Here is a 55,521-nt window from a genome sequence, read left to right as displayed (position 1 = left end):
CCTCCGTAGGCTCGTCCAGAACCAGCAGTTTGGGCCGGGTGACCAGCGCTCGCGCAATGGCGAGTTGCTGCTGCTGGCCACCCGAGAGGTCTCCGCCGCGTCGGCCCAGCATGGACTTGAGCACGGGGAAAAGGTCGAAAAGTTCGTCGGGAACGTAGCGCTCCTTGCGGGCGAGCGGCGCAAAGCCGGTCTCCAGATTTTCCTTCACCGTCAGCAGCGGAAAGACCTCGCGGCCCTGCGGCACGAAGCCGACGCCGGCGCGCGCCCGATCCTCGGTGCGCATGGTCGAGATGTCCTCGCCCCCGAACGAAATCCTGCCGGCGCTGATCGCCTGCTGGCCGACGATGGCGCGCATCAGCGTCGTCTTGCCGACGCCGTTGCGGCCCATGACGCAGGTGACCTTGCCGATCTCGGCCGAGACCGAGACGCGGCGCAGGGCCTGGGCGGCACCGTAATGGAGATCGATGGCTTCGACGGTCAGCATGATGCCCGGTCCACTTTTAGCCAAGGCCCTGAAAAAACACGCGCCGTCATTCCGGGCGGAGCGAAGCGGAGACCCAGAATCCACGCCTGAACTGTTCCGGCATGGATCCCGGATCGGCGCCGCTTCGCGGCTTGTCCGGGATGACGGCGGAGGTTCATCAGGGCGTGCGGCTCCATGACCATCACCGTCCCAGATACACTTCGACGACGCGCTCGTTCGCGCTGACCTGGTCGAGCGGGCCTTCGGCCAGCACCGAGCCCTCGTGAAGCACCGTGACCTTGACGCCGAGTTCGCGGATGAAACCCATGTCGTGCTCGACGACGATGACCGAATGATCCTTCGCGATCTCCTTGAGCAGCACGGCCGTCTCGGCCGTCTCGCCATCGGTCATGCCGGCGGCGGGCTCGTCGACGAGCAGGAGCTTTGGATCCTGCGCCAGCAGCATGCCGATCTCGAGCCACTGCTTCTGGCCGTGCGAGAGCGAGCCGGCGAGCCGATCTCGCGCGTCTCCCAGCTTGATGATACCGAGGATGTCGTCGATGCGCTTCGCCTGAACGGCAGCCGTCTTCCAGAACAGCGTCCTGCGCACGTCGCGCGGCGACTTCAGCGCCAGCAGGATGTTGTCCTCGATCGTGTGGAAGTTGAACACGGTCGGCTTCTGAAACTTGCGGCCGATGCCGAGATTGGCGATCGCCGCCTCGTCGAGTTTTGTCAGGTCGACCGTGCCGCCAAACATGACCGTACCGACATCGGGCTTGGTCTTGCCGGTGATGATATCCATCATCGTGGTCTTGCCGGCGCCGTTGGGGCCGATGATGGCGCGCATCTCGCCGGGCTCGATGGCAAGCGACAGGCCGCGAATGGCCTTGAAGCCGTCGAAGGAGACGCTGACGCCGTCGAGATAGAGCAGCGAGGATGTGAGGGCGCCTGGGCTGGGAGCATTCATGCGTGTCACTCCGCCGGGGCCGGTTCGGGCGCGGCAGCAGGTTCGGGCTTCTTGCGCTTCGCCCAGAGTTCCTGGGCGGTGCCCAAAATTCCCTTGGGCATGAAGATCGTCACGAAGACGAAGAGCGCGCCGAGCGCAAAAAGCCAGTAGGGCGCCATGAAGCCCGAGGTGAAGACGGTCTTGGCGTAGTTGACCACGACAGCGCCGAGCGCCGCGCCGACCAATGTGCCGCGCCCGCCGACCGCGACCCAGATCACGGTTTCGATCGAATTGGCGGGGTTGAATTCGCTGGGATTGATGATGCCGACCTGCGGCACGTAGAGCGCGCCGGCGACGCCCGCCATGCAGGCCGAGACGGTGAAGACGAAGAGCTTGAAGCGGTCGACCCGGTAGCCGAGGAAGCGGGTGCGCGATTCGGCGTCGCGGATCGCGATCACGACCTTGCCGAGCTTCGACGTGACGATGCCGCGGGCGATCAGAAAGCCGGCGATCAGCATGACGCAGGTCATGGCGAAGAGCGCGGCACGCGTCGTCTGCGCCTGGACGTTGAAGCCGGCGATGTCCTTGAAGTCGGTCAGGCCGTTATTGCCGCCGAACCCCATGTCGTTTCGGAAGAAAGCGAGCAGCAGGGCATAGGTCAGCGCCTGGGTGATGATCGAGAGATAGACGCCGGTGACGCGTGAGCGGAAAGCGAACCAGCCGAAGACAAAGGCGAGCAGGCCCGGTGCGAGCAGCACCATCAGCATGGCGAAGGGGAAGGACGAGAAGCCGTACCAGTACCAGGGGAGTTCCTGCCAATTCAGGAAGACCATGAAGTCGGGCAGGATCGGGTTGCCATAGGTGCCGCGCGAGCCGATCTGGCGCATCAGATACATACCCATCGCATAGCCGCCGAGCGCGAAGAAGGCGCCGTGGCCGAGCGAGAGGATGCCGCAATAGCCCCAGACCAGATCGAGCGCGATCGCCAGCAGCGCGTAGCAGAGATATTTGCCCCAGAGCGACATGGTCGATGTCGGCACATGCAGGGCCGAGCCCGACGGCAGCAGCAGATTGGACAGCGGCACGAGGATGGCGAGCGCGGCGATCAGGCCGAGGAAGACCAGGCCGCGCCTGTCCATGCCCTGGATGAGGAAGCGGGTGATCATGCTTCGACCGCCCTGCCCTTGAGCGCGAACAGGCCGCGCGGACGTTTCTGGATGAACAGGATGATGAAGACGAGCAGCGCGATCTTGCCCAGCACCGCGCCGGCATAGGGTTCGAGCAGCTTGTTGGCGATGCCCAGCGTCATCGCGCCGACCAGCGTGCCCCAGAGATTGCCGACGCCGCCGAAGACCACGACCATGAACGAGTCGATGATGTAGCTCTGGCCGAGATTGGGGCTGACATTGTCGATCTGTGAGAGCGCGACCCCGGCAAGCCCCGCGACGCCCGAGCCGAGGCCGAAGGTCAGTGCATCGACGCGGCCGGTGCGGATGCCCATGGCCGAGGCCATGCGGCGGTTCTGGGTGACGGCCCGCATCTGCAGGCCGATCGGCGTCAGTCGCAGGATCGCCAGCAGCGCGGCGAAGACCAGCGCGGCGAAGACGATGATCCAGAGCCGGTTCCAGGTGATGGCGAGGCCGCCGAGTTCGAAGGCGCCGGACATGAAGTTCGGTGCGCCGACCTCGCGGTTGGTGGGGCCGAAGGCAGTGCGGACCGCCTGCTGCAGGATCAGGCTGATGCCCCAGGTCGCCAGAAGTGTCTCCAGCGGCCGGCCATAGAGGAAGCGGATGATGCCGCGCTCGATCGCGATTCCCACAAGGCCTGCGACGAGAAAGGCCAGCGGCAAGGCGATCGCCAGCGAATAGTCGAACAGGCCGGGAAAGCGGGTCCGGATGATCTCCTGGGTAATGAAGGTGGTGTAGGCGCCGAGCATGACCATCTCGCCATGGGCCATGTTGATCACGCCCATGACGCCGAAGGTGATGGCGAGGCCGATCGCCGCCAGCAACAGCACCGATCCGAGCGAGAGGCCATACCAGAGGTTCTGCGCGGCGCGCCAGACGGCGAGCTTGCCCTCGATCTCGGTGATCGCGCGCGCCTGAGCCTCCTTCAGCGCCGGCGACGCATCGCCCGGCAGCGAACGCAGGGTCGCCAACGCGTCCTGATCGCCGCGCTCGCGCAGCAAATCAACGGCGGCGAGCCGGTCGAAGGGCGGGGCATCGGTCTTGGCGATCAGGATCGCGGCCTGAGCCTGGCGCAAAGCGGCCTTGGCGCGAATGTCGGTTTCCTTGCCGATCGCGGTCTCCAGGACCGGCAGGAGCGAGACGTCGCGGGATTTGAAGACGGCCTCGGCGGCCAGAATGCGCTTGCCGGCGTCGGGATTGAGCAGACCCAGACCGCCCAAAGCCGCCTGGACGACACGACGGAGATTGTTGTTGAGGCGAACCGGATTGACGCCTGCCGGCGCGGCGGCGAGCGGCTGGCCGGTCCTGGCGTCGATGAAGGCGCCTGCGGTCGTTCTGACGACTACCGCGCCGCCACCGGCCAGAAGGCGGCCATCGGCCAGGCCCTCGATGATCGGCGCGGCCTGCGGGTGAGCGGTCGCAATCAGGATATCGACGGCGCGGGCCGTGTCGGAAAAGCTGTCGGCGTTGAGCCGCGTGAAGGCCTCGTCGGCGCTCTGCGCAAAGACGGCTGCAGGCGAGAGCACGAAGGCCGTAACGATCAGGAGCAGACGCAGGACGCGGGCGATTGGCGGCATTGACCTGTCTTCGGGCTGCGGGCGGCGAGCCCGGCCGCCGCATGGCGGCCGGGGGATTGTCCGTCGACGGCGGGCAAGGCCCGCCGTCCTTCAGCTGGACGATGTCAGGCGCCGCCGCATTTGCCGGTCTTGACGTTGAAGTTGCCGCACTTCTTCTCGACCCAGTCGCCGATCAGGTCCTTGGAGCCGTCGAGCTCCTTCGACCAGGCGTCGCCGGCCACCAGTCCGGTCTTGGAGACCACGTCGAACTGGCCGTCGGCCTTGATCTCGCCGATCAGGACGGGCTTGGTGATGTGGTGGTTGGGGAGCATCTTGGAGATGCCGCCGGTCAGGTTGGGCGCCTCGATGCCGGGCAGCGCGTCGATGACCTTGTCGGGATCGAAGCTCTTGGCCTTCTCGACCGCCTTCACCCACATGGCGAAGCCGATGACATGGGCTTCCATCGGATCGTTGGTGACGGCCTTTTCGTTCTTCTTGTAGGCCTTCCACTGCTTGATGAAGGCCTCGTTCTCAGGCGTCTTGACCGACTGGAAGTAGTTCCAGGCGGCGAGATGGCCGAGCAGCGGCTTGGTGTCGATACCGGCCAGCTCTTCCTCGCCGACCGAGAAGGCCACGACCGGGATGTCGGTCGCCTTGATGCCCTGGTTGCCGAGTTCCTTGTAGAACGGCACGTTGGCATCGCCGTTGATGGTCGAGACCACGGCGGTCTTCTTGCCGGCGGTCCCGAACTTCTTGATGTCGGAGACGATCGTCTGCCAGTCCGAATGGCCGAAGGGCGTGTAGTTGATCAGGATGTCTTCCTTGGCGACGCCCTTCGAGAGCAGATACGCCTCGAGGATCTTGTTGGTCGTGCGCGGGTAGACGTAGTCGGTGCCGGCCAGCACCCAGCGCTGGACCTTCTCCTCCTTGGCGAGATAGTCGACAGCCGGGATCGCCTGCTGGTTCGGGGCGGCGCCGGTGTAGAAGACGTTGCGCTCGGATTCCTCACCCTCGTACTGGACGGGGTAGAACAGGATCGAGTTCAGCTCCTTGAAGACCGGCAACACCGACTTGCGCGAGACCGAGGTCCAGCAACCGAATACGGCCGAGACCTTGTCCTTGTTGATCAGCTCGCGGGCCTTCTCGGCGAAGAGCGGCCAGTTCGAAGCGGGATCGACGACCACGGCCTCGAGCTTCTTGCCGAGAACGCCGCCCTTCTTGTTCTGCTCCTCGATGAGCATCAGCATGACGTCTTTCAACGTCGTCTCGGAAATGGCCATGGTGCCCGAAAGCGAGTGCAGGATGCCGACCTTGATGGTCTCCTGCGCGGCGGCAGGCAGGAGCGAACTCAGGACGGTGGCACCGGCTAATGCAGCACCGAGAATGACGCGACGGGTTTGGTTCACGGATCGTCCCCTTGAAGATCTTGCTGGTGCGGCTTCGGACCCGAGAGCCGACAGGCCTCCCTGGCCCGGGAGGTCGGTTCGCAAACCGCATGCCAACGATGCCTCGCCGATGACATCGGCCGCATTCTCTGCCGCAAGACGGAATTTATTAACATTTCCTGCGTTGCCGACCCCGATCCACGCAACGATTCTGCCCATCCTGCTGGATTGCATAAACTTTAGGCAATCAGGACGCCTCTATTTTGCCCATCCGCTTTTGGATGGCGCATTTCGCAGGAGACAGCGCGATTTCGAGGCGGTGGTAGCGCACGCTTTTTGACATTTACGAGGCGGCGGGAATCGGCCTAGCCTCATCTCGTCGGTAACAACTGAAAGGAGGTGATCCAGTGTCTCATTGTCATCAACCGCTGGCTCGAAGCGGTCGGACCTGGACTCATTCCCAGTGGGGGTCTTGTTCCGCGTGAGTTTTCGCGCCTTTGGGTCCGGTTCGCCGGACCGCGGTACGACAATGGAAGGGCTGCCCGAAAGGGCGGCCCTTCTTTCGTTGCGGAACTGCCGTGCCGGTCCCGTTCTGGCGTTGGCGCCCCGATCGTGGCAAACAGTGCACGTGCCAGCCCCGTCTTTCGCCACGAGTTGCCTGTCTTGACCGTATCCGCGCCCGAACCGAGCCGCGAGGCGGTCCTCGACTTCATCGAGACCGAACGCGAGGCCGGCCGCGAGGTCGGACGCCGTGACATCGCGAAGGCTTTCGGGCTTTCGGGCGGCGGCAAGATCTGGCTGAAACGGCTCCTCAAGGAACTTGAAGAAGAGGGACAGACGGGCGGCGACGGCATCGAGCGCCCGATCCATCCGCGCGGTGCCCTCCCCCCCGTCCTGCTGAGCGAGATCAAGGCCAAGGATCGCGACGGCGACCTGATGGCCTCGCCGCTCGAGTGGGACGAGGCGGATCAGGGCCCTGCCCCCCGTATCCTGATCGAGCGGCCGCGCGAATTCCGCGCCAAGCGCCAGGCGGCGCCGGCGCCGGGCATCGGCGACCATGTCCTGCTGAAGCTGACGCGGCTGAAGGGCGTCGATGGCTACGCCTATTCCGGCCGCGTGCTGAAGGTGATGGGCAAGGGCAAGGCGCAGGTGCTCGGCATCTTCCGCGCCATGCCCGACGGCTCGGGCCGGCTGATTCCCATCGACAAAAAGGCGCAAGGGCGCGAGGCGCTGATCCCGAAGGGCCGCACCAACGAGGCGCAGGATGGCGATCTCGTCTCGGTGTCGCTGCGCAACGAGACGCGGCTGGGTCCGTCCGAGGCCCATGTGCGTGAGCGGCTTGGCTCGATCAAGTCCGAGCGCGCGGTCAGCCTGATCGCGATCCATGCGCATGGCATCCCAAATGTGTTCCAGCCGGCGACGATCGCGGAAGCCGAGTCGGTGCGGCCCGCGGGTACGGCCGGCCGCGAGGACTGGCGCGAACTGCCGCTGATCACGATCGATCCGGCCGATGCCAAGGACCATGACGACGCGGTCCATGCCGCGCCCGATCCGAGCCCCGACAATCCCGGCGGCTACGTCGTCACCGTCGCGATCGCCGATGTCGCGGCCTATGTCCGGCCCGGCTCCAGCCTCGATCGCGAGGCGCTGGAGCGCGGCAACTCGGTCTATTTTCCCGATCGCGTCGTGCCGATGCTGCCCGAGCGGATATCGAACGATCTCTGCTCGCTGCGCGGCGGCGAGGACAGGCCGGCGCTCGCCGTGCGTCTGGTGCTGAAATCGAACGGCGAGAAGAAGAGCCACTCCTTCCACCGCATCCTGATGCGCTCTGCGGCGAAGCTCTCCTACCAGCAGGCGCAAGCCGCGATCGATGGGAAGCCCGACGATATCTCCGGCCCGATCCGCGAGACCATCCTGATGCCCCTCTGGGCGGCTTACGGCGTCGCCTCGCGGGCCCGCGACGAACGCCAGCCGCTCGATCTCGACCTGCCCGAGCGCAAGCTCGTGCTGAAGCCGGACGGCGCGGTCGACCGCGTCATCGTGCCCGAGCGGCTGGCAGCGCATCGGCTGATCGAGGAGTTCATGATCCTCGCCAATGTCGCAGCGGCCGAAACGCTGGAAAAAGCTGGAAGCGTGCTGATCTATCGCTGCCACGACGAGCCCTCGCTGGAGAAGATGCGGGCGCTGGGCGAAGTGCTCGCCTCGATCGGGATCAAGCTGCCGAAGGATGGGGCATTGCGGCCGGTTCTGTTCAACCGCATCCTGGCGATGATCCGCGGCTCCGAGAACGAGTTGCTGATGAACGAGGTCGTGCTGCGCACGCAGGCGCAGGCCGAGTATGTCGCGGAGAACTACGGCCATTTCGGCCTGAACCTGCGGCGCTACGCGCATTTCACCTCGCCGATCCGGCGCTATGCCGATCTCGTGGTGCATCGTGCGCTGATCTCGGCGCTGCGGTTCGGCGATGACGGGCTGCCGAAATCCGCGACGCTCGCAGCACTGCGCGAGGTCTCGACCCGGATTTCGGCGGCGGAGCGACGGGCCATGGCCGCCGAGCGCGAGACCACCGACCGACTGATCGCGCATTTCCTCGCCGACCAGATCGGCTCGTCGTTCGACGGACGCATCGGCGGGGTCAACCGCGCCGGACTGTTCGTCAAGCTCGACGGGACGGGCGCCGACGGCTTCATCCCGGCCTCGACACTGGGAGCCGACTACTATCGCTACGACGAGGCGGCGCACGCCATGGTCGGCGAGCGCAGCGGCGAAAGCTGGCGGCTCGGCGACCGTGTCCACGTCAAGCTGGTCGAGGCGGCGCCCGTCGCGGGCGCCCTGCGTTTCGAGTTGCTCTCGGAAGGGCGGCATGTGACACCGGGACGCTCTGGAACGCGGCCTGGACGGCCACCATTTCCGGGAGGCGGAAGGGCGAAGTCGTCCTTCGTCAAGACGGGCAAGTCGAAGCCCGGCAAGAGGCGTTGATGTCTGTTCAGATCGACTATGCCATCGGGCGGCCTGCCGAGCGCGACTGGCGCATGGCCATCGGGCATGGGCTGATGGGGCGCTGCCCGCATTGCGGCAAAGGCAGGCTTTTCCGCGCGTTCCTGAAGCCGGTGGATGCCTGCGAGGCCTGCGGCGAGGTCATGCTGCATCAGCGCGCCGACGACCTGCCGCCCTATATCGTCATTACCATCGTCGGCCATATCGTCGTCGGTGGGTTGGTGATGGCCGAGAAATATGCCGATTGGCCGATGTGGCTGCACATGACGATCTGGCCCGCCATGGCGATCGTGCTGTCGCTGCTCCTGATGCAGCCGGTCAAGGGCGGCGTCGTCGGTCTGCAATGGGGGATGCGAATGCATGGTTTCGGAGGCGAGCCGGACCGGCCCGAGCGCCAGCCAGCCGTGGCGACGCTGAAACCGTGAACGAGAACGCCGTTTTCCTGACACAGGCCGAGCGCGCGCGCGTCGCCGTCAATGTCCGGCCGAAGGACGCCGCAACTGTGCTGATCATCGACCGCTCAGCGAAAAAGCCGCGTGTGTTGATGGGCAAGCGTCATCCTGGCCACAAGTTCATGCCCGGCAAGTTCGTCTTCCCTGGCGGGAGGATCGATCCGGGCGACCGCCGGATGACCGCAACCGGCGCGTTGGGCCAGGTCTGCGAAACCCGGCTGATGGCACGCAGCGTCGATCCGAGCCCGATGAAGGCACGTGCTCTGGCACTGGCGGCGATCCGCGAGACGTTCGAGGAGACCGGGCTGCTGTTCGGCGCGTCGGATCTCGGCAGGCCGGAGAAGCCACCGCCGGGCAGCTGGACCGAGTTCGCCAGCCACGGCATCTTTCCCGATCTGGGCGCCCTCACCTTCGTCGCTCGCGCCGTGACGCCGCCGCGGCGGCCCAAGCGCTTCGACACGCGCTTCTTCACGATCGACTACGGCGCGCTCGCCGGCAAGGTCGAGGGTGTGACGGGGCCGGATTCGGAGCTGATCGAACTGGTCTGGGTCAGCTTCGACGAGGCCCAGCAGCTCGACTTGCCGACGATCACCCAGGTCATCCTGCGCGAGGTCGATGCCAGGCTCGCCGCAGGCTTCGGCCCTTTCCTGCCGGTGCCCTATTTCTGGGAAAAGAAGGGCAGCTTCGTTCGCGAAGAGCTGTAGCCTCCGCGCTTCGGCTTTCCGAAACTCCGAATGGCAGGTTGCTCCATTCTTTCTTGACTTCGCCGGCCTGTTGCGGCATTCCCCCAGCCGACGGTTTGCCGGGTCTGCCCGGCCATTTTGCTTTATGAGGGTCTTGCCGGCCCGCAAGTTTCGAGGAATGTCCCATGGCCAAGGCCGTGACCATCAAGATCAAACTGCTTTCGACCGCCGACACCGGCTTCTTCTATGTGACGAAGAAGAACTCGCGCACGATGACCGAGAAGATGTCGAAGAAGAAATACGACCCCGTCGCGCGCAAGCACGTCGAGTTCAAGGAAACCAAGATCAAGTGATCCTGGTTGCCTTGGAGGCATGACAAAGATTTGAAGAACCGCCCGTATCCCGGGCGGTTTTTCTTTGTGGCTTGCTCCGTCCTGCCGCTTAGTAGGATGGCTTGGGCACGAACAGGCAGAACGGGCGCTGCGACGGCGCGATCACGGTTCCGGTCAGGGTTCCGCCGCTGCGGCAGACATGAAAACGGCCGTCCCTGGAGACCCGCGTCGCATTTTCCGGCACGAAATGGCCGTCATGGGTCAGGTAGCCGCCCGGAACGATGCGAGGGTCCGGTTCTCGGGCGTCCTGGTCGAGGCCCATGGGCCAGCAATCGCGGTCGCTGCAGCAGTCGTAAGGGTACCAACTATGCGCGTAGACAAGCCCTCCGCCCCACGGTGATGCCGCGAGACAGAGCGCCAATGCGAAAATACGCATGGGTCGCTCCATAAATTGAGGATGTCAGGCCAGTTCCTTCGCGGCCGGACTATGGAGCCGCGAATCGTTGTCAGGCTAACATGAGGTGCGCCTGACGGGGATTGATTTGCTGCAACGCAACATGACGAAGCGACGGTCGCCGGAGCTCGCTCGCGCTTTTGACCCGCATTGCGACGATTATGTCACGTTTGGTCGCCTTGTTTGGTGCATTCTGTCTGTCGAGGAACAATTCGCGCAGCGCCGGCATTGGATTGAGGTATTGCGCGACGTGGCCTTCCGTAAATCGGGTCCTGCATGCGCTGACCAGCGTCTTTCCTATCCCTCAAACGCCCCCGGCGCAGGATCTGCCTTGAACAGCGGCGATAAACCGGCGGAGTCTCACGCACGGCCGTATGGCCCGTTGCGTCGTTTCCTGAAGCTGATCGTGGAAATTGATTCGTCGCGTTTTGCGCTCAGCCGGCTGAAGGCAGCGTTGATGCTGCTGGCGATTCTGGCGCTGTTCGCCGGGCTCGGCTACGGCCTGCCCGCGCTGTTCTCGCGTTATTTCTGAGAGGCGGCCAGCGGCAAGAAGGTGGCCGGCCGGCGACGGTTCTGAGGAGGCCAGAATTTCGTCACCGACCGGCCGAGCCCTCCGGTTTCCCAGGAGATGCGGCGGACCTGAGCACCCGAGGGGCGTCCTGGAGCGGCTGAAACAACAACCGCTGCCTTGATCGCGACCCTACAGGCGCAAGAGGGTGAATCAATCCTAAACGCGCGATTCACCAGTATTCATCGGGGCTTAACCTTACCTGCTAACTTAAACAGGCCGGTTATGCCGCATTCGCGACGATGACCCGGTTACGGCCGCTTGCCTTGGCCCGATAGAGCGCGTCGTCGGCACGCTTCATCATCTCGGCTGAGGAGGTATCGCCGGCGCGCCGGCTGGCGACGCCGATCGAGACGGTTACCGGAACGGATCTGGTATTGCCGTGGATCGCGAATTCCTCGGCCTCGACCCGCTCTCGGATACGTTCGGCGATGGTGCAGGCGGCCTCCAGCGTCGTGTCGGGCAGCACGACCACCACCTCTTCCCCACCCATGCGAGCGACGAGATCGATGCCGCGCGTGCAGGAGCGGACCCTGTCGGCGAACTCGCGCAGCACCTCGTCGCCGGCATCGTGGCCCCAGGTGTCGTTGACCGTCTTGAAACGATCGACATCGAGCACGAGCATCGCCAGGGAACGGGCGCGCAAAGCCGATTCGTCGAACATCGCGGCCATGCGGCTGTCCATGAAGCGGCGATTATGGAGCCCGGTGAGCTGGTCCATCACCGCCATCTCCATGGAGGACTGGACGCTGTCGCGCAGCTTGTCGGTGAAGCGTTTGCGGCGGACCTGGGTGCGCACGCGGGCAAGCAGTTCGTTGCGGTCGACCGGACGGATGAGAAAGTCGTGTGCGCCGATCTCAAGGCCGCGCAGGATGCGTCCGCGATCCTCGGCCTCGCCGAGCATCAACACCGAGACGTTGCGGGTGCGCTCCAGCGACCGCAACTGGCTGCACAGGCGCAGCCCGTCATGGGATTTCAGGTCGAGGCTTACGAGGATACTGTCGAAGTCGCCCTCGGCCGCGCGGATCAACGCCTGATGTGGATCGGCCTCCGTCTCGACGACGTGGAAGGCCGACAGCGCCTGCTCCATCCGCTCCGTCACGCTGGGGCGGTCCTCGATAAGCAGGATGCGCCCGTTCAGGCCGGTCTCGGCAGCGGCGGCGGCGAGAGGGTCGGCGATGCCGAGGCGGCGCGAGGCCAGTGCCCGGTTGCGCAACTCGTCGGTGACCGATTTCAGCCTGACCAGGCTGCGGACACGGGCAAACAGCGCCGTGTCGTCGAGAGGCTTGGTCAGGAAGTCGTCTGCGCCGGCATCCAGCCCCTTGAGCCGATCGCTCGGCTGGTCGAGCGCGGTCACCATCACGACCGGGATATGGGCGGTCGTCGCACCGCCTTTCAGGCGCCGACAGACCTCGAAGCCGTTCATGCCCGGCATCATCACGTCGAGCAGCACGATATCGGCCTCGCCGCGCTCGCAGATCGCCAGTGCATCCAGGCCGTTCAGCGCCGTCGTGACGTCGAAATACTCGGCTGACAGCTTCGCCTCGAGCAGCTTCAGGTTAGTCACGATATCGTCGACGACCAGGACGCGGGCGGACATGATGTGCTTTCGACGGCTCAGGCCGCGCCGGCATAGGCGCGAACGGTCTCCAGGAACTTGGCGACCGAGATCGGCTTCGAGAGATAGGCCTCGCAGCCGCCCTCCCGAATCCGCTCCTCATCGCCTTTCATGGCGAAGGCCGTTACCGCAATGACGGGAATTGATTTCAGCGCGTCATCCTCCTTGATCCATTTCGTGACCTCCAGCCCCGAGACTTCGGGAAGCTGGATGTCCATCAGGATCAGGTCGGGGCGATGCGTGCGGGCGAGCTCGATCGCCTCGATGCCGTCGGCCGTCTTCAAGGTGGCATAGCCATGCGCCTCGAGAAGGTCGTTGAAGAGCTTCATGTTCAGTTCGTTGTCCTCGACGATCAAAACCGTCTTAGCCATGCCGCTTCCCTATCCGCATCACAGAAATGCCGGCTAATCCGGACTTTCCAAGCTGGCGGCCCCGTTCAATGATCACCCTAGCACGCGAGCCGTTGACGAAACGCAAACCCGATCCTCGATTTCAAGGTCGATCACCCTCATGCGACGATCCATGACAGTACCCGACGCCGAAAGGCTGGCGTTGCGCGCGCTGGGCTTCCTGGCCTCCGAACCCGAGCGACTCGAGCCGTTTCTCGCGACGACGGGCCTTGGACCGGCCAATCTCAGGGCCGCAGCCAGGGAGCCGGCCTTCCTGGGCGCCGTACTGGAATACCTTTCCAGTACGGAATCACTTCTGCTCGAATTTTCAGAAAACTTAAGCGTGAATCCAGAAAGTGTCGCGCAGGCGCGAATGCTGCTGTCGGGCCCTCCTGCCGGCGACATGCCTTGAGCGGGCGCGAGGCCTCATCGAGGCTGCCGACCCTGTGCCGGGACTGCCTGACCGATCACGGCGCCGACGAGCTTGCGCCGCGTCGCTGCAGCCATTGCGGCTCGCCACGCCTGCTGCGCCATCCGGAGCGCGATGCCTTGAGCCTCGCGCATATCGACTGCGATGCCTTCTATGCCGCGATCGAGAAGCGCGACGACCCGTCCTTGCTCGACAAGCCGCTGATCATCGGCGGCGCGAAGCGGGGCGTCGTCTCGACGGCCTGCTACATCGCCCGGACCTTCGGCGTGCGTTCGGCGATGCCGATGTTCAAGGCGCTGAAGGCCTGCCCCGACGCTGTCGTGGTCAAGCCGAACATGGCAAAATATGTCGCTGTCGGCCGGCAGGTGCGCCAGCTGATGCAGGAGCTGACGCCGTTGGTCGAACCGATCTCGATCGACGAAGCCTTTCTCGACCTGTCGGGGACGCAGCTTCTGCACCATGCCAGCCCGGCGTTGACGCTGGCGCGCTTTGCCAGGCGAATCGAAAACGAGATCGGGATCACGGTGTCGGTCGGACTGTCCTATGCCAAATTCCTGGCCAAGGTCGCCTCGGACATGGACAAGCCGCGCGGCTTCTCGATCATCGGGAGGGGCGAGGCCGTGACATTCCTCGCCGGGAAGCCGGTGAACCTCATTCCCGGGATTGGCCAGGCGACCGCGGCCAAGCTGGCAGAGGCAGGTTTCAGACTGATCGGCGATTTGCGCACGGCACAGCCGGAGGCGCTGTTTCGGCTGGCCGGCAAGGACGGGCCACGGCTGAGGAACCTCGCCAACGGCATCGATGCGCGCAAGGTCACGCCCGAACGCGAAACCAAGAGCGTCTCCAGCGAGACGACTCTCGATATCGATCTGTCGCGCTTCGAGGAGTTGGAGCCCGTGCTGTGGCGGCTTTGCGAGAAGACGTCGAAACGACTGAAAGCCCAGCAGCTTGCGGGCCGGACCATCACCCTGAAACTGAAGACGGCCGAGTTCCATTCGATCACGCGCGCGACGCGGCTGCCGGAGCCGACACAATTGGCCGGACGGCTGTTCGCGGCCGGGCGCGATCTGCTCCGGCGCGAATGCACCGGCCAGCGCTATCGCCTGATCGGCATCGGCGCGAGCGACTTCAGCGGACCCGAGGAGGCCGACCATGGCGATCTCGCCGATGTCGCGACGCCGCGGCTGAAGGCGATGGAAGGGGCGCTAGACGCGCTGCGCGCCCGCTTTGGAGACGACTCGATCGGCAAGGGCCTAGGCCTGCGCGGTCCGCAGCGCAATCCTTCTGCGTCAAGCAACCCTGCTACTTCTGCGTCAAGCAACCCTGCTACTTCGCGCAAGGCTGCTGCGGCAGAAGATCCAGACGCGTGAGCGTGCCGCGCATCGCGAAGCTGCCATAGTCGAGCCTGACCGCGCCGGTAACGCCGTTCTCGTAGAGCTCGAAGGCGATGGTGTAGGAGGGCGTGGTCTCGCCCGAACCGACCTTGAAATAGGAGATCGTCACCGGCCAGCGGGCGAGCGTTTCGAATTCGGGTCGCTTCAGCGGCTTTTCGTCAGCGGGTGTCTCGATCCGCTTTCCGATCACGGAGAGCGTGTCGTAAACTTCCTTGCCGGTATTGGCGCCGTCATAGAGCCGGACATTGAGCGTGTTCTTTCCCGCCCGGGCGGCCTGGATGACCGCCTTCATCTGGGCGTTGGGGAAAAGCGCGTCGGCGGCTTCGCTGTGGGTTTCGGGTTTTGGCGCCTTCAGCTGCACCTCGTAGCCGGCGGAGCCGTTCTTGCTGGCCGTGCCATCGACGGTCTCGGCGGGAGCGCCGCCAGCCGAGCTTTCCGTCTTGAACCGGTAGCTCGCGCCGTCGCCGGCCTCGAAACTGGTCGTCCGGGCATCGATCGTGCGGGGGCCACCCTCGCTGCCTGTCAGCTGCGTGACCTGTCGGAAGGAGAGCGCGTAACCCTCACAGGCATCGCCGGTGAAATCGAAGGCGATACGGCCGCGCGCGGTCTCGACATTCTTGGCCGCCTTGCCGTCGTCGAGCACGAGATCGTAGATGGCGCGGTGCGGCACCAGCACGACGCGGTCGACGGCCTTGTCCTGTGCGTGGACGCCTGAGCCGACCGCCAGCAGGATAGCGGCGCCGAGCCCGCCCGCGAGGCCAAAACCCGATGTGTTCGTCACGTTCGCCGCTCCGCTGTCCCGATCGCCGAATCTAGGTGCAATGCGGCAATGGCGCAAACAAGGCGTGACGCGTCTCCGTGGCAAAAGCACCGCGCTTGCGAGGTCGCCAACCATCGGCCATGAAGTGTCTCGAAAATCGAACCGGAGCCGCCCCATGAGTGCCGTCGACGCGAAACTTGCCGAACTCGGCATCACCCTGCCCTCCCCGGCCGCGCCGGTGGCGAATTACGTGCCTTATGTCATCACCGGCAATCTGCTGGTCATCTCCGGCCAGATCTGCTTTGGCCTCGACGGCAAGCTGTCGGACAGCCACAAGGGCAAGCTTGGCGCCGAGATATTCAACGAAGCGGGGCTCGAGGCGGCGCGGCTTTGCGCCATCAACGTGCTGGCACAGGCCAAGGCCGCGCTCGGCGGCGATCTCGACCGGATCACACGCTGCGTGCGGCTGGGCGGTTTCATCAATGCAACACCGCATTTTTCGGCGCTGCCGGCGATCATGAACGGCGCCTCGGATCTGATGGTCCAGGTGCTGGGCGACAAGGGGCGCCATGCCCGCTCGACCATCGGCGTCGCTGAATTGCCGGCCGATGCAGCGGTCGAAGTCGAAGCGATGTTCGAGATCGCCTGATGCCGCGCGGGATCAGGCATGATCTCGGCTGGCTCGTCGCCCGGCCGATCGCCCATCGCGGATTGCATGATGCCGCAGCGGGCGTGATCGAGAACAGCGTGTCCGCCGCCGAGGCCGCGATCGCCGGCCGGTTCGGCATCGAATGCGATGTCCAGCTCAGCGCCGATGGCGAGGCGATGGTGTTTCACGATTTCGTGCTCGACCGCCTGACGGCCGAGACGGGGCGGGTCGCCGAGCGCAGCGCGGCGGTGCTCTCCGGCATCGCACTGAAAGGCAGCGGCGACCGTATTCCGACGCTGGACGCCTTTCTCGACGCGATCGGCGGGCGCGTGCCGCTTGTGATCGAGATCAAGAGCCGCTTCGACGGGGATCTGACCCTGACGCGGCGCACGGCGGACGTGCTGTCACGGAGGGGGGACCAGCCGATCGTGATCAAATCCTTCGATCCCGGCATCATCGCCGCCCTGCGCGAGATCGCACCGACGATCCCGCGCGGGGTCGTCGCAATGTCCGATTATTCCTATCCCGACTACGAACATCTTGATGCGTCGCAGAAGCATGCCTTCGCCAATCTGCTGCATTTCGACGAGAGCAAGCCCGATTTTCTGTCATGGAAGGTCGCTGACTTGCCGAGTGCCGCGCCCTATCTCTGTCGCAACGCTTTGGGGTTGCCGCTGATGACATGGACCGTCCGGACACCGGAAGATCGCAAGAAGGCCGCGATTCACGCCGACCAGATGGTCTTCGAGGGTTTCGTGCCTTGAACGACGATGCCGACGGCGGACTCAAGGTTCGCGTCGCGACGTCACTGAAGGCGGTTCCAGCGGCCGCGTGGAATGCCTGCGCCAACCCGCTGGCGCTGCGGGAGGTGCTGGCCTCGACCTCGTGCGGGGACGACGAAGCGGCCTCTGCCGTCGGTGCGGTGGATACGGACAATCCTTTCGTCTCCCATGCCTTCCTGAGTGCGCTCGAAGAGAGCGGCTGCGTCGGCGGCCGCTCGGGCTGGTCGCCGGCCTATCTTCTGGTCGAGGACGATGCGGGCCGGTTGCTGGCTGTCGCGCCGAGCTTCCTCAAGAGCCATAGCCAGGGCGAGTACGTCTTCGACCATGCGTGGGCCGATGCCTATGAGCGCGCCGGCGGGCACTATTATCCCAAACTACAGGTCGCAGCGCCATTTACGCCCGCGACCGGGCCGCGCCTGCTGGTGGCGGAAGGGCCGAGATCCGACGAGGCGCGCGCGGGGCTCATCGCCGGGCTCGAGGCGCTATCGGGCCAAACCCAGGCCTCTTCCGTCCATGTTACCTTCGCGCAGGAACCCGATGTCGGCGCACTGAAGGTCGCCGGCTATCTCGAACGGCACGATTTGCAGTTCCATTGGCAGAACCAGGGCTTTGCCCAATACGACGACTTCCTCGCGACGCTCGCCTCACGCAAGCGCAAGGCGCTGAAGCGCGAACGCCGGGAGGCGCTGTCGGCAGGGATCACGGTCGAGGTGCTGTCCGGCTCCGACCTGACAGAGTCGGTCTGGGATGATTTTCATTCGTTTTACGAGGATACCGGCGCGCGCAAATGGGGACGCCCCTATCTGAACCGGGCGTTCTTTTCCGCCGTCGGCGCCGCGATGGGCGAACGGATCGTGCTGGTCATGGCCCGCCGCGCCGGACGCTACATCGCCGGCGCGATCAATTTTCGCGGCGCCAACACGCTCTACGGCCGCAACTGGGGCTGCATCGAGGACCACCCCTTCCTGCATTTCGAACTCTGCTACCATCAGGCGATCGACTACGCGATCGCGCACCGGCTTGCGCGCGTCGAGGCCGGCGCGCAGGGCGAGCACAAGATCGCGCGGGGCTACAGACCCGTCGTCACCCGCTCCCTGCATCATCTGGCCGATCCCGGCCTGCGCCGGGCGGTTTCGGCCTATCTCGTCAACGAACGGGCGCACATCGCCGCCGCGCAGGAAGCCCTTGCGGCGGAAAGCCCGTTCCGCAAGGGTGGCGAGGCTTGACCTTCAACGATCGCCGGACGCTGCCATGACGACCTACGATGAAGCCAATGTCTTCGCCCGCATCCTGCGCGGCGAACTGCCGTCCCATACCGTCTATGAGGACGCCGAGACGTTAGCTCTCATGGACATTATGCCGCGCGCCGACGGCCATGTTCTGGTGATCCCGAAAGCTGCCTGCCGCAACATCTTCGATGCGCCTCCCGAGGCGCTCAAGGCCGTCGTGATCACGGCCCAGCGGCTCTCGCTTGCCGTGAGGAGCGCCTTCGGCGCCGACGGCGTCACCATCCAGCAGTTCAATGAGACGGCCGGCGGGCAGGTGGTGTTCCACATGCATGTGCATGTCATGCCTCGCCATGAGGGCGTGGCGCTGCGACCCCATACCGGAGCGATGGAGAAGCCCGAGATCTTGGCGGCGAATGCCGAGAAGATCCGCGCCGCACTGGCGAAGGCCTGATCTCAGCCGAGCAGCAGCCCTCCGACGATCAAGACGGCCTCACCGGCGAGGACCGCAGGCAGGACGAGACGGCGGTTCGCGAGCACGATCGCGACCGCCACGGCCAGCGCACTGACGCGCAAGGCCAGCGGCATCGCCGCCAGAGCACCGGGCGGGTTCATGATCAGCTTGGCGACGACGCCCGCCAGCAGCGACGTCGCGACGGAGCGCACCCATTCGAGAACGGGCGAAGCCGGGTCGATCCGGCGCGCGAAGGCAATGGCGAGCCAGCGCCAGATTTCGGTCGGCAGCACCGCGAAAAGCAGCAAAGCGAGATAGGGCCACCAGGGTCCGTCGAGAGCGGCGATCGGCGGCGTCATGAGGCGCGTTTCCGCAGGCGCTGCGTCGCAAAGCCGACGCTGCCGCCGATCAGTCCGCCTGCAATGATGTCGAAACTGCTGCCGACCAGCCAGGCCATAAGAGGCGACAAGACGAAGCCGAGCCCGATCGCGAGGCCGTCGCCAAGATTTCGGGCACCGGCATTGAGCGAGACGAGGAAGAAAATCGGCGTCAGGCAGAGCAGGCCGGCGGCCAGCGGCGTCGGCAACGCGCCGACGAGGTAATAGCCCGCATAGGTGCCCGCCGCGCTGACGAACATGCAGCAATTGGCGAAACCGAGATAATAGGCGACGCGGCGGCCCTCGGGCATGGGCGGGATGCGGCGCAGCCCCTCGGCCCAGACCGTGACGGCGACGTAATGCGCCAGCAGCATCTGCATGGCGACGCCCTGCCCCGGCCGTCGTAGCAACGGCAGGATCGCAATCGTCATCGGCAGGAAGCGCAACGAGGCGAAGCCGATCGACAACGCGATGGCGGTCCAGGCGGCGCCGGTGGCGATCGAGGCGAAGAAGATCACCTGGGAGGGCCCGGCCCAGACCAGAATCGTCGATAAAACAGCGACTTCGATCGGGTAGCCGATATCGCGAGCGAGCGAGCCGACGCTCACCAGCGCGAGCCCCACGACCCAGGCCGGCAGCATCAGCGCATCGCGAAAGCCTTGCGCGGCGATGCGGAGCGAGCTCTGGTCGGAAGAGGCGGTCATCGATCCTTCGGGTCAGCGGTGCCGAAGCACCCATGTGCAGACCCTTCATGCGCAAGCCACGGCGCTTGCGATATCACCGCTGTCGCTACCCCTCCCTGCGTCCGGCGCAATAACGACGGCAAACGGTCAGTGCATCCCCTTCATGGCGAGGCCGATCAGTTCGTTGCCGAAATCGATCAACTCCTTCGGGATGCCGCCGACCGCCTTCACGCCCAGATAGATGAGATAGATGAAAGCAGGGACGAGAATCCAGCCGAGCACTTCCTCGAACATCTTGCGACGACGGCGACGACGGTCGCGCTTCTCGAACCAGCCCGGCCGCTGCCTGGATGCACCGACTGGCGAATGCGGCGCGGGCTCGTTGGCCTGCGCCGCCAGCGTAGCGGATTTGCGCTTGAAAAACACCGGATCAGGCCTTTGTCAGCGGAACCTTGGGCACGCTTCTGACGCCGCGCTGCGCCTTGGGCGGTTCGCCGCCGGGCTTCCCGCCATCGTCATTTCTTCCGGCGCCGCGAGGTAACCCGGACGGCGCATCCTTGCCTGCGGCGGCGCTTGCCTTGGCCCGCGGCTTCGAGGCCCGTTTGGCCGCTGCTGCCGCAACGTCCTTCTCCGGCTTGGGCTCGACGGGACCATCGGGGAACTCGAGGCCGAGCACCTTGATGCCCGTCTCGGACTGGACCACGACGACCTTGACCGCTCCGCCGTTCTTCAGGCGGCCGAATAACACCTCGTCGGCCAACGGGGTCTTGATGGTCTGCTGGATCAGGCGGGCCATCGGACGCGCGCCCATCGCCTCGTCATAGCCGTTCTCGACCAGCCATTCGCGGGCCTCGTCGGAAAGCTCGATCGTGACGTTGCGGTCGGCCAACTGGGCTTCGAGCTGGAGCACGAACTTGTCGACGACGCGCGACACCACATTCTTCGGCAGATGGCCGAAGGAGACCACCGAATCCAGACGGTTGCGGAATTCCGGAGCGAACAGCTTGTTGATCGCGTCGGTATCGTCGCCCTCGCGCTTCTGGCGAGTGAAGCCATAGGCGTTGCGGGCCATGTCGGCGGCACCGGCATTGGTCGTCATGATCAGGATGGTGTTGCGGAAATCGACCTGCTTGCCGTTGTTGTCGGTCAGCTTGCCGTGATCCATGACCTGCAACAGGATGTTGAACAGGTCGGGATGGGCTTTTTCGATCTCGTCGAGCAGCAGCACGGAATGGGGATGCTGGTCGATCTTGTCGGTCAGGAGACCGCCCTGGTCGAAGCCGACATAGCCAGGAGGCGCGCCGATCAGCCGTGAGACGGTGTGGCGCTCCATGTATTCCGACATGTCAAAGCGGATCAGTTCGACGCCGAGCGAGGTCGCGAGTTGGCGCGCCACCTCGGTCTTGCCGACGCCCGTGGGACCGGCAAACAAATAGCAGCCGATCGGCTTCTCGCCGTCGCGCAGGCCGGCGCGGGCCAGCTTGATCGACGAGGACAGTGCCTCGATCGCCTTTTCCTGCCCGTAGACCGTGCGCTTCAGCGTATCCTCGAGGTTCCGCAGGACTTCGGCGTCATCCTTGGAGACCGTCTTGGCCGGAATGCGCGCCATCGTCGCGATCGCGGCCTCGATCTCCTTTACGCCGATCACCTTCTTGCGCTTGTTCTCGGCGACCAGCATCTGCGAGGCGCCGGTCTCGTCGATCACGTCGATCGCCTTGTCGGGCAGCTTGCGGTCATGGATGTAGCGCGCCGACAGCTCCACGGCGGCCTTGATGGCGTCGTTGGTGTAGCGCAGCTTGTGGAACTCCTCGAAATAGGGCTTCAGCCCTTTAAGAATCTCGATGGCGTCCGGGATCGACGGCTCGTTGACGTCGATCTTCTGGAATCGCCGAACCAGTGCCCGGTCCTTCTCGAAATACTGGCGGTATTCCTTGTAGGTGGTCGAACCGATGCAGCGCAGCCCGCCCGAGGCGAGCGCCGGCTTGAGCAGATTCGAGGCATCCATCGCCCCGCCCGAGGTCGCGCCGGCGCCGATCACCGTGTGGATCTCGTCGATGAACATGATCGCCTTGGGATGGGCCTCGATCTCCTTCATCACCTGCTTGAGGCGTTCCTCGAAATCGCCGCGATAGCGCGTGCCGGCGAGCAGCGTGCCCATGTCGAGCGAGAAGACCGTCGCGTCCTCCAGTACCTCGGGCACCTCGCCACGGATGATCTTGAGGGCGAGACCTTCGGCGATGGCGGTCTTGCCGACGCCGGGGTCGCCGACCAGCAGCGGGTTGTTCTTCTGGCGGCGGCAGAGGATCTGGATCGTGCGCTGCACCTCGGCCTCGCGGCCGATCAATGGGTCGATGCGGCCATCGCGCGCCTTGCGGTTCAGATTGACGCAATAGGCGTCGAGCGCGCTTTCCTTCTTCTTCTTGTCCTTGTCGGCATCCCCACCGCCCTGATCGGCGGCGCGCGAATCGCGCTGCTGCTCGGGTTCCTCCTCGACGCCGCGCACCGGCCTGGTCTCGCCGGCGCCGGGGCGCTTGGCGATGCCGTGGCTGATGTAATTGACCGCGTCGTAGCGGGTCATGTCCTGCTCCTGCAGGAAATAGGCGGCGTGGCTCTCGCGCTCGGCGAACATGGCGACGAGCACGTTGGCGCCGGTCACCTCCTCGCGGCCCGACGACTGGACATGGATCACGGCCCGCTGGATCACGCGCTGGAAGCCGGCGGTAGGTTTGGAATCGTCGCGGCCGTCGGTGACCAGATTGGTCAGTTCGGCGTCAATATAATCGACCAAATTGCGCCGCAGCGTGTCGAGATCGACGCTGCAGGCACGCATGACCGCAGCCGCGTCCTGATCGTCGACCAGCGCGAGCAACAGATGCTCAAGGGTGGCGTATTCGTGGTGACGTTCGTTGGCGAGCGCCAGGGCGCGGTGAAGCGCCTGTTCGAGACTGCGCGAGAAACTCGGCACGGATTGCGCTCCTATTCCGATGTCAGAGGGGTGAGCGAACTCAAAACGCTACTTCTTCTCCATCACGCATTGCAGAGGATGCATGTGCTTGCGGGCGAGGTCCATCACCAGCGTGACTTTGGTCTCGGCGACCTCGTAGGTGAAGACGCCGCATTCGCCGACACCGTTTTGATGCACATGCATCATGATCTGCGTCGCAGCGGCGCGGTCCTTCTGGAAGAACCGCTCAAGCACGTGGACGACGAACTCCATCGGCGTGTAGTCGTCGTTGAGCAGCAGCACGCGGTAGAGATTGGGTTTGCGGGTGCGGGTACGGGTCAGGACCGCGGTGCCGGTTCCGTCACGACCGCCGTCGGTGGGCGAAGACGGCCGCCTGGGACGATCGGCCATCCGCGTCGCCGTGCGACCGACCTGAGACGGCATGATCGCTGCGCTGAAGCCTGTGCCGTCGCCTTCCTGCGTCATGATCGCCGCCGTTGTCCTCAAGATCGATCCCTAACCGTCCCACCCGAGATAGTGCTTCGCCGGGGAATTTACAGACCTCGCCTCCGGTTCGCCAGTCCGTTCGGCAGGATGCCGCATGTTATTGGCTGAAGGGTCGGCAAGGCGCCCGGATGGGCGGCTTGACCGCGAGGCCTTGCGGGACCTAAGCCCGCGTCCTGCAACCGGAACGCCGCCATGACCGCCCATGCCATCGTCTCGATCGGCAACGATCTCGCCAACCCCGTGCGTTTCGGCAACAGCCTGCCGCTGTCGCTGATCGCCGGCCCGTGCCAGATGGAAAGCCGCGACCATGCCCTGGAGATGGCGTTCGCCTTGAAGGAGGTGTCGGTCAAGCTCGGCATCGGCATCGTGTTCAAGACCTCCTTCGACAAGGCCAACCGGACCAGCGTAAGCGGCCAGCGTGGCATGGGGCTTGCCGCTGCCCTGCCCGTCTTTGCCGAAATCCGCGAACGGACGGGCCTCCCGGTTCTGACCGACGTGCATGAAGCGAGCCAATGCGCGGCTGTCGCCGAAATCGTCGACGTGCTTCAGATCCCGGCCTTCCTGTGCCGCCAGACCGACCTTCTCGTCGCCGCCGCCAGGACAGGGCGGGTCGTCAACGTCAAGAAGGGTCAGTTCCTGGCACCCTGGGACATGGTCAACGTCGCCGCCAAGATTACCGAGAGCGGCAATCCCAATGTCATGCTGACCGAACGCGGCGCATCCTTCGGCTACAATACGCTGGTCACCGACATGCGCAGCCTGCCGATCATGGCCGAAATCGGCGCTCCGGTGATTTTCGATGCAACCCATTCGGTGCAGCAGCCCGGTGGCAAGGGCTCGTCCTCCGGTGGCCAAAGGGAATTCGTGCCTGTCCTGGCGCGCGCGGCCGTCGCTGTCGGCGTCGCCGGCGTGTTCATCGAGACGCATCCCGACCCAGACGCCGCACCCTCCGACGGTCCCAACATGGTCCCGCTGGCGGAGTTCCCTGCGCTGATTGCAGAGCTGCAAGACTTTGATCGCCTTGCCAAGCGTGCGGCGCAGCATACTCTGGCTTATGTCTGACTCTCCGGCCAGCCCGTCAAAGCCCGATGTCCTTCGTCGCCTGATCCTGGTGCTGGGAGCCTGCGGCTTCGCATCGACCTTCACCATGCGCCTGGTCGATCCGCTGGTGCCGACATTGGCCTTCGATTTCGGCCGGACGATCGCTCAGATCGCGGCGATGGCGACGGCGTTTTCCTTCGCCTATGCCGTCGGCCAGCCCTTTCTCGGGCCGATTGCCGATTCCGCGGGCAAGCTCAAAACGATCAGCGTGTGTCTCGGCCTGCTCGCGATACTGTCCGTGAGCGCCGCCTTCTCGCCGAGCTTCGAGATCCTGACAGTGGTCAGGGCGGCCACGGGCGTCGTCGCCGGCGGTGTGATTCCCGTTGCCATGGCGGCGATCGGGGACCGAGCCCCCATGGCGGAGCGACAGGTCCTGCTCGGGCGCTTTCTCGTCATCATGATCGTCGGTCAGATGGCCGGCGCTGCCTGCTCGGGACTGATCGCCGAACATCTGGGCTGGCGCACCGTGTTCGTCGTAGCCGGCGCGGTGGCGGCAGGCGCGGCGCTGCTCGTCGTTCTGGTGCTGAAGCCGCGGCCCGATGCCGCAAGACCGCCGCTGAGCTTCAAGGGAGCACTAGCGAATTACGGCGTCGTCTTCGCCAACCCGAAGACGAAACTGCTTTATGCCCTTGTCATCACCGAAGGCAGCCTGATCTTCGGTATGCCTCCCTATGTCGCCGCGATCCTGCAGGAGCGGTCGGCGATAGGCCCGTCGCTGGCCGGTATCGTGATTGCCGGTACGGGATTTGGCGGCATCGTCTACGGCATCTTGACGCGCATCCTGGTCGAGCGCCTCGGGCCGGCCCGCATGACCGTCAGCGGCGGCCTGCTGATGGCGATGGGCTACGTCCTGTTTTCGCTGCCGTTTTTGCCATGGTGGACGGCAGTGGGCTTCTTCATGCTGAACGGCTTCGGCTTCTTCCTGATGCACGGCACGTTCCAGGCCCAGGCGACGGAACTTGCACCGACGGCCCGGGGCTCAGCGGTGGCGCTTTTCGCCTGCGCGCTGTTCATGGGCCATGCGATCGGGCCTGTGCTGATGGGCATCGCGCTGCATCTGCTGGGAACGACGGGGGCGATCCTGTTCTTCGCCTGCGGCATCGGGCTGCTCGGTGTCATGACGCCGCGGATCTTGCCGCTGGCGGGCAGCCGAACCTGATCAGCGGCCGCGATAGGGCGCGACGCCCTGATCGGGAACCCAGACACCTTCGGGCTGCTTGCCCGTCTGCCAGAACACGTCGATCGGGATACCGCCGCGCGGATACCAGTAGCCGCCGATGCGGAACCAGACCGGCTTCAGCAGCTCGACCAGCGTTTTGCCGATGCCGATCGTGCAATCCTCGTGGAAGGCGCCGTGGTTGCGGAAGGCTCCGAGATAGAGCTTCAGCGACTTCGATTCGACCAGCCAGTCGCCGGGCAGATAGTCGATCACCAGAATGCCGAAATCGGGCTGGCCGGTGACCGGGCAGATCGAGGTGAATTCCGGGCAGGTGAAGCGCGCGAGATAGCTTGTGCCGGCATGGGGGTTGGGCACGCGGTCGAGGCGGGCTTCCTCGGGCGATGCGGGCAGCGCCGTTGCATGGCCGAGTTGGAGGGTCGAAGCATCGAGGGTCATGTGCGGGTTCCGGTTTTGCGCATCACCTAAAGACTGCGCGGCCCGTTGAAAACCCACGGCAGTGACGATCGATCAATTTGCAGGGCGGGGGCGCGGCGACGAATGCTGATGCGCGATCCGCGCCGTCGTACCCGATCCGATCATGACGAAGCTGTAGCGGGCGGGCACCGTGAAGGGCTGTCCGTCGCCACGTGTTCCGCTGAATTCATAGTAACCACTCATCACCACCGCGCCGGCACCAGCTTCCGCTACGACGGGATCGCCGACCGGCTTCACCTGGTTCTTCGCGCGCAATGCCGGCGTGAAGTATGCTTTCAACGCCTCGGTGCCGATGGCGAGATTCGGACTGGTCGTGCCGTGCACGCTGGCATCGGATGCGTAGATCGCCAGAAGACCGTCGAGATCGCCCGCATTGAACAGGCTCGTCCACTGGGCGAAGAGATCCAAAGCATCGTCTTTCGGGGCAGCCTTGACCGGTTGGACGAGCAGAGTTGTTACGGCCGCGCATCCTATCAACAAGGCCGGGCCCTTCATGACGAAACTCCTTTGGCTGGTGCGAGGCGATCCGCAAGCAATAATCCCTCCAATGGGGCGATGCGAGATCAAATCATGCTCCAAGGCTTCCCGTCCGGCACCTGCTTGGCTAGAAGCGCGTCATCACCGCCGCCCCAAGCCGCCCCGGAGCCTCTCATGACCGCGATCATCGATATCATCGGCCGCCAGATCCTCGATTCCCGCGGCAATCCGACCGTCGAGGTCGATGTCGTGCTGGAAGACGGCTCGATGGGTCGCGCTGCCGTGCCGTCAGGCGCCTCGACCGGAGCGCATGAGGCCGTCGAGCTGCGCGACGGCGACAAGAGCCGCTATCTCGGCAAGGGTGTGCTGAAGGCGGTCGAGGCGGTCAACTTCGCGATCGCCGAGGCGCTGGTCGCGATGGATGCCGAGGACCAGGTTGCGATCGACGAGGCGATGATCGAACTCGACGGCACCGAGAACAAGAGCAAGCTCGGCGCCAATGCGATCCTCGGCGTCTCGCTCGCCGTAGCCAAGGCCGCAGCCGAAAGCGCCGGCCTGCCGCTCTACCGCTATGTCGGCGGCACCTCGGCCCGTGTCCTGCCCGTGCCGATGATGAACATCGTCAATGGCGGCGCCCATGCCGACAATCCGATCGACTTCCAGGAGTTCATGATCATGCCGATCGGCGCGCCCTCCTTCTCGGAGGGGCTGCGGATGGGCTCGGAGATCTTCCACACGCTGAAGAAGAAGCTCCACGACGCCGGCCACAACACCAATGTCGGTGACGAGGGCGGCTTCGCGCCGAACATCAAGTCGGCGGAAGCGGCGCTCGACTTCGTCATGCAGGCGATCGAGGCGGCCGGCTACAAGCCCGGCGAGGACATTGCGCTGGCGCTGGATTGCGCCGCGACCGAGTTCTTCAAGGACGGCTCCTATGTCTACGAGGGCGAGCGCAAGACGCGCGATCCCAAGGCGCAGGCGAAGTATCTCGCCAAGCTCGTCGGCAATTATCCGATCGTCTCGATCGAAGACGGCATGTCGGAGGACGACTGGGAGGGCTGGAAGGCGCTGACCGATCTCGTCGGCTCGAAGTGCCAGCTGGTCGGCGACGACCTCTTCGTCACCAACGTCACGCGGCTGTCACGCGGCATCAAGGAGCGGACGGGCAACTCGATCCTGGTCAAGGTCAATCAGATCGGCACGCTGACCGAGACGCTGGCCGCCGTCGAGATGGCCCAGCGCGCCGGCTATACCGCCGTGATGTCGCACCGCTCTGGCGAAACCGAGGATTCGACGATCGCCGACCTCGCGGTCGCGACCAATTGCGGGCAGATCAAGACCGGCTCGCTCGCCCGCTCGGACCGCACGGCCAAGTACAACCAGCTCCTGCGTATCGAGGAAGAGCTCGGCGCGCAGGCGGTCTATGCCGGCCGGGCGGCGCTTAAGGCACTCGCCTGATCAGCACCTAAAGGCGCGGCAGAAGGCCGGACGCCTGCGACAGTGTCCAGATTCCGGCCGCGCCGACGGTTCCGACCGCGCTCGACATGACGCTCCCAACCCGGGCGAGCGTCGATGGCGTCGCGTCGCCGGATGGCGATGCCGGCGCGGATGCCTGGGAAACGGTTGCGACCTGTCCATCCGGAGCCATCAGGCGCGCCGGCCTGATCGGCATCGGCGCTGATTCGGCGGTTTTCGATCGTTCGAGGGGTGCGATGGGTTTCCGCTGCGGCGCGGCCAGCGCCACGACCGGGTGAGTCTCGGTGCTCCGGGCGCGGGCTGACACAGGCTCTTCGAAGACGACCTGCGGCCAGCCGGTACTCATCGGCATGGCGAGGCTTGCCGGCGTCAGCAGAACCGAGGCCATTCGAACATCGACGTTCGAGGCGGCATCGCGATGACGAATGCCGATCTTGCCGTCGGGGGCGACCGGCGAGACCCAGCCGCCGGGCTCTTCCTGTTGCATAACGGTCTTCGCTTTTGCCGCCTCCCCGGACTGGAACAGCTCGGGCGCGGCCAGAAAGGCGGCGGCGACCGCCGAGGCTGCGATCGAGATGGCGACCTGCCCGCCGAACTCGCGAGCGAGCAGAGCCGAAGTCGAGGCGATTGAGCGTCGTGGCATCGATGGTGATCCTGTTGCCGGTGTAGAAGCGCTGAATCGCCGGGCGCGAGAAAGGCCGAACCGAGGAGCAATTGCGGTCGAATGTCTCCGCTTGTTTCTGCTGCAATGCGAGACGGCGCGCAGGCGTCATGCATGCGTGCCGCTAACGGACATGCTTCGTTCGGCGCTATGCCTAGGCCCATGCATCAGATCGTGCCTCTTTCGAGCGCCGCAACGGCGCGTGCGCGCCGCCGGACACGGCTCGCTATCGCGGGAATGCTGCTGACCGTCCTGATCTTCGGCTCCAATTTCGTGGTCAGCCGCTATGCGGTTCTTAACGGCCTGACCCAATACGATCTGCTCGCCCTGCGCTTTGCGACTGCGGGCCTGCTGCTTTTGCCGATCTTCCTGAAGCCCGGTCTCGCAGCTTGCGGCGGCGTCGGCTGGAAGCGCGGCCTCCTGCTGGCACTGACCAGCGGGTTTCCAATGACCTATCTGATGCTGACCGGCCTCACCATGGCGCCGGCAGCGCACGGCGCGACGATCGGACCCGGCACGGTCACGCTGATCGGCATCATCGGCAGCGTCGTGCTGTTCGGTGCGGTGCTCTCGCGCATGCTCGTCCTGGGGATCGTGGGCGTGCTGGCGGGTCTTGCATGCCTGGGCATCGCCGGCAGTACCGGCGCCACGAGCGGCACCCTGCGGGGCGATCTGTGCTTTCTCGGCGTCGGCCTGCTCTGGGGCTTCTACCCCCTGATGATCCAGCTCTGGAAGGTCGAGGGTCTCAAGGCCGCCGCGATCGTCTCCGTGCTGTCGATGGCCTATCTGCCGTTCTACGCCGTGTTCTTTTTCCGGGGTTTCGACATCGCGCCATGGTGGGTGCTGGGCGCGCATGCACTTTATCAGGGCGTCGTGAACGTCATCGTCGGCCTGTGGATCTGGGGCTGGGCCTCGCATGTGCTGGGCGCCGCCGTTGTCGGACGTTTCCCGCCGCTGATCCCGGTGACGGGAACGCTGCTCGCTATCCCGGTGCTCGGCGAAATTCCCGGCCCGTTGCAGGTGACCGGCTTCGCCCTGATCATCGGCGGTCTTTTCGTCGCCTCATGGCGCCGCCCGGCGCGAGCGTCGGGCGTTGAGCATCAAGGCAAGGTTCCAGCCGACGCAGATGCAAAGCCCGACCGCCAGGGCAGCCCATGAGCCGAGCGCCCCGGCGCTCAGGTGGACGCTTGCGAGCGCCAGCCCGAAGCCGATCAGGCCGAGCGCCGAATTCGCGATGACCGCGGCCACGGCCGGTCCGCCGATACGTGGCTGAAGCATCGCGATCATGCTCGATAAAACCACGGGAAAGGCCGCGAGCATGCCGGACCACGTCGGGCCGACATGGCTGCTCACGGTGGTGACGGTGCCCGCCAGCACCGCGACGCCTGCCGCTCGCAGCGGGATCGCATACCACGGCCGCCCGGCAGCACTGCTGGGTTGCGCCGCCAGGTAGGGCCTGAACAGGATATGCAGGCCCACGAAGCCCAATACTGTGGCGCAAAGCACGACGAGGAAGGACGGCTCGACGAGGCGCAGGCCAATGGCGAGCGCGAACCAGGCCGCCATGGCTCCGGAAAGGCTGGCGAGCGTCGCGAAGCGCTGCGCCATCAGCACATAGACCAGCGACAGGCCCGTATTGGCGAGATTGGCCTGCATGCTGCCGAGCGCGCCTGCGGCGAGGAAGGCCGGATCGTGCTCGAGCGCCAGGAAAACATAGACGGGACCGGCCGAGATCGGCAGCGTCGCAATCATCGCCGCGACGACCGGGCCGGACCGTTCGGCCAGAAGCGAGCAGCCCACGACAACGGCAGCGGCGACCGCCATCTTGGCGACCAGCATGCCGATCCAGGGATCGATCACGCCGGCTCGCCGTCGTTTTCGCTAGCTGTCTCGCCCCTTGCCCAGCCCGCCTTGGTCTCGGCGACGAAATCGGCGAGACGACCGGCCGCGATCGCGGCACGAAGGCCCGCCATCAGATCCTGATAATAGGCGAGGTTGACCCAGGTCAGCAGCATCTTGCCGAGCATCTCCTCGGATTTGACCAGATGATGCAGATAGGCGCGCGCATAGGCGTTGGCCGCAGGACAAGACGATTGGGGGTCGATCGGCCGCGGGTCTTCGGCATGTTTGGCGTTCTTCAGGTTCATCCTGCCGAAGCGCGTGAAGATCTGGCCGTGGCGCCCTGCCCGCGTCGGCATCACGCAGTCGAACATGTCGATTCCGCGCAGGACCGCCTCGACGAGATCGTCAGGCGTGCCGACGCCCATGAGATAGCGGGGCTTTTCGGCCGGCAGATGCGGCTCGACCGTCTCGATCATCGCCAGCATCACGTCCTGCGGCTCGCCGACAGCGAGCCCGCCGATGGCATAGCCCTTGAGGTCCATGGCGACGAGTTCCTTCGCGCTCTCGATGCGCAGGCGCGGCACCGCCCCACCCTGGACGATGCCGAAGAGCGCCCTGCCCGCCGGGTTGCCGAAGGCCGCCTTGCACCGCTCCGCCCAACGCAGCGACAGCCGCATCGCCTTCTCGGCCACGGCATCCTCGCAGGGCAGCGAGACGCATTCGTCGAGCTGCATGACGATGTCGGAGCCTAGCAGGTTCTGGATCTCGACCGAGCGTTCGGGGCTCAGCATGTGCTTCGAGCCGTCGATATGGGATTGGAAGGTGACGCCCTCCTCGGTGAGCTTGCGAAGATTCGCCAGCGACATCACCTGGAAGCCGCCCGAATCGGTCAGGATCGGGTGCGGCCAATTCATGAATTCATGGAGGCCACCAAGCCGCGCGATGCGTTCGGCTCCCGGCCGCAGCATCAGGTGATAGGTATTGCCGAGCACGACGTCGGCGCCGAGCGCCTTGACCTGCTCGGGATACATCCCCTTCACGGTCGCGGCCGTGCCGACCGGCATGAAGGCCGGCGTGCGGATGACGCCACGCGGCATCCGAATTTCGCCGGTGCGGGCGGCGCCGTCCCGGCCAAGCAGATGGAAGCTGAATTCGGTCGTCATGGGGGTGGGAGGTAGCGCAGGGAGGCTTCCGGCGAAAGGGCGGGCGCGAGGTTCTCACATGCGGAAGCTGCACGCCTCCCGCGGCGACCAATGCGCCGGATGCCGTCACGGCACCGTCATCACAGGCTCCTAGCAACAGTGTCTGCTGCACGCCCGGCGTCCGGCCTGCCCCGTTTTGCGAGGAGTTCGCGATGAAGCCTCTGGTCCTTCTTGCTTTCGCTGGTGCGCTGCTCGCGTCCTCAGTCTCACCGGGCCAAACGGAGCCCCTGACCGGGGCTGGCTCGACCTTCGCCTTTCCGGTCATCGGCAAATGGGCGCAGAACTACAGAATCGCCAAGTCCGACGGGGCCGAGATGGTCCCGCTCGACATCGGGGTCGATTACGAGCCGGTCGGCTCGCTTGGCGGCGAGGTCCGCGTGACCCAGCGCGCCACCGATTTCGGCACGAGCGACCGGCCGCTCTCGCCCGAGGAACTGACCCGGACGGCCCTCGTCCAGTTCCCGATCGTGATGGGCGGTATCGTTCCCGTCGTGAACATCGACGGCATCAGTCCCGGCCAGATCAGGTTCACCGGAGCGCTGCTCGCCGATATCTATCTCGGCAAGGTCAAGCGCTGGTCGGACCCCGCGGTCGCCGCCGTCAATCCCGATCTCAAGTTGCCCGACGCCGCGATCAACGTGATCTACCGATCGGACGGCTCGGGCACGACGTTCAATTGGACCGACTATCTCAGCAAGGCCAGCCCCGAATGGCGCGACCGGATCGGCGCCAACACGCAGGTGGCCTGGCCGACCGGCGTCGGAGCAGAACGTACGCAGGGCGTTGCAGGTGCCATAGGGCGGATCAAGAATTCGATCGGATACATCGAGCTTGGCCAAGTGCTGCGCGCTTCGCTGGCCTATGGGCTGGTGCAGAACAAGTCCGGCAATTTCATCAAGGCCGACGCCGCGAGCCTGCAAGCCGCCGCCGCCAGCGCCGAATGGGCCTCGACCAAGGATTTCGCGTTGATGCTGACCGACGCGCCCGGCGCCCAGGCCTACCCGATCGTCGCGACCACCTTCGCGTTGGTGCCGAAGCCGCTGACGCCGCGCACCCGCGAGGTTCTGAACTTCTTCCGACTCTCGCTCGAGACAGGCGGCGCCGATGCAACGGCCCTCGGCTATGTGCCTTTGCCGGATGCTCTGGTGAAGCAGGTCAAGGACTACTGGGCGGCAAACCTCAAGCCCGCGAGCTGAGCGCCGCTTCGTAGATCTCCGGCTTGAAGCCAATGAGGGTACGGCCGCCGAGATCGAGTACCGGGCGCTTGATCATCGAGGGCTGCGCCAGCATCAGCGCGACAGCCTTCGCCGCGTCTAGCTCTTGTTTGTCCGCGTCCGACAAGGCACGGAAGGTGGTGCCGGCGCGGTTCAGCACCGTCTCCCAGCCATGCTCGGCGATCCAGCGCTCCAGCGAGGCGCGGTCGATGCCGGCAGCCTTGTAGTCGTGGAAGGCATGGGTGATCCCGTGCGTGTCCAGCCAGGCACGCGCCTTCTTCATCGTATCGCAGTTCTTGATGCCGTAGATCGTGATGCTCATGTGGATTATCCCGGGGCGGTCAGCATCGGTCGAGACCGGCTGCGAGTGGAATGACAAGGTACCGCTGGCGATTCAACATCCACCCGATTTCGCAGCGCGTCGATGCCCGGCGGTTGTCTTCACGAACGCCTCAAGCCGCGTGCTTCACCGATCCCTCGACGACGACGTAGGGCTGGTCGCCTTCCAGCACCTCGACGCGGGCGCGCACGCCGTAGACATCGGCGAGCAGCGCGGGCGTCACGATCTCGCGCGGCGGCCCCAGGGCGACCATGCCCGCATGCGCGAGGACCATGACCTTGTCGGCGAAGCGCAAGGCCTGGTTGATGTCGTGTAGCGAGATCAGGACCAACATGCCGCGCTCGCGCGCCAGCCGGCGGACGAGCGAGAGCACCTCGAACTGGCGATGCAGGTCGAGCGCGCTGGTCGGCTCGTCGAGCAGAAGGATGTCGGGCTCGCGCGCCAGTGTCTGGGCGATCGAGACGAGCTGGCGCTGCCCTCCCGACAGCTCGCCTAGCCCGCGGAAGGCGAGATCCTCGATCTCCAATTCGCGCAGCACCGCGTCGATCCGCTGCAGTTCCTCGTCGCTGACCGACCAAGAGCCGCCCTGCTTGAAGGCGAGCAGGATCGATTCGTAGACGGTGAGGACGGCGTTCACCGCCGTATCCTGCGGCAGATAGCAGGCGCTGGGCTTTGCGCGCCCCGCCACGATGCTCCTGCCGGAGATGACGATATCGCCGGCGCCCGCGACCAGCCCGGCGATACGCCGGAACAGGCTCGACTTTCCCGCCGCGTTCGCGCCGATGACGGCCACGACCTCGCCCCCCGTCAAGGCCGGCGCGTCGATGCCCTGCAGCACCATGCGGCGGCCATAGGCGACGCCGACACCCCTTAGCGTGAGGCTCACCATGCGCGTTTCCGGCTTGACATGATGAGGCTGAAGAAGAAGGGCACGCCGATCAGGGCGGTGACGACGCTGATCGGGAAGATCAGGCCCGGGATCAGCGATTTCGAGACCACCGAGGACGCAGAGAGGATCGCAGCTCCAGCCAGCGCCGAGGCCGGCAAGAAGAAGCGCTGATCCTCGCCGATGACCATGCGCGCAATGTGGGGGCCGACCAGCCCGATGAAGCCGATCGTTCCGACGAAAGAGACCGGCACGGCCGCCAGCAGGCTGACCAGCAGCATGATCTCGAGCCGCAGGCGCCTGACGTCGATGCCGAAGCTCGCCGCCTTGTCGTCGCCCAGGCGCAGCGTCGTCAACGCCCAGGCGCGGCGGAAGAAGAAGGGCAGGCTCAGGGCGAAAACGCCGGAGGTTATGGCGAGCTTGTGCCAACTCGCCTTCGTCAGCGAGCCCATCATCCAGAAGACGACGGCGCCCAGCGCCTGTTCGGAAGCGAAGAACTGCAGCAGCGCCAGCAGCGCGTTGAAGGTGAAGACCAATGCGATGCCGAGCAGGATCACCGTTTCGGTGGTGACGCCGCGCGACTGGCTAAGCATGTGGATGAGCAGGGCTGCGCCCATCGCCACGATGAAGGCGTTGATCGGCACGATATAGTCCGCCGCGATTGGCAGGAGCCCGACGCCGAAGACCAGCGCGAGCGCCGCCCCGAAGCTCGCCGCGGCCGAGATGCCGAGCGTGAAGGGGCTTGCAAGCGGGTTGTTCAGGATGGTCTGCATCTGCGCACCGGCGACCGCCAGCGACGCACCGGCGACGACGGCCATCAGCGCCACCGGCAGGCGAATATCCCAGATCACTACCCGCAACGCGGCCGGAACTCCGGCGGGATCGATGAGTGCCTGGAGCACCTGGCTCGCGCTGTAACGAGCCGGCCCGACCATCAGATCGACGACGAAGCTCGCGAGCAGCAGGCCAAACAGACCAACCAGAATCAAACGGCGGCGCAGCGTCAGCGCCCGATAGGCGAAGCGGGCCTGGATTTCCGGCTGGCGGATGACCGCAGTCACGTCCGGCCTCATTTACGCTCGACCGTGACCCAATATCCGGGCTCGTAGGGCAGCGGCAGGAAGCGCTCGTGCAGCGTCTTCAACGTGGCCGACGCATCGACGTCCTTGAACAGTTCCGGATGCAGCCAGGCCGCTATCGCCTGGATCGCCACGAACTGGTAGGGGCTGTTGTAGAACTGGTGCCAGATCGCATGGACGCGACCGTTCTTCACGGCCTGTGTCTGGGCGAAAGCCGGGCGCTGGGCGAGCGCTGCAAGCTTGCGTCGTGCCTCGACCAGATCGGTGCCGGGGCCAAGGCCGACCCAGGCGCCGCCAGGCACATAGGCGCCCCAGTTTCCACCAGTCACGATGACGACTTCGGGATTGGCCGCGACGACCGTCTCGGCGTTGACCGTGCCGAAGGTGCCGGGGATGAGGTCGACGGCCAGGTTCCGGCCGCCGGCTATCTCGACCATCTTGCCGAAATTCTCGTTGCCGAACGACATGCAGCAATCGTCCGTGAAGCCGGCCGCACGCTCGATCATCACAACAGGCTTCTTCAGGTTTACCGCCTTGGCCAGACGATCCGTGACCTTGGCGATCTCGGCGGCGCGGAAGGCGATGAAATCCTCGGCGATCGCCTCCTTCCCGAAAAGCTTGCCGATCACCCGCATCGACGGCTCGGTATTCTGGAAAGGCTTTTCGCGGAAATCGACATAGACGACAGGGATGCCAACCTGGGCGAGTTTCTCGACCAGGCTCGCCTCGTCGCTGGCGACCCTGGCTTCGACATTCAGGAACAGCACGTCGGGCTTCAGCGCGATCGCCTGCTCGATATCGAAGGCGCCCTCCTTCATGCCGCCGAAGGCCGGGAGCTTCGCGATCTCGGGATAGCGCGCGAGATAGGCCTTGTAGCTGTCGGGATCGGCCTTGGAGAGGTCGTCGCGCCAGCCGACGACGCGCTTGAAGGGAGCGTCCTTGTCGAGCGCGGCGACGAAGTACATCTGCCGCCCCTCGCCGAGAATAACGTGCCGGACCGGCGCCTCGACTTCGACCTTGCGGCCGAGCACGTCGGTGACCGAGACCTTCTCGGCATGGGCCGCCAGGGATGCGACGAGCATGGATATGGCAAGAGCCGCCCCGCAAAAGACTTCGCGCAAAGCAATCATGAGGTGAGCCTTCCAGATGAACTGGCTGGCTCCTATGACCGTCTCAGTAGGCGTGCAAGTTTTATGTTCTATAATTACTCTAAACAAAAACACGGGCTTGCTTAACGTCGGACGACGCCGCTTCGACGAGGACCAGTTTCACCTACTTGCTTCCGTCGGCACTTCGTGGTTTCCACGCGAACGGAAGTTACAGGACCTATGCGAGCCATGACGACGCTGCACCATAATCTCAGCCTGAAGGACGAGATTCGCGACTACTGGTCGATGCGGTCCGAGACCTTCGACAGCCAGCCGGGCCACGAAATCTTCTCGGACGACGAGCGCCGGGCCTGGCTCGCCCTGTTCGGTCGGCATCTCGGTGATGCCAGGGCCGGCCGGGCGCTCGATCTCGCCAGCGGAACCGGCGTCATCTCCCTGCTGCTGGCGGAACTCGGCTACAGCGTGACGGGGCTCGACCTCTCGGAGGCGATGCTGGCCCGGGCCCGGGCCAAGACGGCCGGCAAACCGATCAAGCTCTATGCCGGCGATGCCGAGGATACGCTGGAAGCCGGCGAGAGCTACGATGTGGTGGTGACGCGCCATCTGGTCTGGACGCTCCCGGACCCGGCGGCGGCTTTGCGCGAATGGTTTCGCGTGCTCAAGCCGGGCGGCCGCGTCGCGATCGTCGATGTCGATATGACCAATCCGCGCCCGGGCAACGGCAAAGCCCTGCGGCTGCTGGCGAGGCTGGCGAAGCGCCTGTCAAATGCGCCGCCACCGGCTGGCCACGCGGCCATACATGACGACATCGTTTCCCGCGTCTATTTCTCGAAGGGCTGCCGGCCGGAGGCTATCGCACAACTGCTCGCGAAGGCCGGCTTCGTCGACATCGCCATCGATCGCAACCTCCATGCGATCCACCGCGCGCAGGGCCGCTTCATGCCGCTGCACCAGCGGCTGGAACGTGCGAGCCAGGACCGTTTTCTGGTCTCGGCGCGCAAGCCCGGCTGAGACGCCCGATCAGCCGAGTCGGCTTATCGCCCGCTCGCTATTCCCACTCGATCGTGCCGGGCGGCTTGCTCGTCACGTCGTAGACCACGCGGTTGATGCCCTTGACCTCGTTGATGATGCGGGTCGCGGTACGGCCGAGGAAGGCCATGTCGTAGGGATAGAAATCGGCCGTCATGCCATCGACCGACGTCACGGCGCGCAGCGCGCAGACATGGTCGTAGGTGCGATAATCGCCCATCACGCCGACCGTTTTGACCGGCAGCAGCACGGCGAAGGCCTGCCAGATCACGTCGTAGAGGCCGGCCTTGCGGATTTCGTCGAGATAGATCGCGTCGGCCTTGCGCAGGATGTCGAGCTTTTCTTTCGTGATCTCGCCTGGGCAGCGGATCGCGAGGCCCGGCCCCGGAAAGGGATGGCGGCCCACAAAAGCCTCAGGCAGGCCGAGTTCGCGGCCGAGCACGCGAACCTCGTCCTTGAACAATTCGCGCAGCGGCTCGACGAGCTTCATCTTCATGCGCTCGGGCAGGCCGCCGACATTGTGGTGGGACTTGATCGTGACGGAGGGGCCGCCGCTGAAGGAGACGCTTTCGATCACGTCGGGATAGAGCGTGCCCTGGGCCAGGAAATCCGCACCACCGATCTTGTGGGCCTCGGCGTCGAAGACCTCGATGAAGAGGCGGCCGATGGTCTTGCGCTTGGCTTCCGGATCGGCGCCGCATTTGGCAAGCTCCGAGAGGAAGAGCTCTTCCGCTTCGACATGCACGAGCGGGATATTGTAGTGGTCGCGGAACAGGCGCACCACCTCTTCCGCCTCGTTCATCCGCATCAGGCCGTGATCGACGAAGACGCAGGTGAGCTGATCACCGATCGCCTCATGGATCAGCACCGCCGCCACAGCCGAATCGACGCCGCCGGAAAGCCCACAAATGACGCGGCCCTTGCCGACCTGCGCCTGGATCTTGGCGATGGTCTCGGCTCGATAGGCCGACATGCTCCAGTCGGGCACACAGCCGCAGATGGTCACGACGAAATTGCGCAGGAGTTTTGCGCCATCGGGCGTATGCACCACCTCGGGGTGGAACATGGTCGAGTAGAAGCGCCGTGCCTCGTCGCTCGCCACCGCATAGGGCGCGTTCTCGGAGGTCGCCTTGACCGAGAAGCCCGCCGGCAGCTGCGTGACACGGTCGCCATGGCTCATCCAGACGGGGTAGCGGCCGCCCTCCTCCCAGATGCCTTCAAACAGCGCCGAGGGCGTAACGATCTCGACATCGGCGCGGCCGAACTCGGCCGCATGGCCGCTCTCGACCGTGCCGCCGAGCTGCTGCGCCATGGTCTGCTGTCCGTAGCAGATGCCGAGCAGCGGAACATCGGCGGAGAAGACCGCCTCCGGCGCGCGCGGCGAGTTCTCGTCGGGGACCGAGGCAGGCCCTCCGGAGAAGATCACGCCCTTCGGCTTCAGCCGCTGGAAGGCCTCGGAGGCCGACTGGAACGGCGCGATCTCGCAATAGACGCCGATCTCGCGGACGCGCCGCGCGATCAGCTGCGTCACCTGGCTGCCGAAGTCGATGATGAGGATGGAGTCGTGGATTTTTTCGCTCGTCATCGCGCTCGGTTAATGGATCGCAGGCGAGCGTGCAACGTCATCGTCGGCCGTCAGGCCCTGCGTTCGAGGCAGGCCAGATAAAATCCGTCGGTTCCCGTCCGGCGCGGCGAGAACTGAAGCCCGAACTGCGTCGCGAACCGGGCAAGCCCATCGAAACCGTCCGCATCGGCGGCGGCCAATATCTCGGGCGTCGGCACGTTTTGAAAGCCCGTGTTGCGATCCAGAAAAGCCGCGATCGCCCTGTCGTTCTCCTCGGGCAGCACCGAGCAGGTGATATAGGCGATGCGGCCACCGGGTTTCACCAGCTTTGCGGCACGCGCCAGCACCTCGGCCTGGTCCTTGATGCGCTCGGCCAAGGCGCCCGGGCGCACGCGCCATTTGGCGTCGGGATTGCGACGCCAGGTGCCGGAGCCGGTGCAGGGCGCATCGACCAGGACGAGATCGACCTGTCCGGCGAGGTCTGCGAGCGGGTCGTGGCCGCGCGAGCGCGGGATGCGGATCTCGACATTGGTCGCGCCCGAGCGCGCCAGCCGTTCATGCAACGGCGCGAGACGGCGGCTGTCGAGATCGGTCGCGAGCAGGCGGCCGCGATCGGCCATCAGCGCGGCGAGCGCCAGCGTCTTGCCGCCGGCGCCGGCGCAAAGATCGACGACCGTGGTGTCCGGCCTGGCGCCCGCAAGCAGCGTGACAAGTTGCGAGCCCTCGTCTTGTATCTCGAAGGCGCCGGCGAAGAAGCCGGGCTCCGACTGCAGCGAGGGACCGCGTCCGTCCTGGCCCGGCTGGAAGCGGAGCGCATCGGGCGACCAGATCCCGGCCTCAGGCGCCAGGTGAGCCAGATCATCCATCAGCCTGCCGCGACTGGTCTTCAGGCGGTTCGCGCGCAGGTCGATCGGCGCGCGGCCGGCCAGGAGCTGCCCTTCGGCGATGGCCTCAGTCCCGAAACTGACGACGAACCCCGGCCAGAGCCATTCGGGCACATCGGCCTGGACCCAGCCGGGCGCGCCGTCGAGTGTCAGCACTGAGAGCCGCGACGTCTCGTCTGCATCGAGCGGCATCGGCGCATGGTTCTCACCGGAGCAAAGCTCGGCGATTTCAGCGACCGAGTGGCCGCGCGAGCGTGCCAACATGCCCAGCATCAGCGCGCGCGGCGTCTCCGAGGCCATGAGAAAGGCGCTGGAGGCTTTGCGGCGCAGCGCGTCGTAGACCAGCGATGCGATCGCAGCGCGATCCTTGGAGCCGGCGAAGCGGCGCGACAGACCCCAGTCCTTGAGCGCGTCCGAGGCCGGGCGACGGCGCTGGATGACGTCGTCCAGCACTTCAATGGCTGCGCTGATGCGGGCGGCGGGTGTCATGTCGGCGAACTGGTCATGCTGGTGAACACGTCATGGCGGCGAATTCCGGGGTGGACGATCGTCAACGCACTGATGATCGCGCGCGCCAATGTCGAGATGGCCGATGTCGAGATGGCCGATGTCAAACATGACGCACGATCCTGGCACGACCAACGACATACTCTTGACGCGGTCCTTCCACAGGCTGAAACACGAGGCAACTGCCTCTTGCAACAAAAGGTCCCGATCCATGCAGCGCGCCGGCCATCTTGCTCTCGCCTCCTTCCTCGCGCTCGCGCTGGCCGCCTGTGCCACGCAACCGGCGACCGACCTGACGCCGCCGCCCGCCAAGCGCCTCGACGCCAAGACCACGCTCGAAAGCGGCCCGCGCCGCTGAGCCGGAGATCGCCGTCACGCCGCGACAGCGTGACGGCGCCTTCAACCGCCTGTCACATCAACCGACCAGAAGTCTCGCCGGAAACGTCGCGACCAAGGATCGAACCATGATGACGAAAACAATGCTTGCCGCCGGTGCCGCGGCCTGCCTCGGCCTGGCGGCCGTGAACCCCCTCCCAGCTTTCGCCCAGGCCGCGTCGCCGACGCTTTCCGGTCAGAAGCCCCTGATCGTCGGGCATCGCGGCGCGAGCGGCTATCGCCCGGAGCACACGCTCGAATCCTACAAGCTCGCGATCGAACAGGGGGCCGATTTCATCGAGCCCGATCTGGTCGTTACGAAGGATGGCGTCCTGATCGCGCGCCATGAACCGGTGATGAGCGGCACGACCGACGTCGCCAACCGGCCGGAATTCGCCAGCCGCAAGACCACCCGCAAGCTCGACGGCGTCGAGACGTCCGACTGGTTCGCCGGCGATTTCACGCTGGCCGAGATCAAGACGCTGCGCGCCAAGCAGGCCTTCGCCGATCGCGATCAGTCGCATAACGGCAAATACGAGATTCCGACCTTCCAGGAGATCATTGATCTGGCGAAGTCGGAGAGTGCCCGCCTCGGCCGGACGATCGGGATCTATCCCGAAACCAAGCACCCGATCTTCCATGCGGCGATCGGCCTGCCCCTCGAAGACCGGCTGCTCGACGCCCTCAAGGCGGCCGGCTGGACCGAGAAATCCTCGCCCGTCATCATCCAGAGCTTCGAGACGGCCAACCTCCGATATCTTCGCGGCAAGACGCAGGTGCGGCTGTTCCAACTGGTCGATGCGGACGACGTCGACAAGGACGGCGGCATCGTGCTCGCCGCCCCCTTCGACAAGCCCTATGATTTCGTCGTCACCGGCGACAAGCGGACCTTCAAGGACCTGGTGACGCCTGAAGGCCTGAAAGAGATCGCGACCTATGCCGACGGCGTCGCGCCATGGAAGCCTTATCTGATTTCCGGCAAGCAGATCATCGGGGCCGACGGCAAGCCGCAGGATCTCAACAAGGACGGCGCCATCGACGAGCGCGACCGCGTCCTGCTGCCGCCGACCGACGTGGTGAAGAATGCCCATGCAGTGGGGCTTCTGGTCCATAGCTGGACGTTTCGCAGCGAGCCCAAGCGGCTCGCCTCCGACTTCAAGGACGAGCCGGCAGCCGAATACAAGGCGTACCTCGCGCTCGGTATCGACGGGCTGTTCTCTGACTTCCCCGACGCGGCCGTGAAGGCGCGCGACAGCAAATAGGCTTATCGACGTCGCATAAAAAAGGCCGTCCCGCGCAAACGGGACGGCCTTTCGATTCAGGATACGTCGAAGCTCCGCCGACGATTAGTTGCAGACGCGCTGCCTCGTCTTGATCACGCCCCGCGGCGTCTCCTCACGGGTGATCACCGTGCGGCAGCGCTCGCGGTCGCGGTACTCAACGCGACGACGATCGTCGCGTCGGTCGTAGCCACGGTCAGAACGGCGGTCGTAACCGTCGCGATCATCGCGGCGAACTTCGCGCTCGATGACGCGCTCGCGCGGGCCGCGCGTATCGACACCGATGCCGCCGGGACCAACACTGATGGACTGGGCATAGGCGCCGCCACTTATCAGCGTTGCGGCTATGAGGGCGGGAATAAAGCGTTTCATCTTGTCTCCTCCATTTCGAGAGGAAAACAGAGTGCGGATGTGTTTTGTTCCGCGATGCAGCGGTTCAAGCGGCCTGACGCAGAGTCGGCGGCGCACTACCGCGTCTAAATTGGCGCGCCGGACCAGTCCGGCGCGCCATCGATCTTGCCCGACCGCAGATCAGTGCAGGATCTGGCTGAGGAAGAGCTTGGTGCGCTCATGCTGCGGGTTCTTGAAGAACTCGTTGGGCTCGTTCATCTCGACGATCTGCCCAGCGTCCATGAAGATGACCCGGTCGGCGACCTGGCGGGCGAAGCCCATTTCGTGGGTGACGCAGAGCATGGTCATGCCCTCGTCGGCGAGCGAGACCATGGTGTCGAGCACCTCCTTGACCATTTCCGGATCGAGGGCGGAGGTCGGCTCGTCGAACAGCATGATCTTGGGGCTCATGCAGAGCGAGCGGGCGATGGCGACGCGCTGCTGCTGGCCGCCCGAGAGCTGGCCCGGATATTTGTTCGCCTGTTCGGGAATCTTGACGCGCTTCAGGTAGTGCATCCCGATTTCCTCAGCATCCTTCTTGGGCATCTTGCGCACCCAGATCGGCGCCAGTGTCAGGTTCTCGAGGATCGTGAGATGCGGGAACAGGTTGAAGTGCTGAAAGACCATGCCGACGTCGCGGCGGATCTCGTCGATCTTCTTGAGATCATTGGTGAGTTCGGTCCCGTCGACGATGATGTTGCCCTTCTGGTGTTCCTCCAGACGGTTGATGCAGCGGATCATCGTCGACTTGCCCGAGCCCGACGGGCCGCAGATGACGAGTTTCTCGCCGCGCGAGACCTTCAGGTTGATGTCGCGCAGCACGTGGAATTCGCCATACCACTTGTTGACGCCGATCATCTCGACGGCCGTCGCGGTGTTCAGCGAGGTCTGCTTGAGGGCCGCCGGGCGGCTGTCGGTCTTGAGTTCTGCCATTGCCATGGTCGTGGTCCCTCTCAGCGTTTCTGGCCGGCGGCGAGACGCTTCTCGACCGAGATCGAATAGCGCGACATGCCCCAGCAGCACAGGAAATAGAACATCGCGGCGAAGGCATAGCCCGTCGCGCGCGTGGTCGGCGTCGCCCAGGTCGGATCGACCAGCGTCGCCTCGATCGTCCGCAGGAAGTCGAAGATACCGACGATGGTGACCAGCGTCGTGTCCTTGAACAACCCGATGAAGGTGTTGACGATACCCGGAATCACGATCCGCAACGCCTGCGGCAGGATGATCAGGCGCATCATGCTGCCATAGCCGAGGCCGAGCGACATCGCGCCCTCGTACTGGCCCTTCGGAATGGCTTGCAAGCCGCCGCGGATGACCTCCGCCATATAGGCGGCGGCAAAAAGCGCGACGCCGACGAGCGGACGCAGCAGCCGGTCTGGCGAGTATTCCTGCGGCACGAACAGCGGCAGCATGGTGTTGGCCATGAACAGCACGGTGATCAGCGGCACGCCGCGGACGAACTCGATGAAGATCACAGAGAGCAGCTGGATGATCGGCAGCCTCGAACGGCGGCCGAGCGCGAGCACGACGCCGAGCGGCAGCGAGAAGACGATGCCGACGGCCGCGATCAGGAACGTGACGGTCATGCCGCCCCAAAGGCCGGTATCGACCCTGGGCAGGCCCGCCGTGTCGGCAAGGATCGCCATCAGGCCGAAGACCACGAGCGAGAGCAGGACCAGCCGCTTGGGGCGGTAGAAGCGCTTCCAGGGTGGGAGAGTCTCCTCGACGGCCAGAAACGCCGGCCCGATCCAGAAGCGCGCCAGCGCCGGCGCGAAGGACAGCACCAGATAGAGCGCCATCAGAGCGACGGTGATGATGATCAGCCAGCGCAGGAAGCCCTCCGCATTGGCACCGCCGAGCAGCAGGATGTAGGCGCTGATCGGCAGCAGCACGAAGAAGAAGAAGAAACCGACCTTCTTAAGCGGCACCCTCTCCCAGAGCAGCCAGATGATGCCGAGCGCGAACATCACGAAGACGATGTCGACCCGCCAGCGCTGGGCGACCGGGTAGGAGCCGTAGACGAAGTACTGGAAGCGGTCGGCGATATAGGCCCAGCAGGCGCCGACCGGACGGCCGACCTTGTCGGCGAGGCAGGCGTCGCGGTTGGTGCCGGACCAGACGGCGTCGATGAAGTAGAACCGGACGAGGTCGGGCACGCTGGTGACGACGATGTAGAGGCAGACCAGCGTCATCAACGAGTTGACGGGGCCGGAAAACAGGTTCGCCCTGATCCAGGCGATGGGTCCGGCAACCGATAGCGGCGCCGCCTCCTGCTGCAGCGTCTCGCGGCGAACGAAGGCATAGGGTGAGTTTTCGAGCGTGGCGTCGGTCATCGTGGGGCCCTCACCGTTCCACCAGCGCCATGCGCTTGTTGTAGATGTTCATGAACAAGGAGGTCACGAGCGAGATGGTGAGATAGACCGCCATGGTGATGGCGACGACCTCGACGGCCTGGCCGGTCTGGTTCAGCACCGTACCGGTGAAGACCTGGACGAGATCTGGATAGCCGATCGCGACCGCAAGCGAGGAGTTCTTGGTCAGGTTGAGATAGTTCGAGGTCAGCGGCGGGATGATGACCCGCATCGCCTGGGGAATGACCACGAGCTTGAGCGTCGGCCCTGCGCGCAGGCCTAGCGCATTGGCCGCCTCGGTCTGGCCCCTGGAGACGGCGAGAATTCCGGCCCGGACGACCTCCGCGATAAATCCGGCGGTATAGGTCGTCAGGCCGATCAGCAGCGCCACGAACTCAGGATAGATCTGCAAGCCGCCGGTGAGGTTGAAGCGGCCCTGCTGCGGCAAGTCGAAGGACAGAGGCTGGCCGGCGAAGAAGTAGACGATCAGCGGCAGTCCGATGATCAAGGCGAGCGTGATCAGGCCGTTGGGATATTGCTTGCCGGTCCGTTCCTGCTGCTTCTTCGACCAGATATAGAAGACGACCGCAGCGGCTGCCGCCAGGAAGAAGGCAATCACCACGGCCTGGAAGGCCGGCCCGAATTGCGGGTTGGGCATGATCAGGCCGCGGTTGTTCAGGAAGATGTTGCCCGGTAGCGCAATCGAATTGCGCGCATCGGGCAAGGGCTTCAGCACCGCATTGTACCAGAAGAACAATTGCAGCAGCAGCGGCAGGTTGCGGATGACCTCGACATAGATCATCGCGAGCTTCGACAGCACCCAGTTGGGCGACAGCCTGGCGACGCCGACGAAGAAGCCTAGGAATGTCGATAGAACGATGCCGATCGAGGCGACCAGCAATGTGTTCAGCAGGCCGACATAGAAGGCCTGACCGTAGGTGCTACCCGAGGCACTGAAGGGGATCAGCTTCTGGTTTACGTCGAAGCCTGCGGCGTTGTGCCAGAAGCCGAAGCCGGATGCGATCTTCTGCGCCCGCAGGTTTTCGATCGCGTTGGACGCAGCCGACCAGATGAGGAACGCGACGACGGCCAAGAGGGCCAGTTGGTAGACGTATCCCCTGATCTTGGGATCGTACAGCAGAGAAGCCCTGCCCGGCTGAACCGTTTCCGTCGGAATGCTCGACACCTGCTACGCCCTCTTTTTTATTCTGGCCGGTGGTCTCGCGGCCGTCTTGCGACCAGTGCCCGCTCGTCCAGGCCATATGGCCATTGGCGAAACGGCGCGCGGCTTCGGAGCCGCGCGCCAATCATTCAGCGGATCGGTGGGGCGTATTGCAATCCGCCCTTGGTCCAGAGCGCATTCTGGCCGCGCGCGATCTTCAGGAGCGAGCCCTGGCCCACATTCTTTTCGAAGACCTCGCCGTAGTTCCCGACGAGTTTCACGATGCGGTAGGCCCAATCGTTGGTCAGGCCGATCGCCTCGCCATACTTGCCCTCGGTGCCGAGCAACCGCTTGATCTCGGGGTTTTCGGATTTCAGCATCTCGTCGACATTGGCCTTGCTGACGCCGAGTTCCTCGGCATTGAGCATGGCGTAATGCGTCCACTTGACGATATCGAGCCAGAGATCATCGCCGTGCCGGACGACGGGCCCAAGCGGCTCCTTCGAGATGATCTCGGGCAGGACGATGTGGTCGGCGGGTGCCGACAGGGTCAGGCGCTCGGCGTAAAGGCCGGAGGCGTCGGTGGTGAAGGCGTCGCAGCGCCCCGATTCGTAGGCCTTGACCGTCTCGGTGTTGGAGGCGAAGGCAACGACCTCATATTTCAGGTTATTGGCCCGAAAATAGTCGGCGAGATTGAGTTCGGTCGTGGTGCCTTGCTGGGTGCAGATCGAGGCGCCGGCCAGCTTGAGGACGGAATCGACGCCGAGCTTCTTGCGGACCATGAAACCCTGGCCGTCATAGTAATTGATGCCGGCGAAGTTCAGGCCGAGCGAGGTGTCGCGCGACATCGTCCAGGTGGTCGTGCGCGACAAAAGGTCGACTTCGCCAGACTGCAATGAGGTGAAGCGATCCTTGGCCGAAAGCGGGATGAACTTGACCTTGGCCGGATCGTTGAAGATCGCGGCAGCCACGGCGCGGCACATATCGACATCGATGCCGGTCCAGTTGCCCTGGGCATCGGGGAGACCGAAGCCGGCAAGGCCGGTGCCCGAGCCGCAATGCAGGATGCCGCGGTTCTTGACCTGCGCGAGCGTGCCGGTCTGGGCTTGCGTCCCGCTGACGCCCAGCGCCGTTGCTGCGGCGACAAGCGCTGCGGCGACAAATTTATTCATGGTCGTCGTCCCCTGTTTATGGAACGGGTTCCTGCCCGTTCTCTCGCTGACCTTGCAAGTCCCGGACCAAGCTCGATGGCTCGATCATCCTCCTTTCGGCTCAGATACGCGGTCTTGTTTGAGCAATGGACAGCAAGCGCCGGAGTTACCGGCGCTCGCAAGAAACCTCAGCGGACCGGGGGAGCGTATTGCAGGCCGCCCTTGGTCCAGAGCGCATTCTGGCCGCGGGCGATCTTCAGCAGCGAGCCCGAACCGACGTTCTTCTCGAAGGATTCGCCGTAGTTTCCGACATGCTTGACGATGCGGTAGACCCAGTCCGTGGTCAGGCCGACGGTCTCACCGAACTTGCCCTCGGTGCCGAGCAGACGCTTGATCTCGGGGTTGGGCGACTTCATCATCTCATCGACATTGGCCTTGGTCACGCCGAGTTCCTCGGCGTTCAGCATGGCGTAGTGCACCCACTTCACCAGGTTGAACCAGGCGGCATCGTTGTTGCGCGTGGAGGGTCCGAGCGGCTCCTTCGAGATGATCTCGGGCAGGACCATGTGGTCGTCGGGCGCCGTCAGCTTCAGGCGCTCGGCGTAGAGACCCGAGGCGTCCGTGGTGAAGGCGTCGCAGCGCCCGGCGTCATAGGCCTTGATCGTCTCGTCCGCAGAGGCGAAGGCGACGACCTCGTATTTCAGGTTGTTGGCGCGAAAGAAGTCGGCGAGGTTGAGTTCGGTGGTGGTGCCCTGCTGGGTGCAGACCGAAGCGCCCGAGAGCTGCAAGGCCGAGGTGACGCCGAGCTTCTTGCGGACCATGAACGCCTGGCCATCGTAGTAATTGACGCCGGTGAACAGGAGGCCGAGCGAGGCATCGCGCGTCATCGTCCAGGTGGAATTGCGGACCAGCAGATCGACCTCGCCGGACTGCAGCGCGGTGAAGCGATCCTTCGCCGACAGCGGAATGAACTTGACCTTGGCCGGATCGTTGAAGATCGCGGCCGCGACGGCGCGGCAATAATCGACGTCGAGCCCGACCCAGTTGCCTTGCGCATCGGGAACGCCGAAGCCGGCGAGGCCGGTATTCGAGCCGCAATTGACCATATTGCGCGACTTGACCTGCGCCAGCGTGGAAGGCGCCTGCGCCGATACCGTCGTCGCGGAGATCGCAAGGCTGAGCCCCGCGATCGCTGCTGCCATATATGTTTTCATCGATATCTCTCCCGTTGAGTCCCCGCGCGGCCGTGCCGCCGGGCCTTAGTCCTTCACATCGCCTGCGCCTGGGCAGCGGCCCAGCTCGACTGCACAAAAATCAGGCGACGTTCCAAGTCGATTGCCAGAGCGCCACATGAGCGTCAAGCAGAGGAGGGTTGCGTTTGTCGCGCCCTTTCCACTGCCTGCATCACATGCGAGTTTCACAAAGTGGTCAAGCCTGACCACGTCCCCCGAAAACCTCCCGATCCGGCCTCATGAAAAAACTGTCCTCGTCCGACTTCGCGCGCCTCGGCGAAAAGACCCGACTCGTCCTGGCGGGGCGTGATCCCGCCGACAGCTATGGCTTCGTCAATCCCGCGATCGTACGCGGTTCGACGGTGATCTATCCGAACATGGAGGATTTTCTCGCCCGGAAGTCGCGTTACACCTATGGAACGCAGGGCAACCCGACGATCGACGCGCTGCTCGCCGCGCTCAACACAATGGAGCGCGGCGCCGGCGTCGTGGTCTGCCCATCGGGTCTGCTGGCGTGCACGCTGCCGATGCTGGCCGTGCTGTCTGCCGGCGATCACCTTCTGGTGACCGACAGCGTCTATCGGCCCACGCGCAATTTCTGCGACAAGATGCTGCCGCGGCTCGGAATCGAAGTCAGCTATTACGATCCTGCCATCGGCGGTGACATCGCGAAGCTGTTCCAGCCGAACACAAAGGCGGTCTGGACCGAGTCGCCAGGCTCCCAGACCTTCGAAATGCAGGACATCCCGGCGATCGTCGAGGCCGCCCACGCCCGCGACGTGCTGGTGCTGATGGACAACACCTGGGCGACGCCGCTGTTTTTCGACAGCCACAAATTCGGCGTGGACATCTCGGTCCAGGCCGGCACGAAATACTACGCTGGTCATTCCGACGTGCTGATCGGGACGGTCTCGGCACGGACGCCGGAGCTCTACAAGCGGGTGCGCGAGGCCTGGGATCTGCTCGGTGTGATCATCGCGCCGGAGGACGCCTTCCTGACGCTGCGCGGCATCCGCACGATGCATATCCGCCTGAAGGAGCAGATGCCGGCGGGGCTGGAGATGGCGCGCTGGCTCGAGGCGCGGCCCGAAGTCGCGCGTGTCATGCATCCCGGCCTGCTGAACGATCCCGGCCATGCCTTGTGGAAGCGCGATTTCACCGGCGCCTCCTCCCTGTTTGCCATCGAACTGAAGCCTGTTTCGATGAAGGCGGTCGGCGCGATGCTGGACGGGCTGACGCTGTTTGGCATGGGCGCGTCATGGGGCGGCTATGAGAGCCTCGTGCTGCCCTTCGACTGCAAGCCTTACCGCACCGCCACGACCCCCGATTTCAAGGGACCGACGATTCGGCTGCATATCGGGCTGGAGGATCTCGATGACCTGAAGGCCGACCTCAATGCCGGCTTTGCGCGGCTGAGGACGGCGGCGTGACGACAGAGGCGGGAAAGCCTCCCAAGCCGATCGTTTTTGCGTACCTGGAAGAGCCTCCGTTCTGCTTCCAGTCTGCTGACGGCGCGGTGCAGGGCAGCGACTTCGAACTGGTGACCGCCGTACTGAGCGCGATGGGGATCGACCGGTTCGAGATGAGGCTGGCCGAGTTTGCGGAGTTGCTGCCGGGCCTCGTCGATGGACGATGGGCGATCACTACGCCGCTCTTCATATCGCCGGAGCGGAAGAACCTCGTCGATTTCAGCCGTCCGGTCTGGGCTCTTGTCGACGGGCTCCTCGTTCGTTCGGCGGATGGCGGCCGGCTGACCAGTTATCGCGCTCTGGCCGCCGAAGCGGGTGCGCGCCTCGTCGTGGTCGCCAACCAGGTTCAGGAGCAGACAGGGCTGACGGCAGGCATCCCCAACGAGCGGATTATCCGCGTCGGAACGCAAGAGGACGCGGTGTTGATGGTAAAATCGGGCTGTGCCGACGCTTATGCCAGCGTCGCCATGGCTCATCGCGGCTTCCTCGCCCGTCAGCCGGCTTCGGACCTCGCGGTGGTCGCCATCGAAGGAGCGCTTCCTGCAGGCGGTGCGTTCGCATTCGCCAAATCGTCGACCGATTTCAGGGCCCGCTTCAATTTGGCACTGCAGAGCGTGCTGGGAAGCACCTGGCACCGGAGCATGATGGCGCGATACGGCTTCGCTCCCGAAGATTTCTAAGGTTCAGACCCGCGCTTGCCGCCCCGAAAGATCAGCATCAGGTTGCGGGTGTAGATCACCATCGCCAGTGCCTGGCCCATGATGATGATCGGCTCGCGGCGGACGATGCCATAGATCAGCGTCATCAGGCCGCCGCCCATCGAGAAATACCAGAAGGACAACGGCATGACCGATTTGCCCTCTTTCTCGCTTGCCAACCACTGCACCAGGAAGCGCGCGGTGAAGAGCAGTTGCGCGACGATGCCGAAGGCCAGCCAGAAGTCGAACTTCAGCACGAAGACGTCGTAGATGTAGTCGGTGATGGCGTGGCCGATCGAGATGATCATGGCGTCGCCCCCGGCACGATCTGGGGCACGCGCCGGCGCCGGCGGATCAGCCACCAGACGCCGACGAGGTCGAGAATGCCGACCCAGAGCCGGTCGAAGAAGCCGTAATTCGAGACGCCCGAGAGCCGGGGCCGGTCGCGCACGTCGAGATGCACGACCTTGTAGCCCTCGCGCACCATCAGCGCCGGCATGAAGCGATGCAGCGCGTCGAAATAGGGCAGTGCGAGATAGGCCTCGCGCCGGAAGCATTTCAGGCCGCAGCCGGCATCGCGCGTGCCGTCCTTGAGGATGGCCCCGCGCACGCCGTTGGCGATGCGCGACTGAAGCTTCTTGAAACCGGTATCCTTGCGACCGACGCGCTGGCCCTGGACCAGCCCTGCCCCCGGACCGGCTTGCTGCAAGGCCTCCACCATCGCCGGCAGGAAGGATGGGTCGTTCTGGCCGTCGCCGTCAAGTGTCGCGACCACCACGGCGCGGGCCTGGCGCACGCCGCTGCGGACGGCCGCGCTCTGGCCGCAGGAGTGCGCATGGGTGACGATGCGAAGCCAGGGACGGGTCACCGCGAGTTCTGCGAGCGCGGCGGGCGTACCGTCGCTGGAGCCGTCGTCGACGTAGACGACCTCGAAGGCGCCGACCGGCTGGCAGGCCGCCTCGATATCGCCGAGCAGCGGACCGACATTGCCGACCTCATTGCGGACGGGAACGACGACGCTGAGCAGCGGTTGCGGGTTCGGTGTTTCGGTCAAGAGATCTTCATCCGGGGCAGCGGCGCGCAAACTGCGTCAAGCCGGGCGACAGGGCAAGCCGCTTTCGCGGCCGGGTCATGGCCGGACGAACACCGCCATCTCGAGCTTGCGGCCGCCATTGAGGTTGAAACCGCGCAGCGTGGTGAGCAGACGCGGTGTGATGCCGGACTGTGCGACAGCCGCCTGAAAACCATCTTTGAACCGGCTTTCGACGAGGGCGACGCGACAGCCCGGCTGGTTGAGGAAGGCAGCCGCGGCCGCCCCATCGCTGCCCATGTCGAGATCTGTCCCGACCAGGAAGACGAGACTGGGCTCGCGATAGCCGACCGTCATCACGGCGGGATCGGTGCAGCCCGCGGCCCTGATGGTCTCGGCGAGGCGCGGCGAGAGCTTGAAGGCACGCAGACTCTCGATCGCGAAGGCATAAACACCGACGCTCAGCAGCAGGCTCGCCAGTACGCCGCGCCAGAGCGCCCCATCGAGATCGCCGCGCCGGAAAGACGCGACGACGCGCCATGAGACAAACAGCGCCGCGATCAGCAAAGGCAGCGCCAGATAGGGGACGCTCGCGTCGAGCGTCCAGTTCGCGAAAATGATGGCGCTGACCAGGGCGAGCGGCACGAGCAGGCAGAGCAGGGCCGTCGCAGTCGAGCCGCGCCGGAACCGGTCGATGCCGCCATTGACGATCGCCAGCAGCAGCAACGCCGTCACCGCCGGATAGAGCGGCAGGACATAATGCGGCAATTTCGTCGGCACGGCCTCGAAAACGAGCCAGGACGGCACGATCCAGGCCAGCAGGAACAGGATCTGCGGTTCGCGCCGGCGGACCCAGGCGAAGGGGATCGCCATCGCCGCAAAGGCTGCCGCGGGCCAATAGGTGCCGAAAAAGACGATGAGATAGAGCCCGGGCGGCCCCCAATGCTTCTCCTGACCCTCAGCGACCTTGCCGAGCATGTCGTTGCCGACACTCTCGGTGAAGAAGCTGCCGCCGGTCTTCATGGCGATGGCAACGACCCAGGGTATGACGACGAGCAAGCAGAGCAGCAGCCCCGGGCCGAAGCGCAGCGGCTTGAGCCAGCGAACCGAGCGCGCGCTGATGCAGAGCACCAGCATCGCCAGCCCCCAGACCATGGGGACGATCGGCCCCTTGATCAGCAGCGCGATCGCTGTGGCGCTCCAGAACACCAGCCAGTTGTGGCGGCTCGGCACGAAGGCGAGCGAGCGCGTCCAGTCGAGCCACACGCGCGCCAAGGCGCCCATGGTAGCGACGGCGCAGGCGGCAAGCACCGCATCGGTCTTGGCGATACGCGCTTCGACACCGAGCAACACGCAGGCTGCCATCAAGGCGGCGCCGAGCAGTGCCATCCCCGGGCTGAGAAAGGCGAGCAGTGCCCAATAAGTCAGCAATACCGTCGCGACCGCACCGACAAGCGAGGGAATGCGATAAAGCCAGATCTGGGTGCGGGCTTCGGAGACACCGAGCGCCGCGCCAGCCGCCACAGTGGCGCTCTGTAGCCAGTAGATACCGACCGGCTTCTTGTGGCGCGCCTCGGCTTGGAAGCGGATGTCGACGAAGTCGTGCGTTTCCAGCATCTGCTTGCTGGCCTGGGCGAAACGCGGTTCGTCGCGATCGAGCGGCTGCAGCGTGAAGAAGCCCGGCAAGAAGGCGCCCAACGACAGCAGCACCAGAAATATGCAGGCACGCCAATGACTGGCCGAGGCCGTTGCCGTCAGACGGCCGAGAGAGGCATTCAGCAAAACCATGGCGATCCTCGCGACCGGCAGCGGCCGCGTTCGTGATATGCCGACATAGGCAAGACCGGAGCCGGATGACGACGCTTTCGGGCGCGATCAAGGCGAAGCCATCGCGAGCGCGATGGCCGGCGCGGTTTACGCCGCGCGGCGCGGCGCGGCAAGCGTGGAGCCAGTTCTGTCCTCCACATCGCTGATACCAGATCCCGGCAAAGCGGCCTGCGCAGGTATTGCGTGTGGAGAAGGTAAAGGCCCGCCGATCTTCGGCTGCACCGGTCTATGGGCGGCCGACTGGCGCTGCCGAGCCGGAGGACGCGATGACGTAGCGAGCTCGCATCATCAGAAAAGGCGCTTCGATGACAGAGTAGCTCAGCGCCGCGATCGCGATCGTTGCCGGCAACACCAGCAGAAGCCCGGTCAAATAGGTCGATCCCCATGGCACGGGCATCAGGTGCGCGACGGTCATCCAGACCAGGATGTGCCATGCATAAATCGAATAGCTGATCTTGCCGAGATAGCTCCAGAGCTTCGAGAGCGGAACCCGCATATTCGCCCGCAGATAGCTCAGGATCAATGCAGACCACAACAGGCTCTGCACATCCGGCCAGATCGTCCAGAATGGCGACGTGCTGGGGAAGCCGATCAATCTGTACAAGACGACAAGGAAGACGTTGATCGCAACGAGGACGGCAATGCACCAGTACCAGCGAAAGGTGTAACCCTCGGTCTCCTTGTAGGCGATCGCCGTGATGCCCCCGATCAGGAAGGCGTCGAGATTTCCGAAGATGGAGAAATACGCCATCTGATGGACCGTGCCGTTCAAAGTATAGATCAGCGTACGCAGGATGATCAGCAGAGCGATCAGGCTGACGTAGAACCGCAGGCCCCGCGCCTTTAAGGCCAGGATCGGAAACAAAAGGTAGAACTGGATCTCCACCGCGACGGACCACAATTGTCCGCCAAAGGGCCCGTACTTCATGCGATACAGATTCGAGATCGGAAGCAGTGAAAGAAGGTAATCGACGCCGACGGATGTCTCTCGCGGGTCGGGCATCGAGAAATATCCGAGCGTGATGACGAATACGAACAGAGGATATATTCTGAGCGCCCGATTGCTGTAGAATTTTCCGAGTGAAATCGCGCTATCGTAAGCAATCAGCGTCAATATCATTCCGCTCAAAACCATGAAGAGCGTGACTCCGATATCGCCCTGATCTATGATCGGTATACGAAAAATTTGTTTTGCCGAGTAAAAAATTCTACCGTGAAACATTAAAACGAGGAAAGCCGCAAAGAATCGTAGGTGATCCAGCCTTTCGATGTATTTGATATTTTGGCTTTTCACTTAAATAGTCCTGTCGAACTCAACAGCCGTCACGATAAGCGGCAAATTCCAGAAAAACAGTGATATACCGCCGAATTGACCATCGCATTTTGTGATCATGATCGCGTAGATATCATGAGATGCGCGTCACGCTGCCTAGTGCTGCGGGGCTGTGGTGCGATGGACATTGGACGCGTCAATTTCGAACCGGCACGCAACGGTGCAGCTATTGCGGGAGGAATATAGGCTCCCGAGACCCGCCTGTTTTGCAGATCGCCTTTTACTCTGACACTCGCAGGTGCCGGACTTGCGCTGCTGCATATCGCTTACCGCCATCGTCGTGCAGTCGAGTGACACGAAAACGCATGCACGAGCAACGCTAAACGTCTGGAATAGTAAACCTTCCAGACGTTCGGCGCGTGAGGCGATGGTGGCGAGCCCGGCTGGATTCGAACCAGCGACCAGCAGCTTAGAAGGCTGCTGCTCTATCCATCTGAGCTACGGGCCCTGAAGCGAAGGTCGTTTTGCGTCCTCGCCTGTCGGAAAGCTCGTGCGCGGCGCGATCAGCCGCGCGGTTTCATCAATGCGTCCACTGTCCGACGCGGCTGTATTTGAAATTGTCGGCATAGGCGATCGAGCGGCGCTTGGCCTCGTTGGGCTGCTCGACGCGATAGGCGATGCCGTTGCGGGTGGCGTAGGCGACGGCTTCGGCTGCGCTGTCGAACCAGAGCTTGAGCTGGCTCTTCATGTCGCCCGACGAGGTCCAGCCCATCAGAGGCTCGATCTCGCGTGGCCGTTCCGGCTCGTATTCGAGCAGCCAGCGCTCGGTCTTGGCCGTGCCCGACTGCATCGCGGTGCGGGCGGGGCGATAGATGCGTGCCGTCATGACCTGCCTCCGCACTTCCTGTTTCGTCCCGGTCGAGAATGGTCGGGGCACCAGGATTTGAACCTGGGACCCTCTGCTCCCAAAGCAGATGCGCTACCGGGCTGCGCTATACCCCGAATAACCGCTCTCGTCGTGC

The 55,521-nt window shown here is 64.6% G+C and carries 57 protein-coding genes and 2 tRNA genes (1 of these 59 running past the window's edge); 21 read left to right on the top strand and 38 right to left on the bottom strand.

All coding sequences use genetic code 11. The features are described from left to right. The 5 genes from urtE to urtA all read right to left on the bottom strand — a co-directional run. A protein-coding gene (gene urtE / locus AXW83_RS06055) for an urea ABC transporter ATP-binding subunit UrtE (RefSeq protein WP_066611509.1) crosses the window boundary here: on the bottom strand, nt 1-484 show its 5' portion. The gene continues 212 nt to the left of window position 1, outside the view; 484 of the gene's 696 nt are visible here — the first part of the coding sequence; it begins with the start codon at nt 482-484; the stop codon falls past the left edge of the window. Between the two features lie 181 nt (nt 485-665). Then, nucleotides 666-1,430 (bottom strand): urea ABC transporter ATP-binding protein UrtD, encoded by a 765-nt coding sequence (gene urtD, locus AXW83_RS06050; protein ID WP_066611507.1) that lies wholly within the window; start codon nt 1,428-1,430, stop codon nt 666-668. A gap of 5 nt (nt 1,431-1,435) precedes the next feature. Further along, the gene (gene urtC, locus AXW83_RS06045) at nt 1,436-2,575 is read right to left on the bottom strand and encodes an urea ABC transporter permease subunit UrtC (RefSeq protein WP_066611505.1); all 1,140 of its coding nucleotides are present in this window, start codon (nt 2,573-2,575) and stop codon (nt 1,436-1,438) included. Further along, entirely contained in the window at nt 2,572-4,173 is a 1,602-nt protein-coding gene (urtB, locus tag AXW83_RS06040) for an urea ABC transporter permease subunit UrtB (RefSeq protein WP_066611503.1), read from the bottom strand. The genes urtC and urtB overlap by 4 nt, the downstream gene beginning before the upstream one ends. 104 nt (nt 4,174-4,277) lie before the next feature. Continuing rightward, entirely contained in the window at nt 4,278-5,537 is a 1,260-nt protein-coding gene (gene urtA / locus AXW83_RS06035; protein ID WP_066619951.1) for an urea ABC transporter substrate-binding protein, read from the bottom strand. 663 nt (nt 5,538-6,200) lie between these two features. Here urtA and rnr point away from each other — a divergent pair. From rnr to rpmG, 4 genes are all read left to right on the top strand, one after another. After that, nucleotides 6,201-8,516, top strand: coding sequence for a ribonuclease R (gene rnr, locus AXW83_RS06030; protein ID WP_066611501.1), 2,316 nt, complete (start codon nt 6,201-6,203; stop codon nt 8,514-8,516). After that, nucleotides 8,516-8,959: a DUF983 domain-containing protein gene (locus AXW83_RS06025; RefSeq protein ID WP_066611499.1), complete on the top strand. Its 444-nt coding sequence runs from the start codon at nt 8,516-8,518 to the stop codon at nt 8,957-8,959. The genes rnr and AXW83_RS06025 overlap by 1 nt, the downstream gene beginning before the upstream one ends. Further along, entirely contained in the window at nt 8,956-9,690 is a 735-nt protein-coding gene (locus AXW83_RS06020; RefSeq protein WP_066611497.1) for an NUDIX hydrolase, read from the top strand. The genes AXW83_RS06025 and AXW83_RS06020 overlap by 4 nt, the downstream gene beginning before the upstream one ends. 164 nt (nt 9,691-9,854) lie before the next feature. Further along, a complete protein-coding gene (gene rpmG / locus AXW83_RS06015) occupies nt 9,855-10,022 on the top strand; it encodes a 50S ribosomal protein L33 (RefSeq protein ID WP_038367996.1) in 168 nt (55 codons plus the stop codon). Between the two features lie 88 nt (nt 10,023-10,110). On the opposite strand, the gene AXW83_RS26425 is transcribed toward rpmG, so the two are convergent. After that, on the bottom strand, nt 10,111-10,437 hold the full coding sequence (locus AXW83_RS26425) for a hypothetical protein (protein WP_236841832.1): 327 nt from the start codon (nt 10,435-10,437) through the stop codon (nt 10,111-10,113). A gap of 85 nt (nt 10,438-10,522) precedes the next feature. Between AXW83_RS26425 and AXW83_RS26980 the strand changes: the two genes are divergently transcribed. Beyond that, the gene (locus AXW83_RS26980; RefSeq protein WP_156639826.1) at nt 10,523-10,987 is read left to right on the top strand and encodes a hypothetical protein; all 465 of its coding nucleotides are present in this window, start codon (nt 10,523-10,525) and stop codon (nt 10,985-10,987) included. A 259-nt stretch (nt 10,988-11,246) separates the two neighbouring features. On the opposite strand, the gene AXW83_RS06005 is transcribed toward AXW83_RS26980, so the two are convergent. Next, nucleotides 11,247-12,623, bottom strand: a complete 1,377-nt coding sequence (locus tag AXW83_RS06005) for a PleD family two-component system response regulator (protein WP_066611493.1) — start codon at nt 12,621-12,623, stop codon at nt 11,247-11,249. 17 nt (nt 12,624-12,640) lie between these two features. Further along, on the bottom strand, nt 12,641-13,012 hold the full coding sequence (locus AXW83_RS06000; protein WP_066611492.1) for a response regulator: 372 nt from the start codon (nt 13,010-13,012) through the stop codon (nt 12,641-12,643). 151 nt (nt 13,013-13,163) lie between these two features. On the opposite strand from AXW83_RS06000, the gene AXW83_RS05995 reads away from it, so the two are divergent. Beyond that, nucleotides 13,164-13,442 carry a DUF3572 domain-containing protein gene (locus AXW83_RS05995; RefSeq protein WP_082766975.1) on the top strand — a complete coding sequence of 93 codons (279 nt, stop codon included), beginning with the start codon at nt 13,164-13,166 and terminating at the stop codon, nt 13,440-13,442. Next, entirely contained in the window at nt 13,439-14,830 is a 1,392-nt protein-coding gene (locus AXW83_RS05990) for a DNA polymerase IV (RefSeq protein ID WP_066611488.1), read from the top strand. Before AXW83_RS05995 ends, AXW83_RS05990 begins: the two co-directional genes overlap by 4 nt. On the opposite strand, the gene AXW83_RS05985 is transcribed toward AXW83_RS05990, so the two are convergent. Then, complete coding sequence (locus AXW83_RS05985; RefSeq protein WP_066611486.1) at nt 14,787-15,635, bottom strand: cell envelope integrity EipB family protein; 849 nt, start codon at nt 15,633-15,635, stop codon at nt 14,787-14,789. The genes AXW83_RS05990 and AXW83_RS05985 overlap by 44 nt on opposite strands. A 154-nt stretch (nt 15,636-15,789) precedes the next feature. Here AXW83_RS05985 and AXW83_RS05980 point away from each other — a divergent pair, with 154 nt between their 5' ends. Genes AXW83_RS05980 through AXW83_RS05965 form a run of 4 tightly spaced genes read left to right on the top strand, consistent with a single transcriptional unit; the run spans nt 15,790 to nt 18,725 of the window. Next, on the top strand, nt 15,790-16,263 hold the full coding sequence (locus AXW83_RS05980; protein ID WP_066611484.1) for a RidA family protein: 474 nt from the start codon (nt 15,790-15,792) through the stop codon (nt 16,261-16,263). Then, on the top strand, nt 16,263-17,027 hold the full coding sequence (locus tag AXW83_RS05975) for a glycerophosphodiester phosphodiesterase family protein (protein ID WP_066611482.1): 765 nt from the start codon (nt 16,263-16,265) through the stop codon (nt 17,025-17,027). Before AXW83_RS05980 ends, AXW83_RS05975 begins: the two co-directional genes overlap by 1 nt. Beyond that, on the top strand, nt 17,024-18,271 hold the full coding sequence (locus tag AXW83_RS05970; RefSeq protein WP_066611480.1) for a GNAT family N-acetyltransferase: 1,248 nt from the start codon (nt 17,024-17,026) through the stop codon (nt 18,269-18,271). Before AXW83_RS05975 ends, AXW83_RS05970 begins: the two co-directional genes overlap by 4 nt. A 25-nt stretch (nt 18,272-18,296) precedes the next feature. Next, entirely contained in the window at nt 18,297-18,725 is a 429-nt protein-coding gene (locus AXW83_RS05965) for an HIT family protein (protein ID WP_066611478.1), read from the top strand. 2 nt (nt 18,726-18,727) lie between these two features. Here AXW83_RS05965 and AXW83_RS05960 read toward each other — a convergent pair whose 3' ends face one another. The 5 genes from AXW83_RS05960 to clpS all read right to left on the bottom strand — a co-directional run bounded on the left by AXW83_RS05960 (nt 18,728) and on the right by clpS (nt 23,140). Then, complete coding sequence (locus AXW83_RS05960) at nt 18,728-19,084, bottom strand: AzlD domain-containing protein (RefSeq protein WP_066611476.1); 357 nt, start codon at nt 19,082-19,084, stop codon at nt 18,728-18,730. Further along, complete coding sequence (locus AXW83_RS05955) at nt 19,081-19,806, bottom strand: AzlC family ABC transporter permease (protein WP_066611474.1); 726 nt, start codon at nt 19,804-19,806, stop codon at nt 19,081-19,083. Before AXW83_RS05955 ends, AXW83_RS05960 begins: the two co-directional genes overlap by 4 nt. Before the next feature lie 126 nt (nt 19,807-19,932). Further along, complete coding sequence (locus tag AXW83_RS05950) at nt 19,933-20,211, bottom strand: hypothetical protein (RefSeq protein WP_066611473.1); 279 nt, start codon at nt 20,209-20,211, stop codon at nt 19,933-19,935. Between the two features lie 4 nt (nt 20,212-20,215). Continuing rightward, on the bottom strand, nt 20,216-22,750 hold the full coding sequence (gene clpA, locus AXW83_RS05945) for an ATP-dependent Clp protease ATP-binding subunit ClpA (RefSeq protein ID WP_066611471.1): 2,535 nt from the start codon (nt 22,748-22,750) through the stop codon (nt 20,216-20,218). Nucleotides 22,751-22,798: 48 nt separating this feature from the next. Beyond that, nucleotides 22,799-23,140 carry an ATP-dependent Clp protease adapter ClpS gene (gene clpS / locus AXW83_RS05940; protein WP_066619948.1) on the bottom strand — a complete coding sequence of 114 codons (342 nt, stop codon included), beginning with the start codon at nt 23,138-23,140 and terminating at the stop codon, nt 22,799-22,801. A 288-nt stretch (nt 23,141-23,428) separates the two neighbouring features. On the opposite strand from clpS, the gene kdsA reads away from it, so the two are divergent. Together kdsA and AXW83_RS05930 are read left to right on the top strand one after the other, a co-directional pair. After that, complete coding sequence (kdsA, locus tag AXW83_RS05935; RefSeq protein ID WP_066611469.1) at nt 23,429-24,298, top strand: 3-deoxy-8-phosphooctulonate synthase; 870 nt, start codon at nt 23,429-23,431, stop codon at nt 24,296-24,298. Next, the gene (locus AXW83_RS05930; protein WP_082766972.1) at nt 24,291-25,496 is read left to right on the top strand and encodes an MFS transporter; all 1,206 of its coding nucleotides are present in this window, start codon (nt 24,291-24,293) and stop codon (nt 25,494-25,496) included. The genes kdsA and AXW83_RS05930 overlap by 8 nt, the downstream gene beginning before the upstream one ends. Here AXW83_RS05930 and queF read toward each other — a convergent pair whose 3' ends face one another. Both queF and AXW83_RS05920 read right to left on the bottom strand, forming a co-directional pair. Then, the gene (gene queF / locus AXW83_RS05925; protein WP_066611465.1) at nt 25,497-25,952 is read right to left on the bottom strand and encodes a preQ(1) synthase; all 456 of its coding nucleotides are present in this window, start codon (nt 25,950-25,952) and stop codon (nt 25,497-25,499) included. It abuts the gene before it with no gap. A gap of 72 nt (nt 25,953-26,024) precedes the next feature. Further along, nucleotides 26,025-26,486, bottom strand: coding sequence for a nuclear transport factor 2 family protein (locus AXW83_RS05920; RefSeq protein WP_082766971.1), 462 nt, complete (start codon nt 26,484-26,486; stop codon nt 26,025-26,027). 156 nt (nt 26,487-26,642) lie between these two features. Here AXW83_RS05920 and eno point away from each other — a divergent pair, with 156 nt between their 5' ends. After that, the gene (gene eno / locus AXW83_RS05915; RefSeq protein WP_066611458.1) at nt 26,643-27,926 is read left to right on the top strand and encodes a phosphopyruvate hydratase; all 1,284 of its coding nucleotides are present in this window, start codon (nt 26,643-26,645) and stop codon (nt 27,924-27,926) included. Nucleotides 27,927-27,933: 7 nt separating this feature from the next. Here eno and AXW83_RS05910 read toward each other — a convergent pair whose 3' ends face one another. Further along, a complete protein-coding gene (locus AXW83_RS05910) occupies nt 27,934-28,587 on the bottom strand; it encodes a hypothetical protein (RefSeq protein ID WP_066611456.1) in 654 nt (217 codons plus the stop codon). Nucleotides 28,588-28,779: 192 nt separating this feature from the next. Between AXW83_RS05910 and AXW83_RS05905 the strand changes: the two genes are divergently transcribed. Next, nucleotides 28,780-29,763 carry a DMT family transporter gene (locus tag AXW83_RS05905; protein WP_168166066.1) on the top strand — a complete coding sequence of 328 codons (984 nt, stop codon included), beginning with the start codon at nt 28,780-28,782 and terminating at the stop codon, nt 29,761-29,763. Here the strand turns inward: AXW83_RS05905 and AXW83_RS05900 are convergent. Both AXW83_RS05900 and tgt read right to left on the bottom strand, forming a co-directional pair. Next, the gene (locus AXW83_RS05900; protein WP_236841831.1) at nt 29,668-30,465 is read right to left on the bottom strand and encodes a hypothetical protein; all 798 of its coding nucleotides are present in this window, start codon (nt 30,463-30,465) and stop codon (nt 29,668-29,670) included. The genes AXW83_RS05905 and AXW83_RS05900 overlap by 96 nt on opposite strands. Continuing rightward, complete coding sequence (gene tgt, locus AXW83_RS05895; protein ID WP_066611452.1) at nt 30,462-31,610, bottom strand: tRNA guanosine(34) transglycosylase Tgt; 1,149 nt, start codon at nt 31,608-31,610, stop codon at nt 30,462-30,464. The genes AXW83_RS05900 and tgt overlap by 4 nt, the downstream gene beginning before the upstream one ends. A gap of 191 nt (nt 31,611-31,801) precedes the next feature. Between tgt and pstS the strand changes: the two genes are divergently transcribed. After that, the gene (gene pstS, locus AXW83_RS05890; protein ID WP_066611450.1) at nt 31,802-32,845 is read left to right on the top strand and encodes a phosphate ABC transporter substrate-binding protein PstS; all 1,044 of its coding nucleotides are present in this window, start codon (nt 31,802-31,804) and stop codon (nt 32,843-32,845) included. Here the strand turns inward: pstS and AXW83_RS05885 are convergent. The 4 genes from AXW83_RS05885 to AXW83_RS05870 all read right to left on the bottom strand — a co-directional run bounded on the left by AXW83_RS05885 (nt 32,829) and on the right by AXW83_RS05870 (nt 36,250). Then, the gene (locus tag AXW83_RS05885; RefSeq protein WP_066611448.1) at nt 32,829-33,185 is read right to left on the bottom strand and encodes an ArsC family reductase; all 357 of its coding nucleotides are present in this window, start codon (nt 33,183-33,185) and stop codon (nt 32,829-32,831) included. The genes pstS and AXW83_RS05885 overlap by 17 nt on opposite strands. A gap of 130 nt (nt 33,186-33,315) precedes the next feature. Continuing rightward, complete coding sequence (locus AXW83_RS05880) at nt 33,316-34,092, bottom strand: ABC transporter ATP-binding protein (RefSeq protein WP_066611446.1); 777 nt, start codon at nt 34,090-34,092, stop codon at nt 33,316-33,318. Then, a complete protein-coding gene (locus AXW83_RS05875; protein ID WP_066611444.1) occupies nt 34,086-35,162 on the bottom strand; it encodes a FecCD family ABC transporter permease in 1,077 nt (358 codons plus the stop codon). The genes AXW83_RS05880 and AXW83_RS05875 overlap by 7 nt, the downstream gene beginning before the upstream one ends. Next, complete coding sequence (locus tag AXW83_RS05870) at nt 35,159-36,250, bottom strand: ABC transporter substrate-binding protein (protein ID WP_442855227.1); 1,092 nt, start codon at nt 36,248-36,250, stop codon at nt 35,159-35,161. Before AXW83_RS05870 ends, AXW83_RS05875 begins: the two co-directional genes overlap by 4 nt. A gap of 255 nt (nt 36,251-36,505) precedes the next feature. Between AXW83_RS05870 and AXW83_RS05865 the strand changes: the two genes are divergently transcribed. Further along, nucleotides 36,506-37,288: a class I SAM-dependent methyltransferase gene (locus tag AXW83_RS05865; RefSeq protein WP_066611438.1), complete on the top strand. Its 783-nt coding sequence runs from the start codon at nt 36,506-36,508 to the stop codon at nt 37,286-37,288. A gap of 37 nt (nt 37,289-37,325) precedes the next feature. Here AXW83_RS05865 and guaA read toward each other — a convergent pair whose 3' ends face one another. Both guaA and AXW83_RS05855 read right to left on the bottom strand, forming a co-directional pair. Next, entirely contained in the window at nt 37,326-38,891 is a 1,566-nt protein-coding gene (gene guaA / locus AXW83_RS05860) for a glutamine-hydrolyzing GMP synthase (protein ID WP_066611436.1), read from the bottom strand. 50 nt (nt 38,892-38,941) lie between these two features. After that, nucleotides 38,942-40,243, bottom strand: coding sequence for an RsmB/NOP family class I SAM-dependent RNA methyltransferase (locus AXW83_RS05855; protein ID WP_066611434.1), 1,302 nt, complete (start codon nt 40,241-40,243; stop codon nt 38,942-38,944). A 229-nt stretch (nt 40,244-40,472) separates the two neighbouring features. Here AXW83_RS05855 and AXW83_RS27465 point away from each other — a divergent pair, with 229 nt between their 5' ends. Then, a complete protein-coding gene (locus AXW83_RS27465; protein WP_168166065.1) occupies nt 40,473-40,619 on the top strand; it encodes a hypothetical protein in 147 nt (48 codons plus the stop codon). Between the two features lie 106 nt (nt 40,620-40,725). Further along, nucleotides 40,726-41,898, top strand: a complete 1,173-nt coding sequence (locus tag AXW83_RS05850; protein WP_210179650.1) for a glycerophosphodiester phosphodiesterase — start codon at nt 40,726-40,728, stop codon at nt 41,896-41,898. 84 nt (nt 41,899-41,982) lie between these two features. On the opposite strand, the gene AXW83_RS05845 is transcribed toward AXW83_RS05850, so the two are convergent. The 6 genes from AXW83_RS05845 to AXW83_RS05820 all read right to left on the bottom strand — a co-directional run bounded on the left by AXW83_RS05845 (nt 41,983) and on the right by AXW83_RS05820 (nt 48,184). Then, nucleotides 41,983-42,288, bottom strand: coding sequence for a hypothetical protein (locus tag AXW83_RS05845; RefSeq protein WP_066611431.1), 306 nt, complete (start codon nt 42,286-42,288; stop codon nt 41,983-41,985). 159 nt (nt 42,289-42,447) lie between these two features. After that, nucleotides 42,448-43,239 carry an amino acid ABC transporter ATP-binding protein gene (locus tag AXW83_RS05840; RefSeq protein WP_442855242.1) on the bottom strand — a complete coding sequence of 264 codons (792 nt, stop codon included), beginning with the start codon at nt 43,237-43,239 and terminating at the stop codon, nt 42,448-42,450. 20 nt (nt 43,240-43,259) lie between these two features. Continuing rightward, nucleotides 43,260-44,639 (bottom strand): amino acid ABC transporter permease, encoded by a 1,380-nt coding sequence (locus AXW83_RS05835; protein WP_066611429.1) that lies wholly within the window; start codon nt 44,637-44,639, stop codon nt 43,260-43,262. A gap of 10 nt (nt 44,640-44,649) precedes the next feature. Further along, a complete protein-coding gene (locus AXW83_RS05830) occupies nt 44,650-45,843 on the bottom strand; it encodes an amino acid ABC transporter permease (protein ID WP_210179649.1) in 1,194 nt (397 codons plus the stop codon). A 125-nt stretch (nt 45,844-45,968) separates the two neighbouring features. Next, nucleotides 45,969-46,991, bottom strand: coding sequence for an amino acid ABC transporter substrate-binding protein (locus tag AXW83_RS05825; protein ID WP_066611427.1), 1,023 nt, complete (start codon nt 46,989-46,991; stop codon nt 45,969-45,971). Between the two features lie 167 nt (nt 46,992-47,158). Beyond that, entirely contained in the window at nt 47,159-48,184 is a 1,026-nt protein-coding gene (locus tag AXW83_RS05820; protein WP_066611425.1) for an amino acid ABC transporter substrate-binding protein, read from the bottom strand. A gap of 257 nt (nt 48,185-48,441) precedes the next feature. Between AXW83_RS05820 and metC the strand changes: the two genes are divergently transcribed. Both metC and AXW83_RS05810 read left to right on the top strand, forming a co-directional pair. Beyond that, a complete protein-coding gene (metC, locus tag AXW83_RS05815; protein WP_066611423.1) occupies nt 48,442-49,632 on the top strand; it encodes a cystathionine beta-lyase in 1,191 nt (396 codons plus the stop codon). Continuing rightward, nucleotides 49,629-50,351 (top strand): transporter substrate-binding domain-containing protein, encoded by a 723-nt coding sequence (locus tag AXW83_RS05810; protein ID WP_236841830.1) that lies wholly within the window; start codon nt 49,629-49,631, stop codon nt 50,349-50,351. The genes metC and AXW83_RS05810 overlap by 4 nt, the downstream gene beginning before the upstream one ends. On the opposite strand, the gene AXW83_RS05805 is transcribed toward AXW83_RS05810, so the two are convergent. The 7 genes from AXW83_RS05805 to AXW83_RS05775 all read right to left on the bottom strand — a co-directional run bounded on the left by AXW83_RS05805 (nt 50,348) and on the right by AXW83_RS05775 (nt 55,501). Next, nucleotides 50,348-50,677: a lipid-A-disaccharide synthase N-terminal domain-containing protein gene (locus AXW83_RS05805; RefSeq protein WP_066611421.1), complete on the bottom strand. Its 330-nt coding sequence runs from the start codon at nt 50,675-50,677 to the stop codon at nt 50,348-50,350. The genes AXW83_RS05810 and AXW83_RS05805 overlap by 4 nt on opposite strands. After that, a complete protein-coding gene (locus AXW83_RS05800) occupies nt 50,674-51,423 on the bottom strand; it encodes a glycosyltransferase family 2 protein (RefSeq protein ID WP_066619929.1) in 750 nt (249 codons plus the stop codon). The genes AXW83_RS05805 and AXW83_RS05800 overlap by 4 nt, the downstream gene beginning before the upstream one ends. Before the next feature lie 75 nt (nt 51,424-51,498). After that, nucleotides 51,499-53,187, bottom strand: a complete 1,689-nt coding sequence (locus AXW83_RS05795; protein WP_066611419.1) for an ArnT family glycosyltransferase — start codon at nt 53,185-53,187, stop codon at nt 51,499-51,501. A 265-nt stretch (nt 53,188-53,452) separates the two neighbouring features. Next, nucleotides 53,453-54,520 (bottom strand): acyltransferase family protein, encoded by a 1,068-nt coding sequence (locus AXW83_RS05790; protein ID WP_156639824.1) that lies wholly within the window; start codon nt 54,518-54,520, stop codon nt 53,453-53,455. 410 nt (nt 54,521-54,930) lie between these two features. After that, nucleotides 54,931-55,007 (bottom strand) — tRNA-Arg (locus tag AXW83_RS05785). A 72-nt stretch (nt 55,008-55,079) separates the two neighbouring features. Then, nucleotides 55,080-55,385, bottom strand: coding sequence for an ETC complex I subunit (locus AXW83_RS05780; protein WP_066611415.1), 306 nt, complete (start codon nt 55,383-55,385; stop codon nt 55,080-55,082). A 39-nt stretch (nt 55,386-55,424) separates the two neighbouring features. Further along, nucleotides 55,425-55,501 (bottom strand) — tRNA-Pro (locus AXW83_RS05775). Nucleotides 55,502-55,521: the final 20 nt, after the last annotated feature.

The organism is Bosea sp. PAMC 26642 (assembly GCF_001562255.1).
Lineage (GTDB): Bacteria > Pseudomonadota > Alphaproteobacteria > Rhizobiales > Beijerinckiaceae > Allobosea.
Note: the sequence above shows the minus strand (reverse complement) of the source record. Positions and strands in the feature narration are given on the sequence as shown.

Coding starts and splice junctions, on each gene's coding strand:
- urtD (WP_066611507.1), bottom strand. CDS start 1,430: ATGAATGCTCCCAGCCCAGGCGCCCTCACATCCTCGCTGCTCTATCTC.
- urtC (WP_066611505.1), bottom strand. CDS start 2,575: ATGATCACCCGCTTCCTCATCCAGGGCATGGACAGGCGCGGCCTGGTC.
- urtB (WP_066611503.1), bottom strand. CDS start 4,173: ATGCCGCCAATCGCCCGCGTCCTGCGTCTGCTCCTGATCGTTACGGCC.
- AXW83_RS06025 (WP_066611499.1), top strand. CDS start 8,516: ATGTCTGTTCAGATCGACTATGCCATCGGGCGGCCTGCCGAGCGCGAC.
- rpmG (WP_038367996.1), top strand. CDS start 9,855: ATGGCCAAGGCCGTGACCATCAAGATCAAACTGCTTTCGACCGCCGAC.
- AXW83_RS26425 (WP_236841832.1), bottom strand. CDS start 10,437: ATGCGTATTTTCGCATTGGCGCTCTGTCTCGCGGCATCACCGTGGGGC.
- AXW83_RS06005 (WP_066611493.1), bottom strand. CDS start 12,623: ATGTCCGCCCGCGTCCTGGTCGTCGACGATATCGTGACTAACCTGAAG.
- AXW83_RS06000 (WP_066611492.1), bottom strand. CDS start 13,012: ATGGCTAAGACGGTTTTGATCGTCGAGGACAACGAACTGAACATGAAG.
- AXW83_RS05995 (WP_082766975.1), top strand. CDS start 13,164: ATGACAGTACCCGACGCCGAAAGGCTGGCGTTGCGCGCGCTGGGCTTC.
- AXW83_RS05980 (WP_066611484.1), top strand. CDS start 15,790: ATGAGTGCCGTCGACGCGAAACTTGCCGAACTCGGCATCACCCTGCCC.
- AXW83_RS05975 (WP_066611482.1), top strand. CDS start 16,263: ATGCCGCGCGGGATCAGGCATGATCTCGGCTGGCTCGTCGCCCGGCCG.
- AXW83_RS05965 (WP_066611478.1), top strand. CDS start 18,297: ATGACGACCTACGATGAAGCCAATGTCTTCGCCCGCATCCTGCGCGGC.
- AXW83_RS05960 (WP_066611476.1), bottom strand. CDS start 19,084: ATGACGCCGCCGATCGCCGCTCTCGACGGACCCTGGTGGCCCTATCTC.
- AXW83_RS05955 (WP_066611474.1), bottom strand. CDS start 19,806: ATGACCGCCTCTTCCGACCAGAGCTCGCTCCGCATCGCCGCGCAAGGC.
- clpS (WP_066619948.1), bottom strand. CDS start 23,140: ATGGCCGATCGTCCCAGGCGGCCGTCTTCGCCCACCGACGGCGGTCGT.
- kdsA (WP_066611469.1), top strand. CDS start 23,429: ATGACCGCCCATGCCATCGTCTCGATCGGCAACGATCTCGCCAACCCC.
- AXW83_RS05930 (WP_082766972.1), top strand. CDS start 24,291: ATGTCTGACTCTCCGGCCAGCCCGTCAAAGCCCGATGTCCTTCGTCGC.
- queF (WP_066611465.1), bottom strand. CDS start 25,952: ATGACCCTCGATGCTTCGACCCTCCAACTCGGCCATGCAACGGCGCTG.
- AXW83_RS05920 (WP_082766971.1), bottom strand. CDS start 26,486: ATGAAGGGCCCGGCCTTGTTGATAGGATGCGCGGCCGTAACAACTCTG.
- eno (WP_066611458.1), top strand. CDS start 26,643: ATGACCGCGATCATCGATATCATCGGCCGCCAGATCCTCGATTCCCGC.
- AXW83_RS05910 (WP_066611456.1), bottom strand. CDS start 28,587: ATGCCACGACGCTCAATCGCCTCGACTTCGGCTCTGCTCGCTCGCGAG.
- tgt (WP_066611452.1), bottom strand. CDS start 31,610: ATGACGACCGAATTCAGCTTCCATCTGCTTGGCCGGGACGGCGCCGCC.
- pstS (WP_066611450.1), top strand. CDS start 31,802: ATGAAGCCTCTGGTCCTTCTTGCTTTCGCTGGTGCGCTGCTCGCGTCC.
- AXW83_RS05885 (WP_066611448.1), bottom strand. CDS start 33,185: ATGAGCATCACGATCTACGGCATCAAGAACTGCGATACGATGAAGAAG.
- AXW83_RS05880 (WP_066611446.1), bottom strand. CDS start 34,092: ATGGTGAGCCTCACGCTAAGGGGTGTCGGCGTCGCCTATGGCCGCCGC.
- AXW83_RS05875 (WP_066611444.1), bottom strand. CDS start 35,162: ATGAGGCCGGACGTGACTGCGGTCATCCGCCAGCCGGAAATCCAGGCC.
- AXW83_RS05870 (WP_442855227.1), bottom strand. CDS start 36,250: ATGCTCGTCGCATCCCTGGCGGCCCATGCCGAGAAGGTCTCGGTCACC.
- AXW83_RS05865 (WP_066611438.1), top strand. CDS start 36,506: ATGACGACGCTGCACCATAATCTCAGCCTGAAGGACGAGATTCGCGAC.
- guaA (WP_066611436.1), bottom strand. CDS start 38,891: ATGACGAGCGAAAAAATCCACGACTCCATCCTCATCATCGACTTCGGC.
- AXW83_RS05855 (WP_066611434.1), bottom strand. CDS start 40,243: ATGACACCCGCCGCCCGCATCAGCGCAGCCATTGAAGTGCTGGACGAC.
- AXW83_RS27465 (WP_168166065.1), top strand. CDS start 40,473: ATGCAGCGCGCCGGCCATCTTGCTCTCGCCTCCTTCCTCGCGCTCGCG.
- AXW83_RS05850 (WP_210179650.1), top strand. CDS start 40,726: ATGATGACGAAAACAATGCTTGCCGCCGGTGCCGCGGCCTGCCTCGGC.
- AXW83_RS05845 (WP_066611431.1), bottom strand. CDS start 42,288: ATGAAACGCTTTATTCCCGCCCTCATAGCCGCAACGCTGATAAGTGGC.
- AXW83_RS05840 (WP_442855242.1), bottom strand. CDS start 43,239: ATGGCAGAACTCAAGACCGACAGCCGCCCGGCGGCCCTCAAGCAGACC.
- AXW83_RS05835 (WP_066611429.1), bottom strand. CDS start 44,639: ATGACCGACGCCACGCTCGAAAACTCACCCTATGCCTTCGTTCGCCGC.
- AXW83_RS05825 (WP_066611427.1), bottom strand. CDS start 46,991: ATGAATAAATTTGTCGCCGCAGCGCTTGTCGCCGCAGCAACGGCGCTG.
- AXW83_RS05820 (WP_066611425.1), bottom strand. CDS start 48,184: ATGAAAACATATATGGCAGCAGCGATCGCGGGGCTCAGCCTTGCGATC.
- metC (WP_066611423.1), top strand. CDS start 48,442: ATGAAAAAACTGTCCTCGTCCGACTTCGCGCGCCTCGGCGAAAAGACC.
- AXW83_RS05805 (WP_066611421.1), bottom strand. CDS start 50,677: ATGATCATCTCGATCGGCCACGCCATCACCGACTACATCTACGACGTC.
- AXW83_RS05795 (WP_066611419.1), bottom strand. CDS start 53,187: ATGGTTTTGCTGAATGCCTCTCTCGGCCGTCTGACGGCAACGGCCTCG.
- AXW83_RS05780 (WP_066611415.1), bottom strand. CDS start 55,385: ATGACGGCACGCATCTATCGCCCCGCCCGCACCGCGATGCAGTCGGGC.